Annotated in this window: 56 protein-coding genes and 1 pseudogene (2 of these 57 cut by a window edge); 28 read left to right on the top strand and 29 right to left on the bottom strand. The window is 40.8% G+C overall.

Features of this window, described 5'->3' with window-relative positions:
* The 4 genes from EAE90_RS10280 to EAE90_RS10295 all read left to right on the top strand — a co-directional run.
* Positions 1 to 52 carry the end of an ATP-binding cassette domain-containing protein gene (locus EAE90_RS10280; RefSeq protein ID WP_214053409.1) on the top strand. The gene continues 1,604 nt to the left of window position 1, outside the view, so the window shows 52 of its 1,656 coding nt (coding positions 1,605-1,656); its start codon lies off the left edge, out of view; the stop codon is at positions 50 to 52.
* Between the two features lie 252 nt (positions 53 to 304).
* Complete coding sequence (locus tag EAE90_RS10285; RefSeq protein ID WP_214053410.1) at positions 305 to 505, top strand: hypothetical protein; 201 nt, start codon at positions 305 to 307, stop codon at positions 503 to 505.
* Positions 498 to 653: a hypothetical protein gene (locus EAE90_RS10290; protein ID WP_214053411.1), complete on the top strand. Its 156-nt coding sequence runs from the start codon at positions 498 to 500 to the stop codon at positions 651 to 653. Before EAE90_RS10285 ends, EAE90_RS10290 begins: the two co-directional genes overlap by 8 nt.
* A gap of 108 nt (positions 654 to 761) precedes the next feature.
* Entirely contained in the window at positions 762 to 1,937 is a 1,176-nt protein-coding gene (locus EAE90_RS10295) for an alpha/beta hydrolase (protein WP_214053412.1), read from the top strand.
* 11 nt (positions 1,938 to 1,948) lie between these two features.
* Here EAE90_RS10295 and EAE90_RS10300 read toward each other — a convergent pair whose 3' ends face one another.
* The 9 genes from EAE90_RS10300 to EAE90_RS10340 all read right to left on the bottom strand — a co-directional run bounded on the left by EAE90_RS10300 (position 1,949) and on the right by EAE90_RS10340 (position 13,775).
* Entirely contained in the window at positions 1,949 to 2,179 is a 231-nt protein-coding gene (locus tag EAE90_RS10300; protein ID WP_214053413.1) for a phosphopantetheine-binding protein, read from the bottom strand.
* Positions 2,180 to 2,213: 34 nt separating this feature from the next.
* The gene (locus EAE90_RS10305; RefSeq protein WP_246550593.1) at positions 2,214 to 3,443 is read right to left on the bottom strand and encodes an ABC transporter permease; all 1,230 of its coding nucleotides are present in this window, start codon (positions 3,441 to 3,443) and stop codon (positions 2,214 to 2,216) included.
* Complete coding sequence (locus tag EAE90_RS10310) at positions 3,440 to 4,105, bottom strand: ABC transporter ATP-binding protein (protein WP_214053414.1); 666 nt, start codon at positions 4,103 to 4,105, stop codon at positions 3,440 to 3,442. The genes EAE90_RS10305 and EAE90_RS10310 overlap by 4 nt, the downstream gene beginning before the upstream one ends.
* 1 nt (position 4,106) lies before the next feature.
* Positions 4,107 to 5,243: an efflux RND transporter periplasmic adaptor subunit gene (locus tag EAE90_RS10315; RefSeq protein ID WP_214053415.1), complete on the bottom strand. Its 1,137-nt coding sequence runs from the start codon at positions 5,241 to 5,243 to the stop codon at positions 4,107 to 4,109.
* Positions 5,244 to 5,267: 24 nt separating this feature from the next.
* A complete protein-coding gene (locus EAE90_RS10320; protein WP_214053416.1) occupies positions 5,268 to 9,659 on the bottom strand; it encodes a condensation domain-containing protein in 4,392 nt (1,463 codons plus the stop codon).
* Positions 9,660 to 9,676: 17 nt separating this feature from the next.
* Positions 9,677 to 10,171 (bottom strand): hypothetical protein, encoded by a 495-nt coding sequence (locus EAE90_RS10325; RefSeq protein ID WP_214053417.1) that lies wholly within the window; start codon positions 10,169 to 10,171, stop codon positions 9,677 to 9,679.
* Entirely contained in the window at positions 10,168 to 11,178 is a 1,011-nt protein-coding gene (locus tag EAE90_RS10330) for a hypothetical protein (protein ID WP_214053418.1), read from the bottom strand. The genes EAE90_RS10325 and EAE90_RS10330 overlap by 4 nt, the downstream gene beginning before the upstream one ends.
* A gap of 523 nt (positions 11,179 to 11,701) precedes the next feature.
* Positions 11,702 to 12,706 carry a hypothetical protein gene (locus tag EAE90_RS10335; RefSeq protein ID WP_214053419.1) on the bottom strand — a complete coding sequence of 335 codons (1,005 nt, stop codon included), beginning with the start codon at positions 12,704 to 12,706 and terminating at the stop codon, positions 11,702 to 11,704.
* A gap of 4 nt (positions 12,707 to 12,710) precedes the next feature.
* A complete protein-coding gene (locus EAE90_RS10340; protein WP_214053420.1) occupies positions 12,711 to 13,775 on the bottom strand; it encodes a radical SAM protein in 1,065 nt (354 codons plus the stop codon).
* 253 nt (positions 13,776 to 14,028) lie between these two features.
* Here EAE90_RS10340 and EAE90_RS10345 point away from each other — a divergent pair, with 253 nt between their 5' ends.
* The 5 genes and pseudogenes from EAE90_RS10345 (at position 14,029) to EAE90_RS10365 (ending at position 19,849) form a co-directional block, all read left to right on the top strand.
* The gene (locus tag EAE90_RS10345; protein WP_214053421.1) at positions 14,029 to 15,648 is read left to right on the top strand and encodes a (2,3-dihydroxybenzoyl)adenylate synthase; all 1,620 of its coding nucleotides are present in this window, start codon (positions 14,029 to 14,031) and stop codon (positions 15,646 to 15,648) included.
* A gap of 18 nt (positions 15,649 to 15,666) precedes the next feature.
* Positions 15,667 to 16,287: pseudogene (locus tag EAE90_RS10350) on the top strand (isochorismatase family protein); the annotation flags it as partial.
* Positions 16,288 to 16,357: 70 nt separating this feature from the next.
* Positions 16,358 to 17,128 (top strand): 2,3-dihydro-2,3-dihydroxybenzoate dehydrogenase, encoded by a 771-nt coding sequence (gene dhbA, locus EAE90_RS10355; RefSeq protein ID WP_214053423.1) that lies wholly within the window; start codon positions 16,358 to 16,360, stop codon positions 17,126 to 17,128.
* 211 nt (positions 17,129 to 17,339) lie between these two features.
* The gene (locus EAE90_RS10360; protein ID WP_214053424.1) at positions 17,340 to 17,792 is read left to right on the top strand and encodes a DUF441 domain-containing protein; all 453 of its coding nucleotides are present in this window, start codon (positions 17,340 to 17,342) and stop codon (positions 17,790 to 17,792) included.
* Positions 17,793 to 17,797: 5 nt separating this feature from the next.
* A complete protein-coding gene (locus EAE90_RS10365; protein ID WP_214053425.1) occupies positions 17,798 to 19,849 on the top strand; it encodes a tRNA(Met) cytidine acetyltransferase TmcA in 2,052 nt (683 codons plus the stop codon).
* Here EAE90_RS10365 and EAE90_RS10370 read toward each other — a convergent pair.
* The 5 genes from EAE90_RS10370 to EAE90_RS10390 form a co-directional block, all read right to left on the bottom strand.
* Positions 19,800 to 19,988, bottom strand: a complete 189-nt coding sequence (locus EAE90_RS10370; RefSeq protein ID WP_214053426.1) for a YpfN family protein — start codon at positions 19,986 to 19,988, stop codon at positions 19,800 to 19,802. The two genes, EAE90_RS10365 and EAE90_RS10370, sit on opposite strands and share 50 nt — an antisense overlap.
* Positions 19,988 to 20,650, bottom strand: a complete 663-nt coding sequence (locus EAE90_RS10375; protein ID WP_214053468.1) for a M15 family metallopeptidase — start codon at positions 20,648 to 20,650, stop codon at positions 19,988 to 19,990. The genes EAE90_RS10370 and EAE90_RS10375 overlap by 1 nt, the downstream gene beginning before the upstream one ends.
* A gap of 11 nt (positions 20,651 to 20,661) precedes the next feature.
* Complete coding sequence (gene dapE / locus EAE90_RS10380; RefSeq protein ID WP_214053427.1) at positions 20,662 to 21,789, bottom strand: succinyl-diaminopimelate desuccinylase; 1,128 nt, start codon at positions 21,787 to 21,789, stop codon at positions 20,662 to 20,664.
* A gap of 1 nt (position 21,790) precedes the next feature.
* Positions 21,791 to 22,174, bottom strand: coding sequence for an ArsC family reductase (locus EAE90_RS10385; protein WP_214053469.1), 384 nt, complete (start codon positions 22,172 to 22,174; stop codon positions 21,791 to 21,793).
* A 211-nt stretch (positions 22,175 to 22,385) separates the two neighbouring features.
* Complete coding sequence (locus EAE90_RS10390; RefSeq protein ID WP_011146941.1) at positions 22,386 to 23,021, bottom strand: response regulator; 636 nt, start codon at positions 23,019 to 23,021, stop codon at positions 22,386 to 22,388.
* Positions 23,022 to 23,605: 584 nt separating this feature from the next.
* Here EAE90_RS10390 and maeB point away from each other — a divergent pair.
* From maeB to EAE90_RS10415, 5 genes are all read left to right on the top strand, one after another.
* On the top strand, positions 23,606 to 25,885 hold the full coding sequence (gene maeB / locus EAE90_RS10395) for an NADP-dependent oxaloacetate-decarboxylating malate dehydrogenase (RefSeq protein ID WP_214053428.1): 2,280 nt from the start codon (positions 23,606 to 23,608) through the stop codon (positions 25,883 to 25,885).
* A 101-nt stretch (positions 25,886 to 25,986) separates the two neighbouring features.
* On the top strand, positions 25,987 to 26,862 hold the full coding sequence (locus tag EAE90_RS10400) for a ChaN family lipoprotein (protein ID WP_246550599.1): 876 nt from the start codon (positions 25,987 to 25,989) through the stop codon (positions 26,860 to 26,862).
* A 153-nt stretch (positions 26,863 to 27,015) separates the two neighbouring features.
* Positions 27,016 to 27,816 carry an energy transducer TonB gene (locus EAE90_RS10405; protein WP_214053430.1) on the top strand — a complete coding sequence of 267 codons (801 nt, stop codon included), beginning with the start codon at positions 27,016 to 27,018 and terminating at the stop codon, positions 27,814 to 27,816.
* An 80-nt stretch (positions 27,817 to 27,896) separates the two neighbouring features.
* Positions 27,897 to 30,005, top strand: coding sequence for a S9 family peptidase (locus tag EAE90_RS10410; protein ID WP_422615991.1), 2,109 nt, complete (start codon positions 27,897 to 27,899; stop codon positions 30,003 to 30,005).
* A gap of 129 nt (positions 30,006 to 30,134) precedes the next feature.
* Complete coding sequence (locus EAE90_RS10415; protein WP_214053431.1) at positions 30,135 to 32,417, top strand: TonB-dependent receptor domain-containing protein; 2,283 nt, start codon at positions 30,135 to 30,137, stop codon at positions 32,415 to 32,417.
* Positions 32,418 to 32,450: 33 nt separating this feature from the next.
* Here the strand turns inward: EAE90_RS10415 and xseA are convergent, their stop codons facing one another.
* A complete protein-coding gene (xseA, locus tag EAE90_RS10420; RefSeq protein ID WP_214053432.1) occupies positions 32,451 to 33,824 on the bottom strand; it encodes an exodeoxyribonuclease VII large subunit in 1,374 nt (457 codons plus the stop codon).
* A 172-nt stretch (positions 33,825 to 33,996) separates the two neighbouring features.
* Here xseA and guaB point away from each other — a divergent pair, with 172 nt between their 5' ends.
* Positions 33,997 to 35,463: an IMP dehydrogenase gene (gene guaB, locus EAE90_RS10425; RefSeq protein ID WP_214053433.1), complete on the top strand. Its 1,467-nt coding sequence runs from the start codon at positions 33,997 to 33,999 to the stop codon at positions 35,461 to 35,463.
* A 73-nt stretch (positions 35,464 to 35,536) separates the two neighbouring features.
* The gene (guaA, locus tag EAE90_RS10430) at positions 35,537 to 37,114 is read left to right on the top strand and encodes a glutamine-hydrolyzing GMP synthase (protein WP_214053434.1); all 1,578 of its coding nucleotides are present in this window, start codon (positions 35,537 to 35,539) and stop codon (positions 37,112 to 37,114) included.
* A gap of 277 nt (positions 37,115 to 37,391) precedes the next feature.
* Here guaA and EAE90_RS10435 read toward each other — a convergent pair whose 3' ends face one another.
* A complete protein-coding gene (locus EAE90_RS10435; RefSeq protein WP_105397131.1) occupies positions 37,392 to 38,729 on the bottom strand; it encodes a reverse transcriptase domain-containing protein in 1,338 nt (445 codons plus the stop codon).
* A complete protein-coding gene (locus EAE90_RS10440) occupies positions 38,726 to 39,313 on the bottom strand; it encodes an SLATT domain-containing protein (protein ID WP_105397132.1) in 588 nt (195 codons plus the stop codon). The genes EAE90_RS10435 and EAE90_RS10440 overlap by 4 nt, the downstream gene beginning before the upstream one ends.
* Positions 39,314 to 39,828: 515 nt before the next feature.
* On the opposite strand from EAE90_RS10440, the gene EAE90_RS10445 reads away from it, so the two are divergent.
* Together EAE90_RS10445 and EAE90_RS10450 are read left to right on the top strand one after the other, a co-directional pair.
* Positions 39,829 to 40,137, top strand: coding sequence for a type II toxin-antitoxin system RelE/ParE family toxin (locus EAE90_RS10445; RefSeq protein ID WP_105397133.1), 309 nt, complete (start codon positions 39,829 to 39,831; stop codon positions 40,135 to 40,137).
* Positions 40,127 to 40,420: an addiction module antidote protein gene (locus EAE90_RS10450; protein ID WP_105397134.1), complete on the top strand. Its 294-nt coding sequence runs from the start codon at positions 40,127 to 40,129 to the stop codon at positions 40,418 to 40,420. Before EAE90_RS10445 ends, EAE90_RS10450 begins: the two co-directional genes overlap by 11 nt.
* 209 nt (positions 40,421 to 40,629) lie before the next feature.
* On the opposite strand, the gene EAE90_RS10455 is transcribed toward EAE90_RS10450, so the two are convergent.
* Positions 40,630 to 41,022 carry a DUF2335 domain-containing protein gene (locus tag EAE90_RS10455; RefSeq protein WP_214053435.1) on the bottom strand — a complete coding sequence of 131 codons (393 nt, stop codon included), beginning with the start codon at positions 41,020 to 41,022 and terminating at the stop codon, positions 40,630 to 40,632.
* A 93-nt stretch (positions 41,023 to 41,115) separates the two neighbouring features.
* Entirely contained in the window at positions 41,116 to 41,358 is a 243-nt protein-coding gene (locus EAE90_RS10460) for a hypothetical protein (RefSeq protein WP_228901878.1), read from the bottom strand.
* 279 nt (positions 41,359 to 41,637) lie between these two features.
* Here EAE90_RS10460 and rlmA point away from each other — a divergent pair, with 279 nt between their 5' ends.
* Positions 41,638 to 42,456 (top strand): 23S rRNA (guanine(745)-N(1))-methyltransferase, encoded by an 819-nt coding sequence (gene rlmA / locus EAE90_RS10465; protein ID WP_214053436.1) that lies wholly within the window; start codon positions 41,638 to 41,640, stop codon positions 42,454 to 42,456.
* A gap of 80 nt (positions 42,457 to 42,536) precedes the next feature.
* Here the strand turns inward: rlmA and mntP are convergent, their stop codons facing one another.
* The 8 genes from mntP to pabB all read right to left on the bottom strand — a co-directional run bounded on the left by mntP (position 42,537) and on the right by pabB (position 50,907).
* On the bottom strand, positions 42,537 to 43,118 hold the full coding sequence (gene mntP, locus EAE90_RS10470) for a manganese efflux pump MntP (protein ID WP_214053437.1): 582 nt from the start codon (positions 43,116 to 43,118) through the stop codon (positions 42,537 to 42,539).
* A 420-nt stretch (positions 43,119 to 43,538) separates the two neighbouring features.
* A complete protein-coding gene (locus tag EAE90_RS10475) occupies positions 43,539 to 43,997 on the bottom strand; it encodes a DUF986 family protein (RefSeq protein ID WP_214053438.1) in 459 nt (152 codons plus the stop codon).
* A gap of 81 nt (positions 43,998 to 44,078) precedes the next feature.
* Positions 44,079 to 44,945 carry a PTS mannose transporter subunit IID gene (locus tag EAE90_RS10480; RefSeq protein ID WP_214053439.1) on the bottom strand — a complete coding sequence of 289 codons (867 nt, stop codon included), beginning with the start codon at positions 44,943 to 44,945 and terminating at the stop codon, positions 44,079 to 44,081.
* A 13-nt stretch (positions 44,946 to 44,958) separates the two neighbouring features.
* Complete coding sequence (locus tag EAE90_RS10485) at positions 44,959 to 45,759, bottom strand: PTS mannose/fructose/sorbose transporter subunit IIC (protein WP_214053440.1); 801 nt, start codon at positions 45,757 to 45,759, stop codon at positions 44,959 to 44,961.
* 75 nt (positions 45,760 to 45,834) lie between these two features.
* Positions 45,835 to 46,818: a PTS mannose transporter subunit IIAB gene (gene manX / locus EAE90_RS10490; protein WP_214053441.1), complete on the bottom strand. Its 984-nt coding sequence runs from the start codon at positions 46,816 to 46,818 to the stop codon at positions 45,835 to 45,837.
* A gap of 622 nt (positions 46,819 to 47,440) precedes the next feature.
* On the bottom strand, positions 47,441 to 48,805 hold the full coding sequence (locus EAE90_RS10495) for an L-serine ammonia-lyase (RefSeq protein ID WP_112893997.1): 1,365 nt from the start codon (positions 48,803 to 48,805) through the stop codon (positions 47,441 to 47,443).
* Between the two features lie 171 nt (positions 48,806 to 48,976).
* Positions 48,977 to 49,540: a CoA pyrophosphatase gene (locus EAE90_RS10500; RefSeq protein ID WP_214053442.1), complete on the bottom strand. Its 564-nt coding sequence runs from the start codon at positions 49,538 to 49,540 to the stop codon at positions 48,977 to 48,979.
* Complete coding sequence (gene pabB, locus EAE90_RS10505; RefSeq protein WP_214053443.1) at positions 49,537 to 50,907, bottom strand: aminodeoxychorismate synthase component 1; 1,371 nt, start codon at positions 50,905 to 50,907, stop codon at positions 49,537 to 49,539. Before pabB ends, EAE90_RS10500 begins: the two co-directional genes overlap by 4 nt.
* A 139-nt stretch (positions 50,908 to 51,046) precedes the next feature.
* On the opposite strand from pabB, the gene EAE90_RS10510 reads away from it, so the two are divergent.
* From EAE90_RS10510 to pip, 3 genes are all read left to right on the top strand, one after another.
* Positions 51,047 to 51,226 (top strand): YoaH family protein, encoded by a 180-nt coding sequence (locus EAE90_RS10510; RefSeq protein ID WP_036805221.1) that lies wholly within the window; start codon positions 51,047 to 51,049, stop codon positions 51,224 to 51,226.
* Positions 51,227 to 51,333: 107 nt separating this feature from the next.
* Complete coding sequence (gene yebF, locus EAE90_RS10515) at positions 51,334 to 51,708, top strand: protein YebF (protein ID WP_214053444.1); 375 nt, start codon at positions 51,334 to 51,336, stop codon at positions 51,706 to 51,708.
* 73 nt (positions 51,709 to 51,781) lie between these two features.
* A complete protein-coding gene (gene pip / locus EAE90_RS10520) occupies positions 51,782 to 52,735 on the top strand; it encodes a prolyl aminopeptidase (protein WP_214053445.1) in 954 nt (317 codons plus the stop codon).
* Positions 52,736 to 52,782: 47 nt separating this feature from the next.
* Here pip and EAE90_RS10525 read toward each other — a convergent pair whose 3' ends face one another.
* A complete protein-coding gene (locus EAE90_RS10525) occupies positions 52,783 to 53,013 on the bottom strand; it encodes a DNA polymerase III subunit theta (RefSeq protein WP_214053446.1) in 231 nt (76 codons plus the stop codon).
* Positions 53,014 to 53,327: 314 nt separating this feature from the next.
* On the opposite strand from EAE90_RS10525, the gene ftnA reads away from it, so the two are divergent.
* The 4 genes from ftnA to EAE90_RS10545 all read left to right on the top strand — a co-directional run bounded on the left by ftnA (position 53,328) and on the right by EAE90_RS10545 (position 55,796).
* The gene (gene ftnA / locus EAE90_RS10530; RefSeq protein WP_214053447.1) at positions 53,328 to 53,831 is read left to right on the top strand and encodes a non-heme ferritin; all 504 of its coding nucleotides are present in this window, start codon (positions 53,328 to 53,330) and stop codon (positions 53,829 to 53,831) included.
* A 194-nt stretch (positions 53,832 to 54,025) separates the two neighbouring features.
* The gene (yobA, locus tag EAE90_RS10535) at positions 54,026 to 54,412 is read left to right on the top strand and encodes a CopC domain-containing protein YobA (protein ID WP_214053448.1); all 387 of its coding nucleotides are present in this window, start codon (positions 54,026 to 54,028) and stop codon (positions 54,410 to 54,412) included.
* A gap of 2 nt (positions 54,413 to 54,414) precedes the next feature.
* Positions 54,415 to 55,308: a copper homeostasis membrane protein CopD gene (gene copD, locus EAE90_RS10540; RefSeq protein ID WP_214053449.1), complete on the top strand. Its 894-nt coding sequence runs from the start codon at positions 54,415 to 54,417 to the stop codon at positions 55,306 to 55,308.
* Positions 55,309 to 55,454: 146 nt separating this feature from the next.
* Positions 55,455 to 55,796, top strand: coding sequence for a YebY family protein (locus EAE90_RS10545; RefSeq protein WP_214053450.1), 342 nt, complete (start codon positions 55,455 to 55,457; stop codon positions 55,794 to 55,796).
* A gap of 225 nt (positions 55,797 to 56,021) precedes the next feature.
* Here the strand turns inward: EAE90_RS10545 and EAE90_RS10550 are convergent, their stop codons facing one another.
* The gene (locus EAE90_RS10550; RefSeq protein WP_214053451.1) at positions 56,022 to 56,264 is read right to left on the bottom strand and encodes a DUF1480 family protein; all 243 of its coding nucleotides are present in this window, start codon (positions 56,262 to 56,264) and stop codon (positions 56,022 to 56,024) included.
* 664 nt (positions 56,265 to 56,928) lie between these two features.
* On the opposite strand from EAE90_RS10550, the gene EAE90_RS10555 reads away from it, so the two are divergent.
* Together EAE90_RS10555 and proQ are read left to right on the top strand one after the other, a co-directional pair.
* Entirely contained in the window at positions 56,929 to 57,426 is a 498-nt protein-coding gene (locus tag EAE90_RS10555) for a GAF domain-containing protein (protein WP_214053452.1), read from the top strand.
* Positions 57,427 to 57,521: 95 nt separating this feature from the next.
* Positions 57,522 to 57,671, top strand: the beginning of a protein-coding gene (proQ, locus tag EAE90_RS10560) for an RNA chaperone ProQ (protein WP_214053453.1). It continues 558 nt past the right edge of the window; the window shows 150 of its 708 coding nt (coding positions 1-150); its start codon is at positions 57,522 to 57,524; the stop codon falls past the right edge of the window.

Below are 57,671 nucleotides of genomic sequence, written 5' to 3' on the forward strand. Positions count from 1 at the left end.
CGCTAAAGCGGATCATATTGTTACCGTTCAACAGCGGAGAGAAATAGCATAATCCATTGGATATCCACTCCTGGCTAAGTTGGTAGGAGTGGGTATCGATAGTAAAGTGGTATATATTTTTTCCATATTTGGTGAGAAGGGATTATGAGTAAGTGAGCTATTTCTACTATTTCTACTATGAAACTTGAATCAGATCTGCATGATTACTTCATGGCTGTTACTGCGGTGAATATGTGGGTATTTGCAATATGATTGAGTTGGCAGTTCACTTTGCTATATTGTAAATATGAAAAGAGAGGTTATTATGGTAAAAACCGCTGATTATCCACAAATGAAAAATTGTGCTTGGTATTTGGCTAAGGATATTGAGTTAACTGATCGTGATGCGCTTGCATTTTACGAACGCAATTGGAAATATATCGGAGAAGATAAGCTTGAACCGAAAGAGTGTCAGCTGATTGAACGACTTATCCATGAGCAGGGGAATGGTTTTTTGAATGTCTAATTTTCGTCTTGAGCATCATAATCGAGATTTCCTTCAGGAAAAGGTTGATATCGTACGCCAATCTGTAAAAGAGGGTAATGGTGTTGAACATAGCGACGCAAAAGCGATTTTTGCGGCTCGAAGAGAACAGGTTAAGGCTCGTAAGTGAACGTGATTTGGATATCTCAGGCGCCATCGACTAGTTTATGAGAACTGTCTGGATTTTAGCTTTAGTGCATACATCACGGTTGTGGCCGTAGGAAGTTGAGTAATTACAATGCTTATTAAGAACTTAATTGCCACATTGGAAGGTGAAATACAGATATTAATAACCACATTGCTTAATGAGCAATGGGAAGCAGCCAGGGAATTAATGAATGAATCATTGCGTATGGCTGCTGATGATTTAGCTTTAACTGTATTAGCAGACAGTTTGTGTAACTCAGATATCGATATTATTTATCACCAGCAAGGTGCTTGTCATCTGCGGCTAAATACTCTCAATGGAAAGTTCAATCTTTATATTGGGATTAAAGATCGGCAAATTAATTCTCTCACGTTATCTCGATGCCCAATACCTGATGCGTATGCAAAACAGGGTATTTTTATCGAAAAAACGTTAAAGACGTTTGGCCTTAGAGATGTCCCGGATGGTTTGGTCTGTTTGCCATCACCACATAATGATGCCAAAGCACTTGTACTATTGCTTGCGGGTTCTGGTCCGCATTCGATGGATTATGATGTCGGGCCTAATCCATTGTTTCGTATGTTGGCACATGAATTAAGTCAATATGGAATTGCGAGTGTACGTTTTGACAAACGCTATTATCGTATCCGGCAGAGAAATATGGACCCTGAGGTTGTCGATCTCAATACGGAAATTGTTGACGATGCTTGTAATATTCTGACTAGTTTAATGGGACATATTGAATTTCACGATGTGCCAGTATTTCTGGTTGGGCACAGTTTCGGCGGATATGTCAGCCCATTAATTGCAAAGAACTTACAGCAAAAATCGGGTTTAAATGTCACGGGCATTGCGATGTTGGCGGCGCCTTTCCGTAATTTACTCCGGGTGATTTTATCCCAATTACCCAATGGGAAAGAGCAAGATACGATATCTCTTGCGAGCTTTTTGTCAGTGCCGGATAGTTATCTCAAACAGATTGAGAATTATCATGCATTTGGCTGCTTAAACAGCTTGCCTGCAATGCCGTTATTTTTTGCTCAGGGCGATCAGGATTTCCAGATTTTGCATGATGTTGATTTCACGATGTGGAAAACTGCGCTGCAAAATAATAGGCAGGCAGAGTTTAAGCTCTACACTGGATTGAATCATATTTTATTGCCCACAATGGGGTGCGATGGTGGAGAGGATTATCTGCAACCAGGTCAGATCCCGGCGCAGGTAATTGCAGATTTGGCCGCATGGATCATCCACCATTCGTCATGAAATAGACAGCGCTATTCATCTTTTGCGAGCAGTTTGATCCAATCGTTGATTGTCGGCCAGCGGGCTAAATCTGCAAAGTTGATTGGATATCCCGCATCATTTAGCCGATCAACCAACATCAGCATTTTTACCGAATCGAAACCAATATCGAAAAGGTTTTCATCCTTCGGTATTGTCTCTGCTTCCGGGTGAAGCGCTTTGATTTCTCGATGTAAAATTTCATAGATAAGCTGATTTTTCATTGTGTCTCCAAAAAGTTTTATGAAACGAAACAAGCTACAATTCTCTAATGCCTTCGATTGGTGCTGATGCGGCTGCGCGATGTGATGGATATACACCAAACACGACGGTGATAAAGCAGGCTGCGAGGGAAGCGAGTAAAAAGGAATAGAAAGAGAAGCCAACCGCAATATCAAATAGTAATAAAATTCTGAAACCGATAAATGAGAATAACAGCCCTAATAGTGTTCCCAATAGTGAAATCAAAAATGCTTCGGTAAGAAACTGGTAAAAAATGTCGGAATAACTGGCTCCTACGGCAAGCCGTATACCAATCTCTCTTCTACGTTCTCTGACACTGATGAGAATGGTATTCATGACACTGACACCTGCAACAAAGAGGGTCACTGATGATATCGACAATAGGAAAAGGTTAATTTTTGATTGGGTTTCATGCAACGTTTTCAACAATTCCGTGGTGTTGCGTATCTCATAGTTTTGTTGATGTTTAAACCGTGACAACCGTTGTTCAACAGCGTATTTAACCGGCTCAATATGAGAGGCATCTTTGGCTTTCAACACCATGCCGCTAGGCGGCGTATGACCGAACAGCCGTACCAGATAGCTGTTGCTTGGCAAAAATGCGGCATCATCGACGCCGGCATCCATACCTTCGCCTTTCTGAGCTAAGATACCAATAACTTGCATCGAGATGTCGTTAATCTTGATGCGTTGCTCAAACGCGGTTTCTTTTTGTGGAAAAAGTCGTTCGGCCAGAGATGCCCCCAAAACAACGACATTTGCCAGAGCAGCATTTTCTTGTGGTGTATAAAAACGTCCACGATCAATCACCAAATTACGGATAACCGCGATATCTGCATTGGCGCCAATCAATTGAACATCAGCAGAGCCTTGTGGAGAAACTATTGTTCCTGACGCAGTATAAAATAGAGTGCTGTGGCTGATATGTGGATTACTTGAAAGTGACGTTATATCCTCTTGTGTTAGATAGTTATCATGGGAATCAAAAGCGCCGTTTTCCTGTCCCTTGTATTTTACTGAAATGATATTACTTCCCATTGAAGAGACCATCTTAACAATATGATGCTTGGTTTCTGTGCCAATTGCTTGCATGATCACAATCGAAGCTACCCCGATGGCAATGCATAATAGAGTCAGGAAGACTCGTGTTTTATGTGCGGTAAGAGAGCGTATTGCCATCTTGAGGTTGAACAGGATAACCGTCGAATAAACATTGAATTTTAGGGTTATATTATTCATGCTCATTGAGTCACCAGACAGCCATTATCTAAATATAGTTTGCGTTTGGCATATTTGGCGACAGTTTGATCATGTGTTACCAGGATGATACCGCATCCATTATGATGTAATTCAGTAAAAAGTTGCATGAGATTGGTCGCATTAACAGTATCTAACGCGCCGGTAGGTTCATCAGCAATAATAAACTTTGGATTATTGATCAAGGCACGAGCGACAGCAACCCGTTGCTGTTCTCCTCCTGACAGATGGCGCGGGTATTTATCTAATAAATTGTTAAGCTGGAGGCGTTCGATTAAGTAATGGAAATGTTCTCTGTCATAATCGAAGTTTCTTTTTAAGTAATACATGGGCATCAAGATATTTTCATCAATGCGGTAATTTTCCAGAAGATTATAATTCTGAAAAACAAAACCAAAATATTTTCGCCGTAAAAGCGCCAATGAGTGAATCTTTTGCTGAGTCACAGTAAGATCATTAATAATATATTCTCCTGCACTGGCGATATCCAAAAGTCCTATTATATTCAATAAGGTACTTTTCCCTGATCCAGAGCGACCAAGAATAGCAACATAATCATTCTGGTCTATGGTTAAACAAATATCTTTCAGGATGAGATGCTGTTTACTCTCATTGCCGTAGGTTTTGCAGATATTATTTAGCGTTATCATTCTACCCCCCAAGATTATCTTGTTTGGCAAGTACAACGATCTGCTCGTTATTCTGCAATCCACTGACAACGACTGAACGTCTTCCGTCATTATGACCGATCAGCAATTTTCTTACTACGATATCTCCATCTTTCATCTCACGTAAAAAATAGGTGGTTAGATCATCGTTCAAAGGTTGATGCCGTTTATTATTCAGTATGTCGCTAGGTATGGTCACTACTCCGGTGCTTTCGTGGGTTACAATAGTGACATCCGCACTCATACTCGGTTTGAGCAGGAAATTATCATTAGGGACATCAAAGAGCACCGTATAATAAACGGCATTATTAATGAGATCGGGTTTATACATAATCTTCTTAACATTGCCGTGCCATATATGTTGATTTGCCCCATAGATTTTGAAGGAGGCTTTTTGCCCCGTCATGATTTGGTTAATATCTGCTTCGGAAACTTTTGCATAAACCGTCATATTTTTGAGGTCGGCAATTTGCATGAGAACCGGTGTTTGTTGATTGACATTTAGTGTCTGCCCTGGGTCGACATGGATTGCAGTCACTACACCGGCAATGGGGGAATAGATTTGGGTATAACTGAGGCTGACTTCTTCACTATGTAAAATATGTTCATTCTGTCTGATATCTGCTTTGAGGCTTTCAATTCTTGCCTGGCTTTTTTTGACGCCAAAAGCAGCCTCATCCAGCAGTTGCTGACTGGTTGCGGAGCGTAGGTTAAGCTCTCTTTGGCGTTTTTCCGTGATGACCAGTAGTTGATAGGCGTATTGTTCTTCCTGCAACATGGCCCGTAATTTTTCTAGCCGCGCTCGGCTAGCCTCAACTTTAGTGCGATAAAAAGTATCGTCAATGCTGGCGACTAGTTTACCGGCTTCAACGATATCCCCGACCTCAACATATAATTTGGTTAACTGGCCTGAGATTTGGCTGCCGACATTGACCTGTCTGGTTGGTTGTATAACACCGGCAGCACTTACCGTCGTAATAACGTCACCTAACGTTCCGGTGACAATTTGTTCCGTCATAGCCGCAGATGTTTTTTTGGGGCTAAAGTTGTTATAAAGCACGGCAAGAAAAACGATCATAACGATGGTGATAACAACCCATTTCTTTTTTTTGACCAGCACAATCAGTATCCATTTTAATATTTGTTATCGTTCCGTATCGCCAGGCATTAGCTCATGCTGAGTGCCTATGCAATCCAATAAATTAATCAAAAACAGCCCCATGTCGCTGATGATATCTTCAGAGAAAATATCATCATCGTAGAGCCATTCCAGCCCTATTCCGGTTGGCAAATTGATCAGTTCGAGCGCAATATCTCCTTTAGGTTTGAGCCCCTTGATTTTTTCCTTGGTGCAACGGGTTTCACCAAGATATAAACCAGTTTCAAACCCTATTTGGGAAGAAAAATAATAAGTAACCTCTGGCAATTGCATACTGTGGTGGTGATGAAGGTGTTGTTTTAAATATGCCAATGAGATATTGGAATGAGTATTCGCGTCTGCCAGAAAATCGCGGACATACTTGGATACATTAATCAATGAAGTTTCCGCAGTAACGTAGGGCAGCAGTAGTGTTGTTGCGAAGCTGCCGACACTGTTAAACGATATGGGAGGAACGCGGTTGGCACAAGGAATACCGACGATAATCTCATCTTTATTGAGTAATGAATTAATGGTTATCAGAAATGCGCCAATCACAATATGTTCCAGAGTTACCGCATGTTTTTTCTGCGTGCTGGATAGTGCGGCAATTAATTTAGGAGACAACGACATTGAATAACGTCGGCCCCGGCTCCTCTGATGAGCTTCTGATATATCATTACGCTGCCCGTCAACCGAAAGTACATTGAACAATTTTTCTGTCCAAAAATTTAATGTTTCGTCTGACATGCGTTGATTAATGACATTAATGCCTGCTTCCGTAGCAGCTTCAATCTTTGGTACAGTATCTGCATAAGCGGAAGATAATTTTTGCAACACATGAGCAATCGACATTCCGTCACAAAATGCATGGTGGAAATTTAATAAAAGGTAGTGCTTATGTTCTGCTATTTTTAATAATTTAAAATATACCGGTGGATTATCTTGCAATGCCATCGGCTTAAATGCCATATCATTTAAGATCTTTCGTAATGAAATTTCAATATTGATGCCGGTAGCATGAGTTAAATCGATATATTCGAAAGGAAGATTCTCTTCGGTAGCCGGTGAGAAGGTTAAAGAGAGTTGCCCGTCTATTATGGTGACTCTTTGGCAGAGGGCAGGGAAATATTGCATAGTATACAGCAAAGCGTAACGTAATTTCTTTAAATCAATTTCTCCGGCCAGATGATAATATAGTGGGATATTATGAGCGCCGGATCGATTAGAGATAGTATCGATAATCCAATAATATTGGTCGTGTTGCTCTGTCAGGCAGGTACTATTTTTATCGGTTACAACCGATATTTTCCCTTGTTGAAGGACAGATTGTAATAGATAACCTAATCTAGGGGCGTGGTAAAAATCTTCCAGGTGGAGAGAGCAATTAAAGCGTTGCTGGATCTTATTAATTAACAATAATGCTTTAAGCGAAGTACCGCCTGCGTCAAAGAAATTAGTCTCTTCATCAATAACGCTATCGCTATCACCAAAAACTTCTCGCCATAGAGTAAAAAATATTTCTCGTTTTTCCCCTTTAATCTGAGAAATATTATCTTCTTTATTCAGCCCCGATACTGAAGAAGCATTGTTGGATGATGCTAATTCGACAATAAAAGGTACCTGCAATTTTGGATAACATCCACGTAAGAATGAGACAATTTCGTGACGTGTGATTGGATACGAACCATCAGGTATAAATATATTAATATATTGGTACCCAGTTTCATTTTCTTTTATCGTTAAATGAATGTCATCAATATTAATCGCCGCTGTAAGTAATTTTTGCATTTCATCCAGATCGACACGTTTCCCGTCAATTTTACGCTCTTTATCCAGGCGGCCAATGAAATTTAAATTCCCTTGGTCATCGTAAAATCCACGATCTCCCGTTAAATAATAGATTTCTCCATCGTTCAACGGTAAGAATTTACGTGAAGTTGACTGATTATCGTTAATATATCCGCTACAGATAGAATCGCCACGAATACATATTTCTCCACTACTGCCATTAATGATCTTGTCAGTTCCATATTCCCGAATAACGATAGTAGTATTTGCTAGCGCTTTGCCAATGATATTACCGGGTTGGAATTTATCATCTATTTTGTGACTGCTAGCCACAACGCAACATTCTGTTGGGCCGTAAGAATTAATCAGAGAAATGCCACATCCTACTTTTTCCAACCAATGATGAATAGCTTTATCCATTGCCAGATCGCCACCGATAATTGTCATTCTAATCGAAGGGGCGAGTTCTTTAATGGCTGCATGTAGGAAAAAGACAATTTGATGCCAATAATTGGTAGGAAAGTTAATTATAGTGACTGATTGTGCATGGCAAAATGAAAACAGTGTATCAAGCTCAACAATCATATGATCGTTGGCAATGGCTAATGTGGCTCCTTGATAAAAACAGCCAAACACCTCTTCAATATAAGCATCGAAAACCGGTGTGCTGAAATTGAGAATAACGTCATCTTGTTTAATGCCGTACTGTTCTGTCATTGCAGCCAAATAAGCGTAAAGCCCTTTAAATGTTATTGGTACCGCTTTTGGTACGCCAGTAGTGCCTGATGTAAAAAAGATATAGGCTTCGTCCTCTTGAGTTGCGGGACGTTTTATATCATTCCCCAGGAATATCTCGGAAGGATGGGTTTCTATATCTTCAATAAAGAGAAGATGCGTATTATTGACACCGTTTATTCTTTCATGATATTGACGGCTAGTAATTAATAAAGAAATATTCAGTCCATCTAATATGCTATTAATTTCCTCTTGTCCAAATGTTATATTGATTGGGACAAAACATAATCCCGCAGTATGGATTGATAATATAGATAATAAGGAATCTACCCCTCTGGGTAATAATACCGCTACCCTTCGGTTTTGTAGTGGACAGGATAGTAGCAGTTGACTGAAAGTTAATAGTTTGTGATAAAGTTCACGGTAGTTAAGGTACTGTACATCGCTTATTTTTGCTTGGTTGCCATAAATGACTGATTTTTTATCCGGCGATATTTCAACGATTTGTGCTATTCTGGAAATAATATTTTCTTTGATCGGGTGATGAGCAATAATATTTTCTGGGTTCCACAGGATAGACGTAATATTATCCCTTGGTTCAATTTCTTTATATTTTCCCCAATATGTCGCGATCGTTTCATTAATATTTTCTGCAATAGTGCTATAAATACGTAAATAATCTTCAATCAGAGCATGAGCGGCAAAATGACTATACAGCCGGCTCCCTACATCCAATTCAACTAATGCTGACTTCTCATTAGGAGAAAACCGGATGTTAATACCATAATTATTGACCGCGCCGGAAGTCATACAACCGCGAATAGCGCGATTATCTTTCATAAGATCATGTTCAAGTTCATGTAGCAAATTAACATAGGGTGCGGCAGTGAATTGATCTGCTCGACTGATTGCTTCATCGTTTAAATCGTTTATATCAATACGGCTATGCTTGCTATGCAGACTAATTTGCGACTGCATTGCTACCAGGATCTGTTTTATGGTGGCCTGTGGAGCCAAAGAAACCATAAGAGGTAAAGTGTTCATTGCCGGGCGATAGTAGCAGTATTCTCCTTTATCGCGTCGGTTAGAGAAAGGTAAATTGATGATACTTGTTGATACGCGACCTCGTTTGCTCATTTGCAGACATAATGCCAACATCATCATTAACTTATCATTAAAGGTAAAACTATTGTTGTTTGCGGTGAGCAGTCGGCTTACTTTAATTGCTTTTGAGGGAAATAGACGTTTACGGGCATAATCCTCTAATTTGGGCAATTGGTTGAGGTAATTATTCCAATACTCTTTGTTGTTGGCATAATGCGCGTTTGCTTTATATTTAACATCGTTAAGGTAAGCCTGATAGGTAAAAACAGGCGCTGATGTTGGGTGGAATGTTTGTCGTTCATAGTAAGATAAAACATCGTGAATCAACTGACCTATGCCCCAATAATCTGTGGCGATATGGTGAGCGATGATTCCCCAAAAACAGCACCCAACATCATTAAAGTAAAGATAATGCCTTATCGTCACCCCTTTTTCAGGCGCTAGCGGTTGAGTTGTTCTCTTGGCAAAATCAGCTTTTGCCGCTGGTTCTACTGCTGGATCTGACAGTTTTATTGGTATAACTTCGACCGGCGTAGCGCTCTTTTCCTGAAAAATATTGTGCTCGGCAATACGGTAACGTAAGGAAAAACCATCATTGAATTGATGAATGGTGATAATGGCCTGCTTCAATCTTGCCAGGCTAATATTATCACTGAAGCTGACGAATTCACCGACATTAAAGACAGATTTATCGTCAGCAACAGTATTAGCGATAGCTAAGCGGAGCTGTGTATAATTCAACGGCCAATAGTTGTCACTGTATTCCATTATCTTGTGGCTCCACGCTATATTTTATCTTGCAACTCGCCCTTTATTTTTTCAAAAATAGATTCATCTATGCATAATCCAATATTACCTTCTGAGTTAAAGCAAATCAGAGGGCGTTTGCTTACACGTAGAATGAAATATTTATTTTTTCCCTTGTGATAGTACCCAGACGAATAATGGATAATATGTATACCATTGCTTCGACTAAAATCTTCCAGGGAAACACCTTCTTCCCGGCGTAATGAGGAAATAACCCATTCGTGTGAATATACCCCGGACTTCATCAATAGTTTCTCTTCCTTGACTACGGCTTTATTTGATAACAGTTGATAGCCTACAAATAAGGCAATGATGACAAAGAGAGTCGTTGCAATACTTGCTGCTAACTTATTGGGATTGCTGTTACTGAGCCAGTATGGTACAGGCAGAAAAACTAAAGCGATCAGGACGAGCATAGCGACATTCATTAATATGACTTTGAAGTCTGGATTTAATCCCACGATATTATTCATGCTGCTGCCATTCCTAAAGATAATTCGGTAAAGAGATGAATCACTTCTTTGCGTTCTTCACGTGTTGCGGGCAGATTGATATAACCACACTTTTGCGCCGCAAACAGACAAGCGGTGATTTCCCTTCTGACAGCCTCTTTAACCAGCGTATCCACCATTTCTTGGTTGTTATAAAGTCTGGCAAGATGAAGAGAAGCCATGCCGGTTGAAAGATCGCTATGATCAATTTTGGGTAAATAATTTGCCATACATACAGTCACCGCTGTTTGTACCGCCAGGCTTAAGTAGGCTACTACGTTAACTGCCGCCGCCGCATTCACTGCTGCGACAACTCGGGTGCCGACAGCCACGTTGACCGCAGCGACTACATTGGCCCCTACCGCAAGGCGAGCGATTTCAATGCTGTTGTCATCTTCATGGTTTAAGGGTTCCAGAATTTCCTTCAGCCGGATAAGAGGAGGACTGCCTGTATCTTGGAGCTGATAGGATTCGATGTTTTCTTTAAAATGTGCGAACAGGCTGGCATCTTGATTGAGGTGGTGATTGATTCGGCTCCTCAGACTTGAGCCCCTTTCGTTTAAGCCATAGGTTTTTAGGTGAGAGAAGAGGGCTTCATAGTCGTTGGTTTTTACCGCATTCATTAAGTCTTTATCATAAGTGATGAATAGCAGTAACTCCTCCGCGGAACCTGGACTAACGATATCTTTGTCTATGCCAAATTCAGCTAACACTTTTTCCGGTGACTCCCGGTATTCTAATGCTAGATTGGGTTGCTGTTGTAGGGTTTCCCAGAATCGGTTATAGGTGATGATCTCTTCCCAAACTTCAACTGGAAGTTTGGCGTTTGACATTGATAGCCTTAGCTTATTTTCTTCAACCTCTCCAGGGGAGAGTAATGAACGTGGCACACCAAACAGGCGGTTGCTATCAGTGCTAGCATTAACGGTGGGTATGACACTGCCAATAGCTGTGCCGGCAGCCACGCCAATAAATGTACGTCTTTTCATAATTCGTTCCTTTATAAGTTAACGGAATTCTTTTTTTATTGAACGTTATATAAGATAAGATGTAACCTTTCCTTATTAAGTTTCTTTATTACTGAGATAATTTCATGAAATAATTATTTAACTGATATTTCTTACCTGCGATATTCATTGTGAGTATATATTATGATGACCATAACAGGATTTGGGTATCGCTCCTAATACTCAATGGAAAAACATAGAGTAACTTATCCTCCGCTAGATTAAAGGTTAGACGATACTAACTATTAGCTGGATGGTGGCATTTTGCAATAGCTTAGTTGATTAAATTTATATTTTGAGCGTTTAGACTAAATATATTTTGCGACAGAGGGTACTTATTTAGAGTCCGATCACAAAATAGTAAGTAAAAATATTCCTAAAGAAGAATAAAGCCTTTTCTTGATTACCACCTCATTCAATAAAAATTTGCTAGCCGGAAAAGAGTTATTTTGGCGATATTTGTTAGTAATAACGTTAAAATTTAGATTCGATCCTGTTGTATTTTTCATACTGGTATCGTTTTTAGAGATAATTCAGTAAGAAGTTGCATGACTTCTTTGCGCGCTTCACGGGTCGTTGGCAGATTAATATAACCACATTTTTGTGCGGCAAACAGACACGCAGTGATTTCTCTCTGGATTGTTTCTTTGACCAGTGTATCTACCATTTCTTGGTTATTATAGATTCTGGCAAGGTGAATGGAGGCAGTATTGGCGGAAATATCATTATAATTAATTTGAGGCTGATACTGCGCCACACATTTTCCAGAGACCGAGACCGCTGTCAATATTAAGACATGTGCTATCACACTGGTTGTTGTTGATACATTGACTGTAGTAGAGGTGTGTGCGGTAACTACGGCCGCCATGTTAATGCTGGCAACGACGCTCGCTCCTACCACAAGGCTAGTATCGTCTTCGCTGTTCAAAGGCTCCAAAATTTCTTTTAACCTGAGAAGCGGGGGAATATCCGATTCTTTGAACTTATCTGGTGCAATGTATTCTTTAAAATGTGCGATCAGATTGGCATCTTGACTAAGGTAGTGATTAATTCGCTTTTTCAGGCTTGATTTCCTTCTATGCAAGCCGTAACTCTTTAGTCGGGCAAATAATTCTTCATAGTCGTTGGTTTTTACCGCATTCATTAACTCCTTGTCATAAGTGATGAATAACAGCAATTCCTCTGCGGAGCCAGGGCTAACAATCTCTTTATCTATACCAAATTCAGCCTGCACTTTTTCCGGTGATTCTCGATATGCTAATGCCAAAGCGGGTTGCTGTTTTATGGTTTCCCAAAATCGGTTGTAGGTAATAAGCTCTTCCCAAACTTCAGTGGGGAGTTTGGCGTTTGACATTGATAGCCTAAGCCTATTTTCTTCGACTTTTCCCTCAGAGAGTAATGAACGGGGCACGCCGAAGAGGCGGTTACTATCAGAGCGGGCGTTAACGGTCGGTATGATATTGCCAATAGCTGCTCCCGCCGCTATGCCAATGAATGTACGTCGTTTCACCAGTTTATTCCTCAGTTAAGTTAACGGCATTTTTTTCTGCTGAGTAGTAGATGAGATCCAGCCTTTCTTTAGCGTTAAATTTCTTCATCACGGGAATGATTTCTTTGTGATAATTATCTAACAGATTCCGGCGTGTTCCTTCGTCTTTATGCAAATGAGCACAGGCTTGGCAGGGGTGAACGATTTTTTCCAGATTAATGTTGCTATCTAGCGGGCGATATTTTTTTAAGATCTTGTATGGTCCTTCCGTCCTTAACCATACTTTCATAAAATCTTCTTCCTGACCTTTAAAAAGTTGAGATACATCGCCTCCTTGCAAACGGCCAAGTTTCATTTCGGGGATATGCTCTAATGTCAGTCCACAACAGGCGGAAATTTCACCGTGTGGTGTCAGTACAATATTTTCAAAGACTTGATCGCACCCTTTTGCCAGTTGCTGATCCCGGTTTGGAATATCTTTTCGTTCTTCGCTGGTGTCATAGAACGGCATCCATGTATTTCGTTGTAAATTGATCTTGTTTTGTTCTTTCAGGCGCTTAATGACCGGGTTCTGTGTGATTTGCGTTGCAATGGCAGAATCAACGGTATCCTGTTCTACTGTAATCAGTGTTGTAATGTTTTGTTCGGCCAATGCTTCTGCTGCTGTAACTACGCTGTCAAGGGGAACCCATTCACTGTGATCTTTCCCTGTGCTGATGTTCATCTCTGTGATGCCCGCATTTATTAAATCTTGGGCGATTTTTTGCGCCTTTTCTCTATTTTTTCCCCAATAACCGTTAGTCACGCAACGAGTTAATAAGCCATGATCTGAGGCAAAGCGAATGGCTTCAATCAGATCTTTACCTAGCAGGAAACATTCCCCACCACTGAAGACGACTAGCTTTAGCCCTGGAAAATTCGCTTTTGAGTGTGTAATAAATTGTTTAATGTCGTCCAGGCTTAAACGCGCTTTTACCGAGGGGTTACATTCAAAACAACATTCTTTGCAAGCTGCATTGCAAGTATATGTTGTGATCACGGTGGCAGTATTCGGATATTGTTCCCAATACCCAGGAGGAAAGCATGACATAATTTACCCCTGTTGGATTAAAGGTTATACATTACTAACTATTAGCAGTATGATTTTATTTTGCAATATATTTAGTTAATTAAATTTGTATTTTGAGCGTTTGCACTAGGTATGATTTGTTACGAAATTCATTTATTTAGAAGCGGCTCACAAAATAGAGTTCGAAATATTTCTGGTTAAGGATAAAGTAAATATGTATAAACAGTAATCGACTATTGCTAACATATTGAATATTATTATAAGGAATAAAATCATGTCTATTGAATTTACACCTTGGCCGGTTGAATTAGCAGAACGTTATCGTGAAAAGGGTTATTGGCTTGGTAAGTCCTTAACTGACATACTTTATAAGCAATGTCAGATACAACCTGAATCAATTGCTATTATCTGTGGTAATCGTAAATTTAGTTACCATCAACTTGATCAACAATCTTCTGCATTAGCTACAAATTTGACTTTAGCGGGAATAAAAAGAGGTGATACTGCCATCGTGCAATTACCAAATATAGCTGAATTTTATATTACATTTTTTGCGCTACTGAAAATGGGTGTAGTACCTATTAATGCATTATTTAGCCATAATAAATTAGAGTTACTTGCTTATGTACAGCAAATTGATCCAAGTCTAATTATTCTTTCGTCAGAACATTCACTTTTGCAGAATGATGATTTCCTGGAACAATTAAAAACAGATTGTCCACGGCTGAAAAATATCGTCGTTGATGGCCGTAAAATACAATATACCAATGAATTAAAGCCGTGGTTGGAGTCAACAAATTTACCTTTGAATTTTGAGGTGGCACGTTCAGATGAAGTGGCTTTTTTTCAACTTTCAGGTGGGAGTACAGGGACGCCTAAATTAATTCCAAGGACCCATGACGATTACTATTATAGCGTTAGACGCAGTGCTGAAATTTGTGAGTTGACACAACAAACCCGTTATCTTTGTGCTTTGCCGGCGCAACACAATTATCCGTTGAGTTCTCCGGGAGCGCTTGGCGTATTTTACGCTGGTGGTTGTGTCATATTAGCAACAGATCCTGGGCCTGCGACCTGTTTTCCACTAATACGTGAACATCAAGTCACAATGACCTCATTGGTGCCATCGGCTGTTGCGTTATGGATTCAGGCGATTAGGAAATACGAATATTCACTGGAAAGTCTTCGGTTATTACAGGTCAGTGGAGCAAAGTTAAGTGAAAGTGTAGCGCGAGTGATACCGGGACTTTTTTCATGTAAGTTGCAACAGATTTTTGGTATGGCCGAAGGGTTGGTATGTTATACCCGGCTTAATGATGATGATGAACGTATATTTACCACTCAGGGACGCCCAATGAGTGAGGATGATGAGGTGCGTATCGTTGATGATAACGGCAATATACAAGCACCAGGTTCGACGGGTATGTTAATTGTTCGTGGGCCATATACATTACGGGGATATTATAAAAGCCCAGAACACAATGCGAAGGTATTCGATAAAGAAGGTTTTTATTATACCGGTGATTTAGCCTATATGACTAAAGAGGGTGATGTATGTGTTGTCGGACGTGAGAAAGATCAAATTAATCGTGGTGGTGAAAAAATTGCTGCGGAAGAAATTGAATCTTTGCTACTTAAACATGAAGGTGTTATCCATAGCGCTTTAGTTTCAATGCCTGATCCTTTGATGGGGGAAAAAAGCTGTGCTTTTATTGTGGTGGCTGATCCGAATATAAACGCATTGCAACTACGAAAATATTTAAGGGGACTAGGACTTGCTGAATATAAATTACCTGATCGTTTCGAGATGATTGATGTTATGCCGGTTACACCGGTTGGAAAGATTAATAAACGATTATTAAGACAACTCATTCGAGATAAATTAGAAAATTAATGACATGGAGGTATTAAGATGACCATTCCATCATTGAAAAATTATAGGCTGCCTCAGCCGAAAGATTTTCCAGATAATAAAGTATCTTGGTTATTCGAACCTCATAAGGCAATTTTACTTATTCACGATATGCAGGACTATTTCTTGCGATTTTTTGGTAATAATAGTCCTTTAGTTAATAAATTAATTGAAAATATTCATTTTTTGAAACTATTTTGTAGAGAACAAGAGATTCCTATTATATATACGGCACAACCTAAAGTACAAAGTGATGAAGAGCGCGCATTACTTAATGATATATGGGGGGCAGGCTTGAATAGATCACCCCATTTACAGAATATCAGCCGTGCTTTGGCCCCTAATAACGATGATATTGTGATAGCTAAGTGGCGTTATAGTGCATTTCAGCGCTCTTCGTTAGAAAGAAATATAAAGGACTTAGGGAGAGAACAATTAATTATTTGCGGGGTGTATGGACATATTGGTTGCATGATTACTGCGGTTGACGCATTCATGAGAGATATCAAGCCTTTTTTAGTGGGTGATGCGATAGCGGATTTTTCGCTTGAAGATCACCTCATGGCTTTAAAATATGTCGCTGAAAATTCAGGAATGGTTGTGAGTACTAAAGAAATAATTTCATCGATAAATTTCGATAAATCGAATTTATAAAAAGTACATAATAAATCATTATTAAATGAGAAATAAAATGAGAAATAAACAAAATTTACAAATGGATTTTAGCCATAAAACCGTCTGGGTAACTGGAGCGGCTCGTGGCATTGGTGAACAAATTGCCCGTGATTTTACCGCGCTTGGCGCTAATGTAATCGGTTTCGATCGCGTATTTGAGCAAGATAATCTGCCTTATAAATGTATACAACTCGATATCAGTGATCCAGAAAAGGTCGAAATGATTTGTTCCCAACAACTGTCTGGCTCAGCCGAATTAGATATTTTGGTTAATGCTGCCGGGATATTACAATTGGGAAATATTGATGAGCTAAATATTAGTGACTGGCATCGTTGTATTAATGTTAATGCTTCTGGGGCTTTTTATCTATTTCGTAACGTGACTCCCCATTTTAAGCGTCAGCGCAGTGGCGCTATTATCAGTGTCAGTTCTAATGCGGCACATGTTCCACGTATGCAAATGGCGGCTTATTGTGCATCAAAATCAGCACTGACAAGTTTAACGCATTGTGTTGGGTTAGAACTCGCGCCGTTTGGTGTACGTTGTAATGTTGTATCGCCGGGTTCGACGGATACACTCATGCAGCGCTCTATGTGGAAAACCGATGATGATGAAAAAAATACGATTAATGGGTATCCTGAGCGATATAAATTGGGTATTCCTCTAGGTAAGATTGCAAGCGTTAATGAAATTTCACATACCGTACTGTTCTTGTCTTCTGATTTGGCAAGCCATATAACGCTACAAGATATTGTGGTTGATGGTGGTGCGACGTTAGCTTGTTAATTGTTTGAATTAATACGAAAATACCCGTCATTTTTGTCACATTAAGGAAAAATTGCCCTAGCCTGATGGAATTAGGCTGTTATACCCTATGGATTTCAAGATGCATCGCGGCGGCAAGGGAGCGAATCCCCAGGAGCATGGATAACTATGTGACGTGCAGCCAACAAAGAGGCAACTTGAAAGATGACGGGTATATAGGGTATTGAAATCTATGAGTCATCTCGATCCTACTTTACTGGTGCTGCTAGTATTGGCAGCACTCGGTATCATCAGCCACAACATGACCGTCACGCTTGCAATGCTGCTTTTGTTGATTATCCGCATAACGCCACTGAATCATTTTTTCCCGTGGGTGGAAAAATATGGGTTGACTATCGGTGTGCTTATTTTGACCGTGGGAGTCATGGCGCCTATCGCCAGTGGAAAAATTACGGTACAAGCTGTCCTCAATTCATTTATGAATTGGAAATCGTTACTCGCGATAGTGATAGGTGTATTAGTGTCATGGTTGGGGAGTCGGGGTGTTTCACTCATGTCTAATCAGCCATCAACAGTTGCTGGTTTGTTGGTGGGGACGGTATTGGGTGTAGCTTTGTTTAAAGGTGTTCCTGTGGGGCCGCTGATTGCTGCGGGGATTTTGTCATTGTTGATTGGTAAATCATAGCCGTTATGTTGCCAGAACAATTGAGTGTGATACAGGCGGAAATGCAGCAGCAAGGGTTACGCCGTTTGCTGGTGTTGAGTGGAGATTATCATTGGTGCTATTCACAGGCTAATGAGTTACAGCAGAAATTTACCGGTGATTGGTTATGGATCTCTTATCGTAAACAGAACGCCGTGCTGCCAGAAAAGGCGGTCAGTTTATTAGGTCGGGAATATCTGCACGGAATATTTGACGCTACCGAAGGTTTTAATGCGGAAGCACTGGCGATATTAGCAGGCACATTGAAAGCTGGAAGTTGGTTGGTGATGATGGTTCCAACTTGGCGCCAATGGCGTTATCAACCGGATAAGGATAGCGCACGTTGGAATGAACAGTTAGATGCCATTCCAACGCCGCATTTTGTTCAGCACATTCAGCAGCAAATTGTTAGCGATCCCCAAGTTTTGCTATGGCGGCAAAATGATCCCTTATGCATCCCTGAATTTCCACAGTACAGCGCGTGGCAACTGCCTGATGGCAATCCGACTGCCAGCCAACATGCCATTTTGGTGCGACTTTTGCGGGCAAATCGGGGGGGATGGGTTATCACTGCTCCAAGAGGGCGAGGTAAATCGACACTTGCAGGTATGTTAATGCAGCAATGGCAAGGAAATTGCTGGTTAACTGCTCCGGCGAAGGCGACAACAGAAGTTATCAGATGCTATGCGGGGGAAAAGGGAAAATTCTGGGCCGTAGATAATTTGCTCAAATATTGTAGACAAAATAGTGTGTCAGATATTGATTGGTTGCTTATCGATGAAGCCGCTGCTATTCCAATGCCTCAATTATCTGAGTTGATCAGCTATTTTCCCCGAATATTGTTAACCACAACGGTACAGGGATATGAAGGTACCGGGCGCGGTTTTTTACTTAAATTTTGTGTTGGGCTTCCTGATAGTCACATTCTGAATCTGACGACTCCTGTGCGTTGGGCTGAAAATGATCCGCTGGAAAACTGGTTGGAAAACGCCTTACTGTTTGAGGATGCAACTCCTGTCGATAATTTCGATCAGGCGATCAGTTATCACCTCTATCACCAGCAACAATGGGTTAAACAGCCTGAATTGCTGAGGCAGTTTTACGGCATATTAACCAGCGCTCACTACAAAACTTCACCTTTGGATTTACGGCGTTTACTTGATGCCAAAGGGATGCAATTTGTTGCCGCTCTTGGCAATAATGCCTTGATGGGGGCTTTATGGATGGTTGAAGAAGGCGGATTGTCGCTTGAGTTAGCCCATGAAATATGGGCAGGCAGGCGTCGTCCAAGGGGAAATTTGGTTGCGCAATCGTTAGCTGCCCATAGCGGTTTACCACAGGCGGCGGTTTTGAAATCTCAACGGATCAGCCGGGTTGCTGTACAGGCTAATCATCGCAGACAGGGTATTGCTCAGGGAATGATCGCGTATCAACGGGAAAGGGCAGAAAAACAAGGCGTGGATTTTATTTCTGTCAGTTTTGGTTATACCGCGGAGCTCTGGGCATTGTGGCAGAAATGTGGTTTCCAATTAGTGCGAATGGGAACTCATCTGGAAGCCAGCAGCGGTTGCTATACGGCAATGGCTATTTTTCCTCTGAGTGAACAGGGGGTTGTTCTGGGGATTCAAGCTCAGCAACAGCTTGCTCGTGATGCACATTGGCTAGAATCCCAGATTGGATTCAGCTTGCCTGTTGATTACCAGACTGACCACCATCTCAATCAGTATGATTGGCAGGAACTGTCAGGTTTTGCATTTGCTCACCGGCCATTTTCCGCTTCATTACCCGCTTTGCAACGATTGTTGCTGAACAGCGATTTGCCGTTGATTGCGCTGAGAAATCATCTCCTGCAGGAAATGAGTGTTGAACAATGTATCACCGTATTGAAGTTGAGTGGCTATAAAGCGTTAATGCAACTCTGGCGGCAAGAAACCGCACAGGCATTGTCACGTCTCGATAAGAGACTTGCCAGAGACTGGCAAGAGTGGACTACGGCTTTTTCTGTGGCCAATCATCTTCATCATCCCACTTGCTATTAAGATCCCGATGAGGAGGCAATTCCGGTTTATTGTCCAGAAACTTTTTTACATCCAGGCGGCGCAACTCTTTAATGGCATTGAGAAGAATGCCAACCAACAAAATTAAAATAACCCACCAGTAATCAGCTAACCATTGCATTAGGTTGTCTCCTGCGCAACATGGAGGTAATTTTCAAATATATAAGGTAAGTTAGCCGATAACCAGTTAATGCCTGCGATGTCATGCTGTTGCCATACATCCAGTAACATTTGTTGAGTTAGCAATTTTTCCAATTGCTTGGCTAATGGTTGGTAGCTGATATGCCACGGTTCATAAGCGATGCCGCTATTGTCACCGACAAAGGGACGGTAAAAACCGAAATGGGCCATATTCTCGGTTAACCAGTGAGTTAGTGGTTCGAAATAACCGCCATTTTCATATTCCCAGGGTTCGAGTAATAGCTTCTGGTTATCCGGCAGCATTGTTGGATCATAGATATCCAGATCTGTTCCCCAGTGATGACGGCTGCCACCGGGCAGGGCAGACCAACGAAGAATGGCCTTACAGCGTTCTCCTTCTGATAACTGGGTGATATCTATTGGTTGGCTGTTTTCATCCAACACAGGGCGTTCAGCACGAAATTTTCCGTTCCAGATAGCTTGCTGACGTTGAAAATCACGGAATGTGCTGGCGGGTTGCAGATTAATTCCGGCCTTTTCAGCGGCTTGTTGCATGGCAAGAAAAGCATTGGCGGCTTCTGGTTGTAATCGGTGATTGCCGGAGAGAGAAATCAAGTGACCAGTCGCCAGGCCGGTTAACATATTTGCTGTGATCACTGGATTAGCTGCTCCATAACACGTTGATAAATCCGGCTGAGTTGTTGCAGATCGGCGGCGCTAACGGACTCATTAACTTTATGAATTGTTGAGTTTAGTGGCCCCAGTTCGACAACTTGAGCGCCCATTTGAGCGATAAATCGGCCATCGGAGGTACCACCGCTGGTAGATAATTCAGGTTGGTAGCCACAATATTGGTCTATTGCCTGTATGACAGCATTGACTAACTCACCTTTGGCGGTCAGGAAAGGCTGGCCTGACAGTATCCACTCAATCGTATAATTCAGGTGGTGATTTTTTAGGATAGTTTCAACTTGTTCACGAATTTGGCTATCAGTCAGTTCTGTACTGAAACGGAAATTGAATTGAACTTGCACATTCCCAGGGATCACATTATGGCTGCCTGTTCCTGCGTGAATATTGGCAATTTGCATACTGGTGGCCGGGAAAAATTCGTTTCCTTCATCCCAGTGCGTATTGACCAGTGTCTGCAAAGCAGGAAGGACACGGTGGATTGGGTTATCAGCTAAATGCGGATAGGCAACGTGGCCTTGAATACCGTGGACGGTGAGATTTGCAGTCAGGGAACCGCGACGGCCATTTTTCACCATATCGCCGAGGCGATGCTGGCTAGAAGGTTCACCGATCAGGCAATAATCCAATTGTTCATTGCGGGACATCAGAGCTTCAACCACTTTGACGGTGCCGTGGGTGGCTTTCGCTTCTTCGTCTGAAGTAATAAGAAAGGCCAGACGACCATTATGGTTAGGATTGGCGGCAACGAAACGTTCAGCAGCGACAATCATGGCAGCTAACGAGCCTTTCATATCTGCCGCTCCCCGGCCATATAACATGCCATTACGGATAGTTGGCTCAAATGGGGGATGTTCCCACTGAGATTCATCGCCCGCCGGGACGACATCAGTGTGTCCGGCAAAGGCTAACGTCGGGCCTGTGCCGCGATAGGCCCAAAAATTGTTTGTATCGCCAAAGGGCATCCGTTCAACGGTAAAGCCAATTGCTTGCAAGTGGGCGATCATAATATCTTGGCAACCTCTATCATCCGGGCTGACAGAGGGCTGCTTGATGAGTTGTTGTGCAAGTTCAATTACAGGACAAGTCATTTCAAAGTGCCTCAGCAAAAAATTGCTGATATTCATCCACTTTATAACCTAATAGGCAATCACCTTTTGCAGAAATTAATAGTGGACGTTTGATAATAGCGGGTTGTTCCAACATCAACGCTTTTGCTGCGTCAGCATTATTAATTGTCGCTCGTTGTTGATCGGTCAGTTTACGCCAAGTTGTACCGCGAGTGTTAATCAATGATTCCCAACCGAGTTTGTCAATAAATGACTGCAAAAGTGCTGCACTTAATCCATCAACACGATAATCATGAAATAGGTAAGCAATTTCCTGTTCTTCCAGCCAACGACGGGCTTTTTTTATCGTGTCACAATTCTTAATCCCATAGAGAGTAAAAGCGGGTTGAGAAGATTTATCCAACATCATTTAACAGATCCTTAAAGAAAATTTAAATACCTAAACATAATGCTGGAAAATGCTAGTTTTATCCAGATGATATCCTGATTTTTATTACCGGAGATATCAAAGCAGGAGACTCAATTTTGTTGGCTGGTTTCATAGGGAGTATTTGCTACATAACAACGATAAGAGCCGATCCCCGGTAATAAGCTCAAGGATCGGCTCGGGAGAAGTATTAGGCTACTCCATTTTTCCTATGTTGCAAATACATGATGGTTGCAGCCAGGCGGGAACGTACGTTCAGTTTTTTTAACAAGTTTCTGATGTGTACCTTCACTGTCTCTTCAGAAATAAAGAGGACATCAGCAACTTCCTTATTAGTCATGCCACTGGAAACTTCTTTTAATACATCTAACTCACGTTTGGTCAATTCAGATAAAGGATCAACATGTTTATGACGGTTAGCAAGATGTTGGTATATTTTTTCGCTAAATACAGTTTGTCCACGAGCAGCGTGGCGAATACTGCTTAATAACGAATCTAAATCGCTGTCTTTAAGTAAGTAGCCATTAGCTCCGGCGTCAATAGCGGCGTAAACATCATTTCGATCATCTGAAACGGATAATACCAGTACATAGGAATTGATCCCTTTTCTACGGATAGATTTAATTGTATCCACGCCTGAAAGACCATTCATATTGAGATCTATCATAATGACATCAGGTTTCAGCTTGCATGCAATATTTATTGCTTCTTCACCATTGTCAGCTTCTGCTGTCACGGTAAGTGCCCGATCGAGCTCTACAATCTGTTTCAAGCCATGGCGAATGAGAGGGTGGTCATCAACTATCATCACTGAATGGTTATACATTTTCCTTCTCCCTTAATAAGTAAAGCCACGAAATGCAGACTTTGAATTTGATTAAAAGGCAGTAATGAATGGGTCTGCCATAAATTAAATTGCTATGAAAAAATTTTATCAAAACCGATTGATTTACAGAATTGATAGCTCTGTAAGTCCAGAAAGCACATCCTGATATAAAAATATAAATAGCGCAAATTAGTTTGATAAGTAAAAAAAGAAGATGAGTAATTTTCACAAAAAACACATAACTTTCGCTCTTAAAATAATGTTAAAAATCAATATATTAAATTTGTGATTATTAGATTTGTTTTCTTTTATAAAATTTATTTTAATTGAATTTATATTGAGAGTTTTTTCATGTGATAATTATTATAGTTATTATAACCTAAGTGATATTATATAAATGGTAATGTTTCTATATTTATTTTCCTGTATAAAGTAGGGGCATTAGTGAATAAATTGAGTAGTATTTTTTATGAGCAAAAAAGTGCTACTTTATTGATAAGGTGCTGTCAATGTTATGATTTGACACGCAGTACCCATTATACTGCTCCTGCTCTTACTCCAGATTGTATATAAAGGATCCGACGATGGATGAAAAATTAAAACAGAGTGCATTGGATTTTCACCAGTTTCCACAACCAGGGAAAATCACGGTTACTCCAACTAAGCCCTTAACAACTCAGCGAGATTTAGCCTTAGCTTACTCACCAGGTGTTGCTGCGCCTTGCCTGGAAATTGCAGAAGATCCATTAGCGGCTTACAAATATACTGCGCGTGGCAATCTTGTGGCAGTGATATCTAATGGTAGCGCGGTCTTAGGATTGGGGAATATTGGCGCATTGGCAGGTAAGCCAGTGATGGAAGGAAAAGGTGTACTGTTTAAAAAATTCTCAGGTATTGATGTATTTGATATTGAAGTTGATGAGTCTGATCCTGATAAATTGATTGATATCATTGCGGCACTGGAGCCGACGTTCGGCGGGATTAACCTCGAAGATATTAAAGCGCCGGAGTGTTTCTATATTGAAAAAAAACTTCGGGAAAAAATGAACATTCCGGTATTCCATGATGACCAGCATGGCACAGCGATAATTTGTACGGCGGCTGTTTTGAATGGTTTGCGGATTATGAAAAAAGAGATTTCAGCGGTGCGCTTAGTTGTTTCTGGCGCCGGTGCTGCCTCAATTGCTTGTATGAACTTGCTGGTTGCGCTTGGGTTGCAACGCAAAAATATTGTGGTGTGCGACTCTAAAGGGGTGATTTATCGTGGTCGCGATAAAAATATGGAAGAGACTAAGGCGGCCTATGCGATTGAAGACAATGGCAGTCGCACATTAAGTGATGTTATCCCTGGTGCGGATATTTTCCTCGGATGTTCCGGCCCTGGCGTGCTGACTCAGGACATGGTGAAAACGATGGCCAAAGATCCACTCATCATGGCGCTGGCAAACCCTGAACCAGAAATTTTGCCGCCATTGGCAAAACAAGTTCGCCCTGATGCAATCATTTGTACCGGTCGTTCTGATTATCCGAATCAGGTTAATAATGTGCTCTGTTTCCCGTTTATTTTCCGTGGCGCGCTGGATGTTGGCGCAACAACCATTAACGAGGAGATGAAGCTTGCTTGTGTTCATGCGATTGCTGATTTAGCGCTGGCGGAGCAGAGTGAAGAAGTGGCTTCCGCCTATGATGATCAGGATCTGTTTTTTGGTCCAGAATATATTATTCCTAAACCCTTTGATCCGCGCCTGATTGTAAAAATTGCCCCGGCAGTTGCTAAAGCAGCAATGGATTCCGGCGTAGCAACCCGTCCGATTAAAGACTTTAGCGCCTATATCGAGAAACTGAATGAGTTTGTCTATAAAACAAACTTGTTTATGAAACCTATTTTTTCTCAGGCTAAGAAAGCGAAAAAGCGTATCGTTTTGGCCGAAGGGGAAGAAGTACGTGTATTACATGCGACTCAGGAGCTGATCTCTCTAGGGCTGGCTTACCCGATTCTCATTGGTCGCCCCAGTGTTATCGAAATGCGTATTCAGAAACTGGGATTGCATATTGAAGCGGGTAAAGATTTTGAAGTCGTTAATAATGAGAATGATCCGCGCTTCAAAAAATACTGGCAGGAATATCATCACATTATGAAACGTCGAGGTGTTTCTGCGGAGCAAGCTCGTCGGGCAGTTATCGGTAATCCAACCTTGATTGGGGCGATTATGGTTCTGCGTGGCGAAGCTGATGGTCTGATTTGTGGTACCGTTGGCAGTTACAGTGAACATTACGAAGTTGTGAGAAATGTATTTGGTTTCCGTGATGGAGTTCATACTGCTGGTGCAATGAATGCACTGATGTTGCCAAGCGGTAATACTTTTATTGCGGATACTTATGTCAATAATGATCCAACGCCTGAACAATTGGCAGAGATTACCCTTATGGCGGCAGAAACTATCCGCCGTTTCGGTATTGAACCAAAAGTTGCGCTGCTTTCTCATTCAAGTTTTGGTTCCACAGATTGCCTCTCCGCACGGAAAATGCGCCAGACGCTGGAGTTGGTGAATAAGATGTCGCCTTCACTTGAAATTGATGGTGAAATGCATGGTGATGCGGCCTTGGTGGAAAGTATTCGTCGTGACATCATGCCAGATAGCCCATTGAAAGGGGCTGCCAATCTGTTAATTATGCCGAATATGGAGTCTGCTCGTATCAGTTATAACTTGTTGCGTGTCACCAGTTCTGAAGGCGTTACCGTTGGCCCAGTTCTGATGGGGGTTTCCAAACCGGTACACATTTTGACGCCAATTTCTTCTGTACGCCGTATCGTTAATATGGTTGCTCTGGCGGCAGTTGAAGCACAAACTCATCCGCTGTAATACTTATTGCCCCTGTTCCCTATATGGACAGGGGCTGTTTGTTGTAAACGATTCTTATTATCTATATGATGCGCAAAACATTAATATGGATAATGGACATGATGAAATTTATCACGCTTGTAAAATCTTTTCTGATTATCTGTGGCTTACTGATCTTATCTGGCTGTGTATCTGTACAACAAAAACCAACCCGCCAAGCGCTTTCACCGGAATTGACTCAACAAGGGGCTATTATCGATCTTAAAACTGGTCACGCCCTGACTCCTGATGAATTGATCAATCGGCTGGCATCACATCAGCGCGTAGTGGTGGGTGAAAAACATGATAATCCATATCATCATCAGATAGAGCTTTGGTTGGTTCAGCAACTTCCGCGTAAAAGAGAACAGGGATCGGTCCTGCTAGAGATGATTAACCCTGATCAGCAGCAAAAAGTGAATAAAGTTAAGAGTTGGCTGCAAACGAAGCCTATCGTACGTGAAAGCCGCATAAAAGAGCTTCTTGCATGGCAAAATGGATGGCCGTGGGAGTTGTATGGCGGACTAGTAATGGAGCTTATATCTCAGCCTTATCCGTTGCTGTCTGCAAACTTGGATCGCAGTGAAATCAAAGCGGCTTACAGCAACCCTCCGCGCCTCCAGGGGAATATCTCTGTTGCTGAAAATGTCAAAGCGCAGATTAAAGCGGTGATTGAAGATGTTCACGGTGGTGAAATAACGGAACAACAGTTATCTGCCATGACAACTATTCAGCAAATGCGGGATCGCAGAATGGCGGAACAGTTACTTAAAGCGCCGGTTCCCGCCACACTGATTGCGGGTGGATATCATGCAACGAAAGTAATGGGTGTTCCTCTACATGTTAAAGATTTATCGCCCCAAGAGGACCTTGTTGTGTTGATCATGGCTGAAAAAAGCAATCTACTGGATAGCCAATATGCTGATTATGTCTGGTATACGCCAGTAAAAAAACCATAGGTATTTTAAACAAATGGTAGTCTTTTCCCTGTATATAACAGGTCTTGGCACAGGGATGTGCTCAAGTTAACGATACATGTAAAAATAATTTTCATTAGCATATGAAATTAATTATCATTACCAAATGATAATTAAAATTATGCGCTATCATCCATGTTGACGCTGACATACCCGGCCTTTCAAACGGGTCATTTTAAAAAAGGACTCGTTTCTGCTATTGCTGCTCACTTCCTTTTAGCTGGCTGGATTATCTACCAGCCAGAAGAAATTGTTGTTGGTGATTTGATGCCGCCGCCGGCGGTGATGATGGAGCTTTCATTGTTGACAGAAGCGACACATCAGGTACAAAAACAACCTATTGGTCTTGAACAACAACTTTCTGTTGCCAGCCGACAGCAGGAAAGTGAGGTTAATGAGATTAAGACGCCTGAACTTATTAAAGATGAACAGGCGCAGATCTTGGTACATAAACCTAAAAAGCAGAAAAAGCACCACGAAGAGATTAGAAAAACACCGCCGGTGAAACGCCAGCAGGTAGAAGAACAAGAGAGTGAAAAATCTCAAAGTAATGTTGCTATGGCGAGCAGTACTGCCACCTCTGCTAATCTGACTTCGCGGGTTGCCGCTGCTTATGACAGTGATTCAAAGGCGGTTGCTGATGCGGATGCGCTATGGCGAGCGGAAGTTGTCGGGCATTTAAATCGGTATAAACGTTATCCAGAGGATGCACAGAGGAGAAACCGCACGGGTCGGCCTACAGTCAGATTCACTATTGATAAACAGGGCTATGTTACTCACAGTGATTTAGTTCGTCGTTCTGGAACCCATTCTTTAGACAGGGAAGCGCAGCGAATTCTGGCAAGGGCGCAGCCGTTGCCAGCTCCCCCCATTACCGTTTTAAACGGTAATGAAATTACAATAGAAATTCCGATTGATTTTAGTTTAACTAATTAATATTTTTGAACGACTTAAGGACAGCAAATATGTTAAGGCAGCAAGCGCGGTTTGCCCTGAAAACTAAAGGGCTGTTATTGATGTTTTTATTGAGCGGCTGGTTGAATTCTGCCGCCGCAGAGGAAGAAATTATGCCACCAAAGGCGATGAAGCAACCACACCATATAACTATCCACGGTGATACTCGTATCGATGATTATTACTGGATGCGGGATGATAATCGTAAGGATCAAAAAGTCATTGATTATCTGACTGCTGAAAATAAATACACCGAACAGATGCTAAAACCCGGTGAACAGCTACGGGATACGTTATACGAAGAAATGGTTGGCAGGATGAAGCAGGATGATCAATCAGTACCCTATACTTATAATGGGTATATTTATCGGACAATCTATGAAACTGGCAAAGATTTCCCGATTTATCAGCGTAAACCGGTTGATGGTTCATTAGATTGGCAGGTACTGGTCGATGGTAATGAGAGAGCTAAAGGTCATGAATATTATCAATTGAGTAATTTTGCGATTACTCCAGATAATAAACGTATTGCGATTGCTGAAGATACACAGGGTCGCCGTAATTATCAGATCTCTTTTAAAGATATCGCTGACGAACAATGGAATAACGATATAATAAAAAATACTTCTGGCAACATTGTTTGGGCGAATGACAACAAGACATTGTTTTATGTGCGCAGGCATTCACAGACTTTATTGCCATATCAGGTATTTCGTCACCAATATGGGACCAATACCAGCGAAGATCAGAAAATATATCAGGAAGAAGATGAGCGTTTTTATTTAGGCATGTCTAAAAGTACTTCCCGTGACTATATTATGTTGTCGATAACCAGTACGTCGACTTCTGAATATTTGCTGATTGATGCGAACAAACCACAAGCGGAACTTCAATTATTTTCTCCTCGCCAAGAAGGCCGGGAGTATTATATTGACCATTTCCGTGATCATTTCTACATCCGTTCAAATCATGAGAATGAAACCTATGGGCTTTATCAAACGGAAGCAATCAATACGCCGTGGAAAATAGTTATTGCTCCGCAGCAGGATAGTGATCTTGAAGATTTCGATCTGTTTAATGACTGGTTGGTCGTACAAGAGCGAACAAAAGGATTACCGACAATTCGTCAGATTAGTTGGCAGACACAGCAAGAAAAACAGATTAAGTTTGATGATCCAAGTTATATGGCATGGATTGATTACAACCCTGAACCCGATACTGATTTTGTCCGTTATGGTTATTCATCCATGACGACGCCAAGCTCAACATTCCAATGGAATATGAAAACAGGTGAGCGGGAATTACTTAAGCAGCAGGAAGTAAAAGGTTTCGATAAACATCATTATGAGAGCCAGCGTATTTGGGTGAAAGCCCGTGATGGCGTTGAAGTGCCGGTATCTCTGGTGTATCGCAAGTCACTGTTTAAAAAAGGCCAAAACCCGATACTGATTTATGGATATGGGGCTTATGGTATCAGTATGGACCCTTCATTTAGTTCACCGCGATTGAGTTTATTAGATCGTGGCTTTGTTTACGCCTTGGTACATGTGCGTGGTGGCGGTGAATTGGGTAAAAAATGGTATCTACAAGGTAAAGTCGAAAATAAAATGAATAGTTTTAACGACTTTATTGATGTGACTAAGGCACTGATTGCTCAGAAATATGGTGACAGCAAACGTGTTTATGCGATGGGAGGGAGTGCTGGTGGTTTGCTGATGGGCACGGTTATTAATCAGGCACCGGAATTATATCGCGGTGTGGTTGCTCAAGTTCCATTTGTTGATGCCGTGACAACCATGCTTGATCCTTCTATTCCTCTGACAGTTGGGGAATATGAGGAGTGGGGTAATCCTGAAAATAAAGAGGATTATTTCCGAATTAAATCATATAGCCCGTATGACAATATAAAACACCAACGTTATCCAAACTTATTGGTTACGAGTGGATTTTATGATTCCCAAGTGCAATATTGGGAACCAACTAAATGGGTAGCAAAATTACGGGATATGAAGGAAGGTAACTCTATTTTGTTATTGGAAACCAATATGAGTGCCGGGCATGGTGGTAAATCGGGTCGATTTAATCGATTAAAAGATACTGCACTGGATTACAGTTTTATTTTAATGCTGGATAATGCTAATAAATATTTTCCACAATTAAAAGATAACTGAAATAAATTATAAATAATATAAATTTGTTATTTGAAGCACTGATAATAATTTATCAGTGCTGAATATTTTTGTTTTCTGAATACTGGTATGTGATCAAATATTGATTTGTATGCATTTGGGATGATTGCAATGAAAATAATGACAAAGATAGCAGGGGCCGGTGTGGTTTTAATTGGGCTTCAAGGGTTTGCTTATGGTGAGGAAAAGCAAGAGAAGAAATCAGATAAGGTAATGAAGTTCAGTAGCCTTAAGGTTTCTGGTTCGCAGGATGATGCGGAAGTGAGGGCAATGGAAAGGCCCGGTTCTTATAGTTCTAAAGGTGAAGATACAAAACTTCAATCAACGGATAGCATATTACGTAGTATGCCAGGAACTTATACGCAAATAGATCCGGGGCAGGGAACGGTGAGTGTGAATATTCGTGGATTAAGTGGATTTGGTCGAGTAAATATGATGGTTGATGGTGTTAGCCAGAGTTTTTATGGCACATCACCCACCAGCATAACCCACGGTAATAGCCTTCAGAGTCAGTTTGGTTCATTAATTGATCCTAACTTTATTGTCGGTGTGGATATTAGCCGGGGACAATCTGATGGATCTGATAGTGTCAACGCATTAGCAGGTAGTGCTAATTTCCGTACAATTGGTGTTGATGATGTGATATTCAGTGGTAATACACTGGGAATACGTACAAAAATGCTCTATGGCGATAATGGAATTGGTCATAATGGCATGATAGCCGTCGCCAGTAAAACTCAGGCTTTTAGTTCTGAAGGATCAATTGGCGCTATGTTGGCCGCCAGTGGACATTCAATTGATGCAAATTATAAAAATGGGGATGGAATATCAAGTGATGAATTTGGTACTAATAAATATTTTAAACAGAAACCAAATTCGCAATTAATGAAATTAAATATTAAGCCAAATGAATTTCATGATATGGAATTAAATGGTCGCTTGTATCACAATAAATTTACCCATCGTCATATTGATAGCGAGGATTTTTATCTGAAATACAACTATAAGCCGTTCAGTGAATTGATTGATATGAAATTGTTGGTTAGCACTAGTGGAAGTGATCAAATATATAATACTGCACTTAATGCGTTAATAAAAAGTAAAACTAAAAATAAGTCAAACACTATTAATCTCAGTAACATCAGCCGTTTTAATTACGGAGATACAGATTTTGATCTGATATTCGGTGGTAAGTTGATGAAAACTGAATATAGTAAGACGACTGATAGTATTTACTCTGATATAGAAGAGGAAGAAAAAAAGAAGGAATATAAAAAGAAAGATAGTGAAGCAAAAGAAAATAATAGTTTCGCACCAAGTGGTAAACAAGATATTGCCAGTATTTATAGCGGATTGAAAATTACTCGTGATATTTACCAAGCTAATATTAATCTTAATTATATTGATTACAGTGTAAAGGGCCATAAACCAGCCTGTGAGCCACGAGTTAACTGTTTCCCTCAAGGTAAAGCCGAATTGAATTTGAAAGAGAGTGGATTTAATCCAAGCGTTCTGCTATCAGCGGAAATCATTCCTGAATTCCAGCCTTTTGTGAGTTATACTCATTCAATGAGAGCGCCGAACGTACAGGAAATCTTCTATGGCAATGAAGGTGGCGCATCAATTAATCCATTCCTGAAAGGAGAAAAAGCAGATACTTATCAAATCGGCTTTAATAGTTACCGTCCAGACATGATTGTAAAAGGAGATACTTTCCGTCTGAAAGCAGCCTGGTATCATACTAAGATAAAGAATTACATCAGTAGTGATTTATATGCTCTATGTAAAGATGGTAGGGTATGCCAATCTTCGAAATTATCAGAAGAAGATTGGAAGCATGTTGACGCAAATTTTGGTATACATATTTATAGCAATAGCATAACTCCGGTAAGAATGCGCGGTTATGAAGTCTCTGCTGATTATGATGTCGGTGTATTTTATAGCAAGTTGGCTTATAGTCGGCAAAAAACAAGCCAACCGACTTCTATTTCTACATCGATTTTTGGGGCAGATCCTGCATCACAATTACCTGAAAGTTTTATGACTTTGGATACAGGGGTTCGCTTATTAGGCGAAAAACTTCGTATTGGAGCGATAGTTAAATATACCGGTAATTCCTATAAGCTAGATTCAGATCCCTATAATCAGGATAGTGATGGGCGAACGGTGATGGAAAAGGAGAAAAAAATTCCAACCGTGGTCGATTTTTACAGTGATTATAAAATAAATAAAAATGTGCTACTTAAATTCTTGGTACAGAATTTGACAAACAGAAACTATTCTGAAGCACTTAATCGTATGAATAATACGGCTGCATTAATGAATGAATCCACTTCTGCTAATCAAACCGCTCGGGGCCGGACTTATATCGCTGGCGCAGAAATTCGTTTCTAGCTTATAGGAAAAATAAGTGGCAAAGGAGTGCCGCTATTTCAGATTTGCAGATCGTTTTTTCCGTTCTTTCTTGATTTTCAACACCTCACTTTCAATCCAGCCATCTTGTAAACGGGTATTCAGGACATCGCCAACATGTACCTGTTTGGTTTGTTTTAGTAATTCTCCATCCGATGTTTGACTGATGCTGTAACCACGGGCCAGTGTTGCCAGAGGGCTAACGGCTTCCATCCGTGAACAGGAAATGGCAAATTTCTCTCTGGAACGGCTGATTTGCCTTTCAATCATTTGTCTTAACCGAAAATCTTGTTGCTGAATCTGTTGGCTATATTGGTGGATCTGCGGGCTAGGTTCAGCGTACCAGAGCCGTTGTTGTAATTTCTCATAAGTCAGGCTGCTTTGCTTTAAGTGCCGTTGCAAACTGTCAGTGAGTCGTTGGCGTAAACTGACCAGTAGATTTTGTTGACGAGCTAGTTGTAAATGAGGATGTTGTTGCTGTAAACGATGAGATAACAGACTGAAAACACGCTGTTTCTGGGCAAAGAAGTAATCCATTGCCATTTCTAACCGTTGTTGTTGCGATTGAATATGGCGTAACAATTCGAGCTGATTACGGCTGACTAACTCAGCCGCCGCTGATGGTGTCGGGGCGCGTAAATCTGCTACAAAGTCAGCGATAGTGACATCCGTTTCATGACCGACCGCACTGACTATCGGAATATCACTGTGAAAAATGGCTCTGGCGACTCGTTCATCGTTGAAACTCCATAAGTCTTCTAAAGAGCCGCCTCCGCGTCCGACAATCAATACATCACACTCCTGCCGTTCATTAGCTAATTCAATAGCCTGGACAATCTGTAACGGAGCGTCTGTTCCCTGAACTGCTGTCGGATAGATGATGATGGGCAATGATGGATCACGGCGCTTTAAAATATTCAAAATATCATGCAGGGCAGCACCACTGGCTGAGGTAATGACACCAAGCTGTTGAGCAGGGGATGGCAGCGGTTTTTTATGGCTTTGGTCAAATAACCCTTCTGTACTGAGTTTTTGTTTCAATAATTCAAACTGTTGCTGTAACAGGCCATCACCGGCGGGTTGCATACTCTCAACAATAAGCTGATAGTCCCCTCTTGGTTCATAAAGCGTGATTGCTGCACGAACCAAAACTTGCTGACCATTTTGTGGTCTGAATGTCACCCGTTGATTGCTATTGCGAAACATTGCAGCCCGCACTTGGGCACGCTCATCTTTTAGCGTGAAGTACCAGTGTCCGGAAGAGGGTTGAGAGAGATTGGATATTTCAGCGCTTAGCCAAATTCTACCCATTTCCATTTCGAGCAGTTGTCGAACTGTCTGATTGAGACGACTGACAGAAAAAATTCCAGTATTAAAAGATAGTGACATGTGAGTAAGATCAAATTTCAAAACAATAACTTAATGTGTTGATACTAACCTGCATCATGAAGTAAGCAAGAAATTTTTTAATAAAATGCTGGAGGCAACCGATTACGTTCTGTATAATGCCGCGGCAATATTTTATCCCTTAAATTTTCAGCAGCTTGGTGAGATATTGCTTATGTTACGAATTAAAAAAGAAGCTTTAACCTTTGATGATGTTCTGTTGGTTCCTGCTCACTCCACTGTTCTACCTAACACTGCTGACCTGTCTACTCAACTGACTTCCACCATTCGTCTAAAAGTTCCAATGTTGTCTGCGGCTATGGATACCGTCACGGAATCCGGTTTGGCTATTGCATTGGCTCAGGAAGGTGGAATGGGTTTTATCCATAAAAATATGTCTATTGAGCGTCAGGCAGAAGAAGTTAGCCGAGTCAAAAAACATGAGAGTGGCGTTGTGACAGATCCTGTCACGGTGGCGCCTGAAACAACGCTGCGTGAAGTTAAAGAATTGACAGAACGTAATGGTTTTGCGGGTTATCCGGTGGTCACTGAAGGAAATGAGCTGGTTGGTATTATTACTGGCCGTGATGTCCGTTTCGTTACCGATTTGGATCAGCCTGTTACTGCGGTAATGACGCCTAAAGAGCGTTTGGTGACAGTAAAAGAAGGTGAAGCCCGTGAAATTGTGTTGCAGAAAATGCATGAAAAACGTGTTGAGAAAGCGCTGGTAGTTGATGAAAACTTTCATCTACTTGGCATGATCACGGTTAAAGATTTTCAGAAAGCGGAACGTAAACCGAACGCCTGTAAGGATGAACGTGGTCGTTTACGTGTTGGCGCCGCGGTTGGCGCCGGTGCCGGCAATGAAGCGCGTGTTGATGCATTGGTTGCCGCTGGTGTTGATGTTCTGCTTATTGATTCTTCGCATGGTCATTCTGAAGGGGTGCTGCAACGTATTCGTGAAACTCGTGCTAAGTACCCAAATCTACAAATTATTGGTGGTAACGTGGCGACCGGGGAAGGTGCAAAAGCGCTGGTAGCGGCAGGCGTCAATGCGGTTAAAGTCGGTATTGGCCCCGGTTCTATCTGTACTACCCGTATTGTTACCGGTGTAGGAGTGCCGCAAATTACCGCTATCTCTGATGCTGTTGAAGCGTTGGAAGGCACTGGTATTCCAGTTATTGCTGATGGCGGCATTCGTTTCTCTGGCGATATTGCCAAAGCTATCGCAGCGGGAGCGTCATGCGTTATGGTGGGTTCTATGTTGGCAGGGACAGAAGAATCACCAGGAGAAATTGAGCTGTACCAAGGACGTTCATTTAAATCTTACCGTGGCATGGGATCATTAGGGGCGATGTCCAAAGGCTCTTCTGATCGATATTTCCAAACTGATAATGCCGCAGACAAACTGGTACCGGAAGGTATTGAAGGTCGTGTTGCCTACAAAGGCTTGCTGAAAAACATTGTCCATCAGCAAATGGGAGGACTGCGTTCCTGCATGGGGCTGACCGGCTGCGCAACTATTGATGAATTGAGAACCAAAGCAGAATTTGTTCGCATCAGTGGTGCAGGCATTCAGGAAAGCCACGTTCACGATGTCACCATTACCAAAGAGTCTCCAAACTACCGGTTAGGTTTGTAATCCATATTTATTGTGGCCCGTATAAGGGCCACTTATCTTTATTTGTTACTTGTTTTTTTGGAATTCACCGCACATGACAACTAATATCCATCAGCACCGCATTCTTATCCTTGATTTTGGTTCGCAATATACGCAATTGATTGCTCGCCGTATTCGTGAAATCGGGGTTTATTGTGAACTTTGGGCATGGGATGTCACTGAAGAGCAAATCCGCGAATTCAACCCAAGCGGTATTATTCTTTCTGGTGGTCCGGAAAGTACCACAGCACAAGGAAGTCCACGAGCTCCTGAATATGTTTTTAACGCTGGCGTTCCTGTTTTGGGTGTTTGCTATGGCATGCAAACGATGTCAGTACAATTCGGTGGTAAGGTAGAAGATTCTACTGAGCGTGAATTTGGTTATGCTCAAGTTGAGATTAAAGCGGAAAGTGCATTATTCCGTGGAATCCAGGATTCATTAAATGAGCAAGGGAAACCATTATTGGATGTATGGATGAGTCATGGTGATAAAGTCACGGCAATTCCTGAAGACTTTATCACTATCGCCAGCACTGATACCTGCCCATTTGCCATCATCGCAAATGAAGAAAAACGTTTTTATGGCGTGCAATTCCACCCGGAAGTCACCCATACCCATCAGGGGCAGCGTATATTGGAGCGTTTTGTACTGGATATATGCCAATGTGAAGCGCTGTGGACACCTGCTTCTATTATCGAAGATACCGTTGTACGCCTGCGTGAACAGGTTGGTGAAGATCACGTTATTCTGGGGCTGTCCGGTGGTGTTGATTCCTCTGTCACTGCATTGTTACTGCATCGTGCAATTGGTGATCGCCTAACCTGTGTATTTGTTGATAACGGCTTACTGCGTTTGAATGAAGCTGATCAGGTGATGGAAATGTTTGCTGGCAAATTTGGGCTGAATATTATTCATGTCCCCGCAGAAGATCGTTTCCTTGCTGCATTGGCTGGCATTCATGATCCGGAAGAGAAACGCAAAACGATTGGCCGTGTGTTTATTGAAGTCTTTGATGAAGAGGCGAGTAAGCAGACTCAGGTTAAATGGCTGGCACAAGGCACTATTTACCCAGATGTCATCGAATCGGCGGCATCTGCGACAGGCAAAGCACACGTTATCAAATCTCATCATAACGTAGGTGGTTTGCCGGAAGAGATGAAATTGGGTCTGGTGGAACCGTTGAAAGAGTTGTTCAAAGATGAAGTCCGCAAGATAGGTTTGGAATTGGGATTGCCTTATGACATGTTGAATCGTCATCCATTCCCAGGCCCAGGCTTGGGTGTTCGTGTATTGGGTGAAGTGAAGAAAGAGTACTGCGATCTGCTACGTCTGGCTGATGCTATTTTCATCGAAGAGCTGCACAAAGCTGATTTGTACAATAAAGTCAGCCAAGCGTTTACCGTATTCTTGCCGGTTCGCTCCGTGGGCGTGATGGGGGATGGTCGTAAATATGACTGGGTTGTTTCGTTACGGGCAGTAGAAACGATTGATTTTATGACCGCACATTGGGCGCATTTACCATACGATTTCTTGGGCCGGGTTTCTAACCGGATCATCAATGAAGTCAATGGGATATCAAGAGTTGTCTATGATGTCAGCGGTAAACCACCTGCGACGATTGAGTGGGAATAGTACTACAGTATCTAAGGACGTCTCAGGACGTCCTTTTAATTCAATTGAAACAATATAGAGGCTAAGCTCAACTCACTGAAACTTAGGGATAAAATATACAAGTTGGCTGATAGGAATGGGTTGTACATCATTATTGTGTTAAAAACAGGGTTATAACTTTTCTTACGGCTATCAAATCAACATAGGAATGAAATACTAATAATAGATAAGTATAGAGTAATCTCATTGCTGAGGTTTGAGGAATTTATCCATAATAAAGCGATACCACTATTACAATTTATGATCTAAAATCCTTCACGTCTTCTAATAGATCTTTCACTTGTCTACCTATTCGTTTGTGAAAGAAGTAGTCGATTTGCGCTTGGGTTAGTGTCTTATCCTTAACATCATTTGGGAAATATTTTTCAAGTAACGCTAATTTTTCAGTAGCGCCATAATTATTAAAATTAGGAATATACTTCGTTTCATATCGATTATGCGACATCTCTTTGAAAGTTCGTGAGAATCGTTTTGGTTTAATTGACACTTTGAAACGCTTGATAAGTTTTCTCACGTAATGATCCAGTTCGTGTAGGAGTTTTTCGTCATTGATTTCAGCAAAGAAAAACAACCAGCCTTTGCTTTTATTCTCAAATACACACCCCGTTATTCTTAAATTAAGCCGCCATAGCAAAAACTCTTCGCTTTTGGATTTTGAATATTTATAAGCAGTAAAAATAGCAGATAGAGAATTCTTAAGTTTTTCAACAGTTGCTTTTCGAGCCGATACCGTGTTTTTTTCGAAGTGATATCCAAGATAACTAAATGGGGTGCCAGCTCGATTTATTGAAGATTTGTCAGGCGAAGTTTTAGGGTCATGAATTTTTAAACCAATCTTTCTAAAACGAGCTATGATGTTGTCTGCAATGCTTTGGGCATTCGAATAGTCACAAAAGATCAAGATATCATCAACATATCTAAAGTAGATGATATCTGGTATTTTGTTTAAATTGTTATCTATATTTATCATATAGATAGATGATAGCACATTAGAAACGGCTAATCCCTGCGGTACTCCGATATCAGATATTTCATAAGACTCTGTTGGTGTACCCATAGTTGGAGAAGATATAGCGGACTCAATTATAGAAAAAATATTTTCGTCTTTAATACGCTTTCGTAGTCTTGAAAGCATTTCATCGTGCTTAATCGAAGGGTAGAAGTTCGATACATCCAACTTAATATAGCCTGAATATTTATCACTTAAGAGTGTATTTTTCACCTTCTTTACTACATTTTGAGGTAGCTCAATATTAAGAGATGGTGCAAACCGTTCAGATAAAAAGTCATTTAGTGCTCGAAGTGCGATGCGATCTCTAACTGTTGGGATTGAGATTTCTCTTGGTGCTTTCCCCCGTCCTTTACTGACCAATTTAAGTTTATATTTTGTGAACTGATAGCTGCCTGACAAAGCTTTTCGAGAGATAATTTTAATCTGTTCATTTAACTGCTCCTTAAATGTCACAGGATCAAGGTTATCAATTCCAGTAGCTCCAGAGTAAAAGACATAATCTTCAAATAATTGTTTTAAGTTTTTTTCTGAAAAGTGTTTAGCAAACTGCTTCTGAACTTTCATGAAAATTCCTGTAGAACAATAAAAATCAAAATGGGTAGGGAGTACAGGAAAGTTAGCATCAAACAGCGACGTATACGTCCCCAGATAAAGTTAAGCCAGTGATACCATGTTGGACTCCTATCCAGATCTTTCTTATATCCTGTTTCTGAGTTTAGTGTTTTAGTTGAAATAACATGTTCGATACAAAGGGCTTGATAGTAGTCGAAATCAGTATGATTTTCACATAATCCCATGACTTGCTCATACTCTACAGCAATTTTTTCTATGTCTGCATTTGGTTTTTTAGCCTTTTGGTAAAGCGAGTTGAGTGTTTCATAGCATTCTTTAATCAATCCCGCTCGTTCTTTAAAAGACAGCCCTGTAATGAAGCCTGACATACAAAGCGATAGCACTGAATAGATTACCCAAGTAACGCCAGCAAGATCACTATTATCGGAAAATTTTAGGTAATAAATGGATATAGCGACTCCGAAAAAAGAGTACCAGAATAGTATGAGTTGAGATTGAAACGCATTAGAAAGGAGTCTTTTCTCTGCCTGAATTCTTGCTTTTCGTGTCCACCAAATATTGTTTTCAAATGCCATGAAGCCCCTGCATAGCAAAAGGATGCCCTTGGGTGTGCTAAGTTACAGAGAGAAACACCCAGCTTTCACTGGGCAAGGTGCGGACACCTAAGAGCATAAAGCTCTTCCAAATTAGTTGTACTCAGACATATTGTTTGAGTAGCCGACTTAAAGCCGACACACCCAAGGACAAAATATTTTATTTTCTGAAAGATAACTAATTGAATAATAATTGTAAAGCATATTTATGCACCTTCTCAGTTTTATGTTTTACTGCCCTTTGTGATCAGGATTTGTTAGCAAGGATTTATTATGCTTCCAGTCGATAAACTCGCTTAATATAAAGCTCCCTCTACCATCATGTTCCAAATCCATTGATATCAACGCCCGCTTTCTTTGAGTCTGGTGGTAGAGAGTACTCTGTGTTTATGTGTAGCGCGGGTTGTAAGATGAAAATTTTCCAGTCAGACCAAAAATGATTACCAGTGAAGTCTCAAAACTTGATTGATTGTAGCTTATGAGCTACGATCATCTTTATGAAAGAGATATTGAAAAGCCATACATTCTCTGACTGGTTGGTCGGACTTAAGGATATACGGGCCAGAATGCGGATATTGGCTCGCATTGACCGTATCGCTGAGGGTAATTTTGGCGATGTGAAACCGGTTGGTAATGGTGTCAGCGAATGCCGTATTGATTATGGCCCCGGTTATAGAGTGTATTTTATACAACAGGGCAGGCAGATTGTTGTTTTGCTTTGTGGTGGCGATAAAAGTACACAAGGCAGGGATATTAAACTTGCTTTACAACTAGCCCGTAATTGGGAGGAACAACATGATAAGTGAGCAATTTACCCGTTGGGATTCAGCAGAATACCTGAAAACCGAAGCGGATATGGCTGAGTATTTGGATGCCTGTATTGAGGAAGCGGGTGATGATCCTGCTTTTATTGCGCGTGCATTAGGTGCAATTGCGCGTGCACGAGGTATGACTCAGGTGGCAAAAGATGCCGGTCTGTCTCGTGAGAGTTTATATCGGGCGTTATCTGGTGACGGAAACCCTGAGTTTAGCACTATTTTGAAAGTCGTTAAGGCATTAGGCTTGAAACTCCATGTGGCAGCGGCATAATATATTGGCACGTGTAAGTAATGAATAACGCATTGTTTGCTGAGCTGTTGGTTAGTTGTGAAGAGGAGGGAAGTTGAAAGGAGTGAGTTAATACCAGTTACGGAGCAGGTTCACTCCTTTTAGCGGGTGTTGAAGTTAATGTTGTATATAAAAAAGTACAAATGTACTTTCTGGGTACCAACATCCACATTATTCAAACCTATATTGATTCATTTTACAAATGGTTGTGGATTTCTATTTAAAACATAAATAACTAGAATCGTTGTTACAGTACCGCATCCGATAATCCCTGCTAACCAATTATGCCCATTTAAGCCCAAGATTAAAGCGACAAACAGAGAGGTAAAAGTGAGTAATAATCCATAACTGTGTCCTCTTATACTTTTTCTTACCATTTGCTCTAAGGCAACTCTTTCCATCTCGTGTCTGTGCTTCTGTTGTTGTTCGATCAGAGTTAGAAATCGGTCAGCAGCTCCTTTGGCGTGTTGTTCATAAAGCGTTAATATCTCTGAATCAAGCAATTGATAATATAATGGATTGATATCACCTTGATTAGATTGTTTAACTATTTTCGGATGTTTTCCGGTGGCTCTTTGGCTCATATATTGTCTCTTTCCCTGTAGATAATATATACCCGTCATCTTTCAAGTTGCCTCTTTGTTGGCTGCACTCGCTCACCCCGGTCACATAGTTTGCTATGCTCCCGGGGATTCACTCCCTTGCCGTCGCGATGCATCTTGAAATCCATAGGGTATAATTTCGTCATTGAATTGCTTTAGTACAGCGGCAAAGTCCGCACGGACTTTATCCAGATCATCCGCTAAAGTATCAACGTCACTTTTCTGTGGGATAAAATCCAAATAGTTTGTATTGGGCATAATATCGAATTTCGGTGAAATTGATCTTAATTTATTAAAATATTGTATGAAAATATTCATTATATTATCCGTATTATTAGTTGTTTCTATTAGTTAAATAATTTATTAGCAATGATGTTTTCTTAAGTTTTGATTGAAGAATCATACCTGATAAATAGATTTATGCCATAGAAATATTGCGAGCCGTTTCAAAAAAAGGACTGAAAATAATGGAATATAATTTCATTCAAGATAATGATTAGTTGTTTATATAGAATTATTAATTAGTATGATTTACGACGAAAAGTATCAGAATATGCTATAGTGTCGGCTGGTTTTTGCTTATATTTTTGGAATCTTATGTCTTATCAATGTCCTTTATGTCATCACTCTTTATTGCTCGCTCGACAGCAATGGCGCTGTGAGAATAATCATCAGTTTGATTGTGCTAAAGAAGGGTATGTTAATTTGATGCCCGTTCAGCATAAAAAATCCAAGGAGCCGGGGGATAGCCCGGAGATGATGCAATCAAGAAGAGCGTTTTTGGATTCAGGGCATTATCAACCATTACAACAACGGGTTTTGGAATTACTGGAAAAGTGTCTGCCAGAAAATGCAGAGAGTTTGTTGGATATAGGATGCGGTGAAGGTTATTACACCGCTGCGGTTGAAGCGCAATTAAGCAAGGAACGTAATCTTAAAATCTATGGCTTAGATGTTGCTAAGATCGCGGTTCGTTACGGCGCTAAGCGCTATCCGGCTGTTAACTTTTGTGTTGCGTCGAGTCATCGTTTACCATTTGCCGATGAATCGCTTGCCGGGGTATTAAGGATTTACGCGCCTTGTAAAGCGGAAGAGTTGGCAAGGGTGGTTAAGCCACAGGGAATTGTTTTGACCATCACTCCTGGCCCTCGCCATCTTTATCAGCTCAAGGAGTTGATTTATCAAAATATTCATCTTCATCCATTGAAGGCAGAACTGTTGGAAGGATTTGAATTGATAACCGAGGAATCGCTATCTTACCCAATGAAATTAGATGGCGTGCAAGCGTATCATTTATTACAGATGACGCCATTTGCCTGGCGAGCAAAAGAAGCTGTGAAAAAAGGATTGGCAGATAGAACGCTGTTTGAGTGTGAAACTGATTTTATACTGCGGGTCTATCAACGCCTTAATTGATCAAGATTTCAGCCCAAAATATAGCGTTTAACATATTATACCCTAGGACTTATGGGTATAAATATTTTGGGCTGGTGGCGTTATTTGGCGTACATAAATAATTCTAGATGTTCAAATAAGATATTGAAGCCAATTGCAATCAGAATTAACCCACCAATAAGTTCAGCGCGTTTGCCTAACCGTGGGCCAATATAACGGCCAATTAACATACCCAATGTTGCCATAATCATTGTCATCATTCCGATAGCCATCGCAGTATGCACGATATTGACTTCAAGGAACGCTAGCCCAATACCAATTGCCATTGCATCCAGACTGGTGGCAATGGCTGTTGTTATCAGCACTATTGAATTATGGCGGCAGGGTGATTCACACTTTTTTTCCTGCTTTGCTTTGAAACTCTCTGTAATCATCCTACAACCCAGAATGAATAACAGCGTGAAGGCAATCCAGTGATCCCACTCCATAATATATTGGCTGGCATAAAGCCCTAGAGACCAGCCAATCAATGGGGTACAGGCTTCTGCCAAACCAAATATTAAACCGGTACGGATTGCTTCACGAAAATGTGGTCTATGTAGTGCGGCCCCTTTGCAAATTGAAGCAGCAAAGGCATCCATTGAAAGTGCTAAAGCTAGGATGAGGGTTGCGTACATATTCATTAATATAGCCTCGGTTGGGTGTTTCCATATACATATAACCCACCCCCAACCAATGATGGTGCTATATGCAATGGTCTTGCCAACCGAATTAATAGCTATCTCATTAGACTATTTCATTTGCTATTTTTAGCAACAATAACACCTGCCGAGATAGCAATAAGGCTACCCGCACCACGTTTATTTTATAACGAGCGTGTTGATACGGGCTTTTCAGAGAAATTAACTAAATCGTTTCTCTGAAACAGGCTACTCCCCATGACAATTTAAAAGATAGCACAATAATTCAAAAAGGGAAATAATATTATTTTTAGGGTTAAGGTATGATATTGATAATAATTATCATTATCTGCTTTGTGAGGAAAATAAAAGTCAGCGTAAGGCTGACTGTTTATTGTTTCTTTATATATTATTATTTATTATCTATCTGTTTTCGATGAGAAATTTATAAATTCTTTCTAAATCATCAATTTGACTTACTGATATATATAATTTTTTATTTTCTAAACCAATAACCAGGATGCCATCTTCAGATAAATTCATGGTTTTTATCCGATCATAGGCAATAAAGGTGTTTGCATAGAAGAAACCGTTATTTTTAAAGAATAATTTAGGCGAACGTATATAGGCAATATAAATAGTCACCAGGATAGTAAACAGCAATAAATATGTGGTTAAACGGCTACCGTAGGCGGTAATATTATTATAAACAACAATAAGTATCAGGATAATAAAGATGAATGCATCAATTTTGTGTTTTCTTTTTAGTTTTATTTGTAAGTAAGTTTTACCTTTTAGTAAATTAACCACGAATTCATCATAAACAGCAAAAGCTAGCATTAGTACGATTAGACCAGCTAATACCATGTCATTAAGGCTCATTCCTTATCCTTGCATTGTTATGAAAAAGAAAATATGGGGAGGAATTCCTCCCCGAATGATATTGTACTAAAGATCATTGTACTAGAGACCGAGGAAACCAAATTTGGCGCCAATAATCCCCAGAATAAAGAAGCCAATAATGATCCACAGGGCATTGACTTTATGCCGTAATAGCCACATACAGGCAAATGTCAGCAAAAGTGGTACCAAGCCTGGCATCAACTGATCGAGGATATTCTGAACTGTGGTTATTGTCGTTTCACCTGTCTGTTGGTTAGGAATTTCTGATACAACCAACGGGATATTGACTTTCGTCCATTTATTAACTAATGCCCCCATGACAAATAGACCAAGGATTGACGCTCCTTCCGTCATTTTTTGTAGGAAGCCGCCTCCCATATCCTGAACGATATTGATCCCTTTCTTATAACCATAAGAGATACCGGAATAGAGAACTAATAAGCGTACCAGGTTGAATAGGAAGAAGAACAAGACAGGACCAAGCCAGCTACCGCTCATTGCGAGGCCAGCACCCAAAGCAGCAAATACTGGACGGGCTGTTCCCCAGAAAATAGGATCGCCAACGCCGGCCAATGGCCCCATTAGACCAACTTTGATACCGTTGATTGCACCATCATCAATGGTTGCACCGTTAGCACGCTGTTCTTCCATTGCCAGAGTGACACCCAGTACAGGCGCAACGACATAAGGGTGAGTGTTAAAGAATTCAAGGTGGCGTTTAAGTGCCTGTTTACGCTCATCAGTATTTTCTGGATACAAACGACGAAGAGCTGGAACCATAGAGAAGCAGAAGCCCAAAGCCTGCATACGTTCAAAGTTCCATGAACCTTGAAACACATTAGAACGAAGAAATACACCGCGGATATCACTGGGTGTCAGTTTTTTTTGGTCTGCTGTCTGAGCAGCCGTTTTTGTTGTATCTAACATGTTGCTCATCCTTTTAATCTAATTCGTTATCAAGATCGTTATTGGTGTGTCCGGGGGCAGCAACTACCTGAGATTTGTTATATTTAGGGCTTAGCTGAATGTACAGCACGGCCATAACAATACCAATAACGCCTAATGCAACCAGGTTAAATTCAGTGAATGCCGCTGTGACGAAGCCGAGGTAGAAGAAAGGCATTAGGTAGCCGGCACGCATCATGTTGATAACCATTGCATAACCCACAACGACGATCATACCCCCTGCGATGTTCAAGCCATCTGTCACCACTTTTGGAATAGAGGCAAGTAACTGCTGGACTTCGTTGGTGCCAACCGATAGGGCAACGATCAGGGCTGGGATGGCGATACGCATAGCCTGGAGCAGTAATGCGGATAGATGGATAAAGCTAATCGCACGCAGGCTGCCACGTTCTGCTGCGTTGTCAGCCGCATGCTGGAAGGCGACTGTGATGGTGCGTACAATGATAGTCAGAACTTGTCCTGCTGCTGCTAGCGGAATGGCCAAGGCGATACCTTCACCGATATCACGACCACCAGCAATGACCAGAATCGTCGAAATGATTGATGCTAAGGCCGCATCCGGGGCAATTGCAGCACCGATATTCATCCAGCCAAGGGCGATCATCTCTAGCGTACCACCGATAATGATACCGGTTGTCATATCACCAAGAATGATCCCGATTAAGGTGCAGGCCACGAGTGGGCGGTGGAATTGAAATTCATCAAGAATGGAATCCATTCCGACTATACAAGCCACGATGAATATCAATGTAATTTGAACAACGGTAATTTCCATTGTTTGTCTCCTGTAACCAAATTAAATTCGGTAAGAAATTTTTATCATTGAGTAATTTTAGTCATTGAGTAATAGTTAAATTGCTCTGATCTGGTTTTCGTTTTTAACCTTCTGGAGTAGATCCATCATTTGTAGACGGCTGTCACTGGCAACCTTACGGGCTTCAAGCTCAATTCCTCGTTCATCTAGTTTTTTGAAGGCGGCAATATCGGTTTCATCAACGGATATTGCGTTGTTAACTTGTGTTTTTCCCTGACGGAAAGCCATTCCTCCGATGTTGACAGAAGTGATATCGACACCATCCTCGACTAAACGCAAAACATCTGTTGGGTTTGTAAACAGTAACATGACACGTTCATTGGCATATTTCGGGTTGTTGTAAACGCGAACACATTTTGCAACATCAACAACGTGAGCACTGAGTCCCGGTGGAGCAACTTGTTTTAGCAAGGTGGTACGGACAGTATCAGCAGCAACTTCATCGCTGACGACGATGATGCGTTTGACATTGGTTTCTTTTGTCCAACGAGTCGCGACCTGACCATGAATGAGGCGGTCATCAATTCGGGCCAATGCAATTTTCATATGACCACCGGTTGATGGTGAAAATGAAGGTGCCGCAACGGATGCTACAGGCTTGGCTGGTTCAGTCTTTTGGGGTTCTTCTGTTTTCAGGGCTCGAATGCCTTCTTTCCCTGTTTCCAGAGCAACAGAAACCAGTTCTGCCAGAGATGGGTCATCATCTCGACACATAAAGGTTTCAACCAGCATTGGAACGTTAACACCGGTGATGATCTCATAATTCTCTTTATCTACGGCGATACGGCTAGCCGCATTGAATGGACTTCCTCCCCATGTATCGACAAGAAACAGTACACCTTGCTCTGTATTAAGCGTTGCGAGTTTACTGTTGTATTTTTCAAATAAGGTATCGGCATTTTCACCAGGAACGAAGTCAATGTAAGAAACATTTTCTTGCTCTCCAATTAACATCTCTGTGGTACGAAGCAGTTGCTCAGCCGCAGCCCCGTGCGTGCCAATCATAATGGCTATACTCACTTGTTTTCCCCTCTGTTAACAATATATACCCGTTATCTTTCAAGTTGCCTCTTTGTTGGCTGCATTCACTCATCCCGGTAACATCGTTATCTATGCTCCCAGGGATTCGCTCCCTTGCCATCGCGATCCATCTTGAAATCCATTGGGTATCAACGCAGGATTATTACAAAGTTACTGCAATAATTTTGATGAATCATTCCTCCAATAAAAATTTTATTTGTATGAATAATGACCTTTTGTCAATGTGATACCTAAATATTTGACTTGATTTAGACTTTATCTCTTATTGACTGAAAAAATCGGCTGTTAGATTAACATTAGAAATACCGGAGGAAAATTGCTGTCAGTCAGAAAAAATGAAATAGATAAAAATGTTAACCACAAAACAATTTAATAAGCTAAAAATTGTAAAATTAATGTATAATTATCTATAATTTGTTTATTGTTAGACATTTATTCTGTTTCCGGTAACATCTTATTAATTTAAAATCGAAAACATATTCATCTTTTTAGATCAAAAGATGATCATTTTAAGTTTTGGCTAAAAAATATCCCAACCATAAGGTAGGGATATTTTCATTACAGAAGCATTTTTTGATTAAAAAACAGGTTATTTATTTGATTAATCACATTGAACTTTAATTGCCAAACCACCGCGAGATGTTTCGCGATATTTAGCGTTCATGTCTTTACCTGTTTCGTACATGGTTTCAATAACTTTATCGAGAGAAACACGTGGTTCACTGGTACGGCGCAAAGCCATGCGTGCAGCATTGATTGCTTTTACTGAAGCAATGGCATTTCGTTCGATACAAGGTACTTGTACCTGGCCTGCTACTGGGTCACAGGTAAGGCCGAGGTTATGTTCCATACCGATTTCAGCCGCAACACAGACCTGTTCAGCGCTGCCGCCAAGCAGTTCAGCAAGTCCGGCTGCTGCCATCGAGCAGGCAACACCTACTTCCCCCTGGCAACCTACTTCAGCTCCAGATATTGATGCATTCATTTTATAGAGAATGCCAATAGCGCCGGAAGCCAGGAAATAGCGGATATAGAGCTCTGGCGTCACAGGTTCAATGCAATGATTGTAATAAGCGAGTACGGCAGGAACAATGCCACAAGCGCCATTGGTTGGTGCGGTAACAACACGTCCACCCGCAGCATTTTCTTCATTGACTGCCAAGGCGAACATGTTCACCAAGTCCACTACATTCATTGGATCATTAGACAGATTGTTTGATGAGGTCAGCATGCGATGTAGTGCCGCTGCCCGGCGAGGTACACGCAGTGGGCCAGGTAAAACCCCTTCCGTGTTCAAACCGCGTTCAATACAAGCCTGCATGGTATCCCAGACATCGGCAAAATAGGCATTAATTTCTTCTTTGCTGTGGAGATCCAGCTCGTTTTTCATCATTAAACCGGAAATAGATAACCCGGTTTTATTACAATTCATCAGTAATTCTTTTGCTGAATTGAATGGATATGAAACTGGTTTGGTATCCTGAGAGGGTTTACCAAAATGTTCTTCATCAACAATAAAACCACCACCAATCGAGTAGTAGGTTTTGCTATAAACTTTTTTATCCCCCGCGAATGCGTGAATTTGCATGCCGTTTTCATGTAATGACAGGTTATCACTACGGAAAACCATGCCGCTATCACGCGGGAAATCGACTTCATGTAAACCGTTGGCCAGCTTAATACGCTGTGTTTGCTCTACATCACGAATAAAACCGGGGATCGAATCAATATCAACGGTGGCGGGCAAATTACCTGCCAGACCCATGATAATGGCGATGTCCGTATGATGACCCTTGCCGGTTAATGAGAGTGAGCCGTAAACATCGACGGCTACACGCGTGATAGAAGGCATTAATCCCTGGTTTACCAGATCGTCGACAAACTGTTTGCCGGCTTTCATCGGACCAACCGTATGAGAGCTAGATGGGCCAATACCGACCTTAAACATGTCGAAAACGCTAATCACGCCAGACTCCTTAAAAAAGATAGAGATATAGTTATATGTATTGAGGTACGCTACTTTACTGTGATTTAGTAGTGTTGATAAGGGAGTTTACAGTTTTTTTTGAATTATGATAGCAACAGTGATAAAGATGGGCAAAAAAAATACAAATTAGTTATCCTTAAATGATTTGGATCAAACTTGAACTTGTTGAGCTAATTGATGAATTATTGTCGCTGTTAATCCCCAAATGAGATGCTGCTGATACCAATAAAAATAGACACGATGTTGCTGACCACGGCGATTAACATCAAGATAATGATAATTCGAAAGTGAAAGTGCTTCAGATAGAGGAACTTCGAATATTTTGGCAACTTCTGTCGGGTTACTGTGGAGGGATAATCTGGGGGGCAATAATCCGACAATAGGCGTCACCAGATAGCCGCTGATGCTATTTAAAGGGGCTAGTTGGCCCAGAACCTGAACTTTCTGATGAGGTATGTTAACTTCTTCTTCTGCTTCCCGTAGTGCTGTCGCGATTATTGATTTATCTTTAGGATCAGCAGCCCCTCCTGGAAAGGCTACTTGACCGGCATGTGATCGTAAAGTTGCGGAGCGTTGGGTCAATAGTAACGTTGGTTTCGGTTTGCAGATTATCGGCAATAACACCGCAGCATGGCGGTTGTTATCTGAAAGCCGTTTAGGTGGTGGTGGAAGTTGTAACTGAAATCTGTTAACGAAATCAGACAGCGATGTCATATTACTTTTATTTTCCCTAGTTGCGGCAAAATACAATTCAGCTTATCAAATGTTTCCTGATACTCTTTTTCGGCAATGCTGTCAGCAACGATCCCGCCACCAGCCCAACAATATATTTTCTCTTTCTCCGTTAAGAGGGTACGAATGGTGATATTGCTATCCATTGTGCCACAGAAACTAATATAGCCAATTGAACCACAATATCCATGTCGGCGGTGAGGTTCAAGTTCTTCTATTATCTCCATCGCTCTGATTTTAGGAGCTCCGGTAATAGAACCTCCGGGAAAACAGGCACGTAATAGATCCGTAGCATGTTGTTCATTTGGCAGTATTGCGGTGATTGTGCTAACCAGATGATGAACGGCAGGGAATTGTTCAACCATAAATAATTCAGAAACTTTAACTGACCCCGGTGTGGCTACCCGACCGATATCATTACGCAGTAAATCAACGATCATCAGATTTTCAGCTTGGTCTTTTTTCGAAGCCGCTAGCTTTTCAGCTTGAAGGGCATCCTTTTCTGTATCATCTAAGCGCGGTAATGTTCCCTTAATCGGGCGAGTTTGAATTTGTTTATTTTCCAGGAGTAAAAAACGTTCCGGTGAGACACTGATAACGCTGTTTTCGGGTAAACGAATAAAGGCTGAAAAAGGTGCGCGGTTGCTTTCATTAAGTTTTATGAATAATTGCCATTCATCTCCTTGGTAACTAGCGCAAAATCGTTGTGCCAGGTTAACTTGATAACAATCACCACTTAACAGATAGTGATGAATGCAGTTAATTTTCTCATTATATTGTTTGGCGCTCATATTTGATTGCCATTCACTGGTCAACGTAAAAGCTGCTTTTGGTGAAGTTTGGTGAGATGTAAGCCAGTTCAGGCGCGCGTCAACATCACTATAACTGAATAAAATCACCTCTTTTTTATGATGATCAACAATCAGTGCCCAGTCATAAATACCTATTGCCATATCTGGAAACGACAGCTCATTTTTGGCTTGTGATGGTAATTCTTCAATATAACGCCCTAGATCATATCCCCATAGACCGAGTGCGCCACCCTGAAATGGCAAATCAGGGTCAAGTTTTGCCGTAATATTTAATTTCTCTAGCTGCCTTTTTAGCAGGTAAAAGGGATCTTCCTCAGTAATGTAGCTATCACCATTTTCATTTATTTCAGTTGATTTATTATGGCTGAGTAACGTTATCCGTGGCTCTGCAACCAGAATATCAAACCGATTATGGGGATGGTTGGCAGAACCAGAGTGGAGCAGCATTGCCCAAGACTGGTTTGAAATCGGCGTGAAATAGTTGATGGCAGCGTCTGGTTGATAGGGCAATTGCCGTTTTTGTAGTGAAATACTCATTATGATGTTGGTTTAGCAGTTGTAATGCAAAAGTTAGTCTTGATTTTAATCCTTAAAGATTAACATAGAAACCCATTCCTTACTTGAGTTAAAAATCGCTATACTCTTCGGCATAGATCACTTTATAGAGGTTATTATCATGTTTTCGGGTATGCCAACTTTATCCCATCAGGAACAGCAATTAGCAGTGGAAAAAATTCAGCAATTGATGGTTGAAGGAATGAGTAGTGGGGAAGCGATTGCGTTGGTTGCACAAGAAATTCGTGAACAGCATCGAGGAAAAGAACAGGTTAATGTAGTGTTTGATGATGAAAAATGAACATAATTAAATTATTTATTTAACAATAGTCACACATTTGTTTTACCTGACATGTTAGGTTAGCTCCATATTTAATCTCTTACTTTGAGATATTAACGGGAGGTAGTATGAAAGCATGTCATATCATTAACAGAGTTGGCCTATCGGGTGTCGCACTTTTGCTCACTGTTTCATTCACAGTATCTGCTGTATCGGAGAACAAACGTGTTGATAAATTTATTTCTTGCGATAATTTAACCAAATCGCAAATTGCCGCTCAAGTAAAGCGTGATTTTCTGCAAAACCGTATTAACCATTGGTCAGAAGATAGAAAGCAATTGGGAACTTCTAAACCAGTGGTGTGGGTAAAGGCGGAAAATATTACTGGTGATAAAGATATATTAAAAATTCCGCTGACTGTTCGTGGTTCTAAGCGTGACAAAGATTACCGTGTTGTCGTTGATTGTCAGCAAAATACGATTAGCTATAGCGAATTGAAATAACATTTTCTGCTAGTTATCTCTACCCGTCGTTAGACGGATACTAGGTTTGGTGTTAGTCAGTGAAGGAAATGTTATGTCAGAATTGAGAAAATTATATCCGGCTTGTGAAGCTTATCGTTCGGGTTATTTGGATACAGGCGATGGCCATCAAATTTATTGGGAATTGTGCGGTAATCCTGTAGGTAAGCCTGCTGTATTTATTCATGGTGGGCCGGGCGGTGGTATTGCCTCTTATCACCGTCGATTGTTCGACCCGAAGAAATATCATGTCATGCTATTTGATCAGCGTGGTTGTGGGCGTTCAAAACCTCATGCCAGCTTGGAAAATAATACCACTTGGCATTTAGTTGAAGATATTGAGCGTTTACGCCAATTGATGGGGGTGGAAAAATGGCTGGTATTTGGTGGTTCGTGGGGATCAACTTTATCTTTAGTTTATGCTCAGACTCATCCTCAACGCGTTTCTGAATTAATTCTTCGGGGAATTTTCTTACTCAGACCACAAGAGTTGCACTGGTATTATCAGGATGGTGCTTCTAATTTCTTCCCTGACAAATGGCAACGAACGGTATCTATTTTATCGGAGGAAGAACGAAAGGATGTGATCGGAGCATATAATAAGCGGCTGACCAGTGATGACCTTCGTGTGCAATTAGAAGCCGCTCGTCTCTGGAGTTTGTGGGAAGGGGAGACGGTGACATTGCTTCCTTCAAATAGTGTGGAGTGTTTTGCAGAAGATGAGTTTGCTTTGGCATTTGCTCGGATTGAGAACCACTATTTTATCAATGAGGGTTTTATGAATGAGGAGCAGCAACTGTTGAATAATATTGACGTTATACGGGATATTCCGGCAGTTATCATTCATGGCCGATATGATATGGCTTGCCGGGTGCAAAATGCTTGGGATCTGGCGCAGGCATGGCCGGAGGCGGAATTATATATCATTGAAGGAGCAGGACATTCATTTGATGAGCCGGGTATTTTACATCAACTTATTAGTGCAACAGATAGGTTTGCCGATAAGTAATTGGATATAACCACCGGTTATCCGGTGGTTACTCACTGACTGGCTGATTAGCGGCCTTTGGGTTCGTAGGGTAAGCGGGAAAGCTGTTTGGATAATTGGCGATAATGCACTAAGCGTTGTTGAAAATATTGCCGCAGATACTCGGGTTGCTCTTGTTCAACTGTATCAGGAAGTACTGACATATTGTAACGTTCCTTAAAAGCTACGCCGGAAGCTGCCAAATCAACATTCACTTTATCCATATTCTCTGTGGAAAGCTCGGCCAGATTATGTTTCATAAGTGTCTCTCTAATTCACAAAGTGATAAAACTAATCCAGACAGGTTTCTCTGGCAAGGTCTGAATTGATTATTTTATAAATATAAATAATATTCATTATCATTAAATATAAAAATTCCTTGATGAAGATTATTTTGTAAATGTAATTCATTTTCATTTAAATATATTAAATGAGATTCATTTTCATTTTTTTGTCGAAAAATACATTTATATTTCAATGTGATATGTATATTTGATTTATTTTCTCTTATTGGGTTTTATTATTCTAATTTAATTGGCATAATATAGGTGAATTAATGACTGGAGTATCTATTATGTTAAACCAAGAAATGATTAATAAATTAAATGAGCAGATGAATCTGGAGTTCTATTCTGCGAATTTATATCTGCAAATGAGTGCATGGTGCAGTGAACGAGGATTACCTGGTGCCGCTGCGTTTTTTAAATCACATTCCCAGGAAGAAATGCAGCATATGCATCGCTTGTTTGATTATCTGAGTGATACAGGTGCAATGCCGCGTTTGGGGCAAATTGATGCGCCTTCCGCTGATTATGAATCTATAACCCATGTACTCAATAGAACTTATGAACACGAGAAGTCTATTACTGCCGAAATTAATAAGCTTGCTCATTTGGCGATAACCACGCAGGATTATTCTACTTTTAACTTTCTGCAATGGTATGTAGCAGAACAGCATGAAGAAGAGAAATTGTTTAAATCTATCCTTGATAAATTAGGTATGGTTGGTGAGGATGGTAAAGCGCTTTTCCTATTGGATAAGGATCTGAAAGGTCTGGCTGCCGCAAATCCTGTCTAATGAAATGGAATTAATTAGCCGCAGTAGTCGCAATAACTTTAGGTATTTAAAGTCAATGCTGCGGTTTTCCTTTATTTTTGCGCGATAGTTCACAAGACGAAATTCTTATTGTAAGTTATCGCAGATAAGATAACTCTTTTGATATAAAATGATGACGATTTATAGAGATTCATTTGAAAATTAAGAGGTTATTGATGACCATTAACACAATCCGCTCTTTTTGCCGAAAATTATCTGCTTTAATTGTTCTTTTTGTTGGCATATCTTGCCAGCAAGCTTTGGCTCATGCGCACTTAACAGAACAAATTCCGGCAGAAGATGCTACCGTAGAAAATACGCCGCAGGTAATCACGCTAAGCTTTTCTGAAGGTATTGAACTGAATTTTTGTAAAGTAAAAGTAACCGGCCCGGAAAATAAACCTATTAAAACCGGAAAATTGAAGCTTGATCCGGCAACTAATACAAAACTGATTCTTCCTATCGAAGATAAACTAACGACAGGGAGATATGATGTTAACTGGAGCGTGGTCTCTGTTGATGGGCATAAGACCAAAGGTGTCTATAGCTTTACAGTGAAATAATTATGTCTCTGGCGGTGCTGTATATTCTTTGTCGCTTCACCCATTTTGTGGCAGTTATGTTAATGTTTGGCTTTAGCGTATTTACTGCCATCTTGGTTCCTGAGCGTTTATCTGTTCTGATTGATGCGCGCCTTCGTTTAGGGGTAATTATCAGTACCGTTGTGACATTAATAACAACAATTGGATGGTTGGCAATTCAAGCGGGAATAATGGGTGATGGTTGGCAGGATATTTATAATCTAGAAATCTGGTTGGCAGTACTGGGAACAACTTTTGGTAAAGTTTGGCAATGGCAAATACTGATTTCAATAGTTGCTATGGGGTTTTTGTTTATCAGTAAACAAAAAGCCAGAAATATTCTGATGTTAATTAGTTCTACAGTTTTACTCTCCTGCCATGCTTTTATAGGACATTCGGTAATGCATGATGGGATAACTGGCATTTTTTCTCAGGTTATTCAGGTAATTCACTTAGTAAGTGTTGGGTATTGGTTTGGTGGATTATGGCCCTTTTTGTTATGCCTACAATTTTTACGGATACAAAATGAATTGGCCATAGGGTTGGATAAACAGATTATGATTTCTATGATGCGTTTTTCCAAGTATGGTCACGTTGCTGTAACCCTGATTATTATGACGGGCATCATAAGCAGCTTAATTTTGCTGCCGAACTGGCCGAAATATAGCGGCAGTGAATATCAATCCATGCTATGGCTGAAGATAGCATTAGTGGCGGGTATGGTGATGCTGGCATTAATTAACCGCTATATCTTGGTTCCTAAACTGAAACAACCTGGCCGCTATCAATTGTTGATGATCAATAGTTGGATTGAAATTATCCTTGGAGCATTGGTTTTATTATGTGTTGCTGCTTTTGCTACTTATCAACCGATTTGATTTTCTTAACTGACTAGTGCTATTGGTGTAGTCTATTCTTGACGCTAAAATATAGTGAATATGGCAGAAGCTGGAGTGTATAGATAGTGATAGATAGTGTGAAAAGATCCACTTCGCTCGCTTTTATATCTAGATTGGTAACTATTATGAAACGTTTACTCTTATTACTTTCCTTGTTTTGTCTCTCTTTTCAAAATGTTGCTGCACCGATTGAAACGGTGAGTAAGCTACAATTTGGTGATAAATGGGCATTTACACGGGAAGAGGTGATGTTGGATTGCCGAACAAATAAGGCTCTGTTTGTGATTAATCCCAGTACGTTAGTGCAATACCCATTGAATGATATAGCGACAGAGATGATGAAGGTAGGGAAAGTGAATGCTAAACCTTTGGATATTATTCTGTTGGATGATAACAAAAATCCGACTCAAAAAATGAGTATAGAGCCATTCCAACAAGCAGCTCTAGCACTGTGCGATAAAAGATAATGTCATTGAGTAAGCGATAGCACCTGTTTGGTTTAATGGAAGGTGTTGTTTTTGATTATTTATTATCCAAAAAGTTGGTAAAATGCAAGTATGTCAGCTACGCTTTAAATTGTAAGTTGTTTTACGTCTCAATGACACTTTTAGCGCACGGCTCTTAAGAGCCATTTTCCCTAGGCCGAGTAGAGGAGTCAACTCGGCCTTTTTTTGTCACAAATTTTGTGGACATCAGACCACCCTCATCACCCACGCATGTTTTTGTCTGTCATAATGCTTTCTATAGAGAAGAATGTGTTTATCGTTTAATAAGGCGGGAATACTGGTGTGTTCATCCCATCCATCCAACTGCATGCAAAGTTCGCGGTCGGAATTACAAGGAATGCTAATGGTGATATCGTCCTCTTCAGAAGGTGAAGAGAGAATAGCATCATCAATTTCGTAGCTGGAAATTCTTAATCTTGTTTGGTTCATGATCGCTCCTTAACTTTTAGATAACAGGTAAGACCAGTAGGGCCATCATTGAGGATAGATCAAATAGCTGAGATTTCCAGTAATAATATTTTCTGTGTTGGATAATCGGTAGATGATATTGCTGTTATAATTATCTGTTCTAAAACTTACTATCGTCATATTGCTTTTTTTATCTTTGTCATTCTTTGGCCTTTTATACATTCAGTAGGAAATATTTATTTGGTGTGGTAGTAAGGAGCCAAAGTGTTGGTGATGGTTTGGTAAATGCAATAATTCTACGGATAAATTGTTTGAATGTTTTGTTTTTTACTACACAACTAGTCAACTCTCAAATGAAAGAGGCTAATGAGCGACACTGTTATCAGATAATTGATCTTTATAATTGTGGAAAAGTTCAATTTAATTTTATTATATGGGGACCTAGAGGTGCTGACAGTGAATCATATTCATACTGGTTGTGCCTCTGATAATGTTTTGCTAAGTAGTGTGATATCTCACAAGCTTTTGCGAGTATTCAATAAATATATTAAAGAATATCTTATTAAAGATAGTAAAGAATTTACGTCAGTGTGACAGACTGTTAACCTTATTGTTATGGGCATTTGATATTTTTTTGATATAAAAATAGAGATGCGTTTTGTGAATTTCATCGGATAGGTCAATTATGAATAAAAATGAGTTCTATCGGGAGCTTACGGGGGACTTAAAAGCTCTGTTGTCTGGTGAGTATGACTTAATAGCGACATTGGCTAATGCCAGTGCATTGTTGTATGAACGCTTGCATGACGTTAACTGGGTTGGCTTTTACCTGATTGATGGTGATACGTTGGTGTTAGGGCCATTTCAGGGAAAAGTTGCTTGTGTCAGAATACCTGTTGGCAAGGGGGTATGCGGAACGGCTGTATTGGAAAAGCGTATCCAGCGTGTTGATGATGTTCATATGTTTCCTGGCCATATCGCCTGTGATGCTGCTAGTAACGCTGAAATTGTGTTGCCGTTGATCGTAAACGATAGAATCATCGGTGTATTGGATATTGATAGTACGGTCTTTAATAGGTTCGACGAGAAAGACGAATTTGGCTTACAAGCCCTTATTGATGGGCTTTGTGCTCATTTAGAACAGTGCGTTATGCCTAAATATGTTGAATTGAATGTAACTTAACATATGGATAACGTGGCATTTATCAGCAACGCTATTATAATGACGCCAGTTCATGCCTATGCTGGTTGGCAAAACCGTTGTAATCAGGAAATTTCATGGAAAATCAACCTAAGTTGAATAGTAGTAAAGAGATTATTGCTTTTTTAGCTGAGCGTTTCCCGCTCTGTTTCGTAGCTGAAGGTGAAGCTCGTCCTTTAAAGATCGGTATTTTTCAAGATATCGTTGAACGTATTCAGGACGAAGAG

This window comes from Photorhabdus caribbeanensis (genome assembly GCF_018448885.1).
Lineage (GTDB): Bacteria > Pseudomonadota > Gammaproteobacteria > Enterobacterales > Enterobacteriaceae > Photorhabdus > Photorhabdus caribbeanensis.

What these genes read in the sequence shown, in the direction of transcription:
- EAE90_RS10305 (WP_246550593.1), bottom strand. Translation starts at nt 3,443, where the DNA reads ATGAGCATGAATAATATAACCCTAAAATTCAATGTTTATTCGACGGTT.
- EAE90_RS10440 (WP_105397132.1), bottom strand. Translation starts at nt 39,313, where the DNA reads ATGGCATTTGAAAACAATATTTGGTGGACACGAAAAGCAAGAATTCAG.
- EAE90_RS10450 (WP_105397134.1), top strand. Translation starts at nt 40,127, where the DNA reads ATGATAAGTGAGCAATTTACCCGTTGGGATTCAGCAGAATACCTGAAA.
- EAE90_RS10410 (WP_422615991.1), top strand. Translation starts at nt 27,897, where the DNA reads ATGTTTTTATTGAGCGGCTGGTTGAATTCTGCCGCCGCAGAGGAAGAA.
- EAE90_RS10460 (WP_228901878.1), bottom strand. Translation starts at nt 41,358, where the DNA reads ATGAATATTTTCATACAATATTTTAATAAATTAAGATCAATTTCACCG.
- guaB (WP_214053433.1), top strand. Translation starts at nt 33,997, where the DNA reads ATGTTACGAATTAAAAAAGAAGCTTTAACCTTTGATGATGTTCTGTTG.
- mntP (WP_214053437.1), bottom strand. Translation starts at nt 43,118, where the DNA reads ATGAATATGTACGCAACCCTCATCCTAGCTTTAGCACTTTCAATGGAT.
- EAE90_RS10445 (WP_105397133.1), top strand. Translation starts at nt 39,829, where the DNA reads ATGAAAGAGATATTGAAAAGCCATACATTCTCTGACTGGTTGGTCGGA.
- EAE90_RS10365 (WP_214053425.1), top strand. Translation starts at nt 17,798, where the DNA reads ATGTTGCCAGAACAATTGAGTGTGATACAGGCGGAAATGCAGCAGCAA.
- dhbA (WP_214053423.1), top strand. Translation starts at nt 16,358, where the DNA reads ATGAGAAATAAACAAAATTTACAAATGGATTTTAGCCATAAAACCGTC.
- maeB (WP_214053428.1), top strand. Translation starts at nt 23,606, where the DNA reads ATGGATGAAAAATTAAAACAGAGTGCATTGGATTTTCACCAGTTTCCA.
- EAE90_RS10435 (WP_105397131.1), bottom strand. Translation starts at nt 38,729, where the DNA reads ATGAAAGTTCAGAAGCAGTTTGCTAAACACTTTTCAGAAAAAAACTTA.
- EAE90_RS10320 (WP_214053416.1), bottom strand. Translation starts at nt 9,659, where the DNA reads ATGGAATACAGTGACAACTATTGGCCGTTGAATTATACACAGCTCCGC.
- copD (WP_214053449.1), top strand. Translation starts at nt 54,415, where the DNA reads ATGTCTCTGGCGGTGCTGTATATTCTTTGTCGCTTCACCCATTTTGTG.
- EAE90_RS10340 (WP_214053420.1), bottom strand. Translation starts at nt 13,775, where the DNA reads ATGTCATGCTTTCCTCCTGGGTATTGGGAACAATATCCGAATACTGCC.
- yobA (WP_214053448.1), top strand. Translation starts at nt 54,026, where the DNA reads ATGACCATTAACACAATCCGCTCTTTTTGCCGAAAATTATCTGCTTTA.
- EAE90_RS10325 (WP_214053417.1), bottom strand. Translation starts at nt 10,171, where the DNA reads ATGAATAATATCGTGGGATTAAATCCAGACTTCAAAGTCATATTAATG.
- EAE90_RS10545 (WP_214053450.1), top strand. Translation starts at nt 55,455, where the DNA reads ATGAAACGTTTACTCTTATTACTTTCCTTGTTTTGTCTCTCTTTTCAA.
- EAE90_RS10525 (WP_214053446.1), bottom strand. Translation starts at nt 53,013, where the DNA reads ATGAAACATAATCTGGCCGAGCTTTCCACAGAGAATATGGATAAAGTG.
- EAE90_RS10415 (WP_214053431.1), top strand. Translation starts at nt 30,135, where the DNA reads ATGAAAATAATGACAAAGATAGCAGGGGCCGGTGTGGTTTTAATTGGG.
- EAE90_RS10480 (WP_214053439.1), bottom strand. Translation starts at nt 44,945, where the DNA reads ATGTTAGATACAACAAAAACGGCTGCTCAGACAGCAGACCAAAAAAAA.
- EAE90_RS10510 (WP_036805221.1), top strand. Translation starts at nt 51,047, where the DNA reads ATGTTTTCGGGTATGCCAACTTTATCCCATCAGGAACAGCAATTAGCA.
- EAE90_RS10390 (WP_011146941.1), bottom strand. Translation starts at nt 23,021, where the DNA reads ATGTATAACCATTCAGTGATGATAGTTGATGACCACCCTCTCATTCGC.
- EAE90_RS10400 (WP_246550599.1), top strand. Translation starts at nt 25,987, where the DNA reads ATGAAATTTATCACGCTTGTAAAATCTTTTCTGATTATCTGTGGCTTA.
- EAE90_RS10550 (WP_214053451.1), bottom strand. Translation starts at nt 56,264, where the DNA reads ATGAACCAAACAAGATTAAGAATTTCCAGCTACGAAATTGATGATGCT.
- EAE90_RS10370 (WP_214053426.1), bottom strand. Translation starts at nt 19,988, where the DNA reads ATGCAATGGTTAGCTGATTACTGGTGGGTTATTTTAATTTTGTTGGTT.
- pip (WP_214053445.1), top strand. Translation starts at nt 51,782, where the DNA reads ATGTCAGAATTGAGAAAATTATATCCGGCTTGTGAAGCTTATCGTTCG.
- ftnA (WP_214053447.1), top strand. Translation starts at nt 53,328, where the DNA reads ATGTTAAACCAAGAAATGATTAATAAATTAAATGAGCAGATGAATCTG.
- pabB (WP_214053443.1), bottom strand. Translation starts at nt 50,907, where the DNA reads ATGAGTATTTCACTACAAAAACGGCAATTGCCCTATCAACCAGACGCT.
- EAE90_RS10555 (WP_214053452.1), top strand. Translation starts at nt 56,929, where the DNA reads ATGAATAAAAATGAGTTCTATCGGGAGCTTACGGGGGACTTAAAAGCT.
- xseA (WP_214053432.1), bottom strand. Translation starts at nt 33,824, where the DNA reads ATGTCACTATCTTTTAATACTGGAATTTTTTCTGTCAGTCGTCTCAAT.
- EAE90_RS10330 (WP_214053418.1), bottom strand. Translation starts at nt 11,178, where the DNA reads ATGAAAAGACGTACATTTATTGGCGTGGCTGCCGGCACAGCTATTGGC.
- EAE90_RS10310 (WP_214053414.1), bottom strand. Translation starts at nt 4,105, where the DNA reads ATGATAACGCTAAATAATATCTGCAAAACCTACGGCAATGAGAGTAAA.
- EAE90_RS10290 (WP_214053411.1), top strand. Translation starts at nt 498, where the DNA reads ATGTCTAATTTTCGTCTTGAGCATCATAATCGAGATTTCCTTCAGGAA.
- yebF (WP_214053444.1), top strand. Translation starts at nt 51,334, where the DNA reads ATGAAAGCATGTCATATCATTAACAGAGTTGGCCTATCGGGTGTCGCA.
- EAE90_RS10405 (WP_214053430.1), top strand. Translation starts at nt 27,016, where the DNA reads ATGTTGACGCTGACATACCCGGCCTTTCAAACGGGTCATTTTAAAAAA.
- EAE90_RS10385 (WP_214053469.1), bottom strand. Translation starts at nt 22,174, where the DNA reads ATGTTGGATAAATCTTCTCAACCCGCTTTTACTCTCTATGGGATTAAG.
- EAE90_RS10455 (WP_214053435.1), bottom strand. Translation starts at nt 41,022, where the DNA reads ATGAGCCAAAGAGCCACCGGAAAACATCCGAAAATAGTTAAACAATCT.
- EAE90_RS10500 (WP_214053442.1), bottom strand. Translation starts at nt 49,540, where the DNA reads ATGACATCGCTGTCTGATTTCGTTAACAGATTTCAGTTACAACTTCCA.
- rlmA (WP_214053436.1), top strand. Translation starts at nt 41,638, where the DNA reads ATGTCTTATCAATGTCCTTTATGTCATCACTCTTTATTGCTCGCTCGA.
- dapE (WP_214053427.1), bottom strand. Translation starts at nt 21,789, where the DNA reads ATGACTTGTCCTGTAATTGAACTTGCACAACAACTCATCAAGCAGCCC.
- EAE90_RS10360 (WP_214053424.1), top strand. Translation starts at nt 17,340, where the DNA reads ATGAGTCATCTCGATCCTACTTTACTGGTGCTGCTAGTATTGGCAGCA.
- EAE90_RS10295 (WP_214053412.1), top strand. Translation starts at nt 762, where the DNA reads ATGCTTATTAAGAACTTAATTGCCACATTGGAAGGTGAAATACAGATA.
- guaA (WP_214053434.1), top strand. Translation starts at nt 35,537, where the DNA reads ATGACAACTAATATCCATCAGCACCGCATTCTTATCCTTGATTTTGGT.
- EAE90_RS10375 (WP_214053468.1), bottom strand. Translation starts at nt 20,650, where the DNA reads ATGTTAACCGGCCTGGCGACTGGTCACTTGATTTCTCTCTCCGGCAAT.
- EAE90_RS10300 (WP_214053413.1), bottom strand. Translation starts at nt 2,179, where the DNA reads ATGAAAAATCAGCTTATCTATGAAATTTTACATCGAGAAATCAAAGCG.
- EAE90_RS10475 (WP_214053438.1), bottom strand. Translation starts at nt 43,997, where the DNA reads ATGAGCCTTAATGACATGGTATTAGCTGGTCTAATCGTACTAATGCTA.
- EAE90_RS10345 (WP_214053421.1), top strand. Translation starts at nt 14,029, where the DNA reads ATGTCTATTGAATTTACACCTTGGCCGGTTGAATTAGCAGAACGTTAT.
- EAE90_RS10485 (WP_214053440.1), bottom strand. Translation starts at nt 45,759, where the DNA reads ATGGAAATTACCGTTGTTCAAATTACATTGATATTCATCGTGGCTTGT.
- EAE90_RS10285 (WP_214053410.1), top strand. Translation starts at nt 305, where the DNA reads ATGGTAAAAACCGCTGATTATCCACAAATGAAAAATTGTGCTTGGTAT.